This is a genomic window from Amycolatopsis sp. NPDC051373 (assembly GCF_040689465.1).
Lineage (GTDB): Bacteria > Actinomycetota > Actinomycetes > Mycobacteriales > Pseudonocardiaceae > Amycolatopsis.
On sequence record NZ_JBFBAE010000015.1, the window covers coordinates 1 to 55,179 of the forward strand.

A 55,179-nucleotide genomic window follows, 5' to 3' on the forward strand; every position below is an offset into this window, starting at 1 on the left:
ACCGGCCACAGACCAACGGCAAAGCCGAACGTTTCAACCGCACCCTCGCCGAGGAATGGGCCTACGCCCAGCCCTTCACCAACTCACAGCATCGAGCCCAAGCACTGCCCGAGTTCCTGCACCACTACAACCACCACCGAGCCCACACCGCCCTCAACGGCCACCCACCCATCACCAGAGTCAACAACCTCACAGGGCACTACAGCTAGTTTCCGGCGACTGGCGAGAATCCGGTGGAACACGGCGATCCAGCCGGTTCCGGGCGGTGAAACGCGAGGGCTAGCGTCAGGGCCGTGAGCAAAGTCTTCCTGTCTATCCACGTGCTGGCGGCGATCCTCGCCGTCGGGCCTGTGGCTGTGGCCGCCAGTATGTTCCCCGCCGCGCTGAAGCGGGGTGATCGCTCGACGTTGGCGTTGCTGCACCGCATCTGCCGTGTGTACGCGTGGGTGTCGATCGCCGTGCCGGTGTTCGGCTTCGCCGTCGCCGGGACGATGAAGGTGACGGGCCAGACGTGGGTCCTCGTCTCGATCGCGCTGACGGCGGTGGCCGCGGTCGTGCTGCTGGTGTTCGTGCTGCCGGGTCAGCGGGCCGCGTTGGCGGGGCCCTCGGGCGACGGTGCGGTGCCGGCCGAGTCTGCTGAGGCTTCGGTGGCGACCGCGCTGGACACCCGCGTCGCCGGGCGGCTGGCCATGACGACGGGGGTGTTCAACCTGCTGTGGGCCGTGGTCACGGTGCTGATGATCGTGCGGCCGGGTTCGTCTACCGGGGTGTGAGGCACCCCAGGACGTCGGCGAGGTCCGCGGCACGCACCAACGGGCCGACGTGACTGGCGTCCAGCGAGCGGACGTCGAACGGGTAGGCCGGCGTGAGCGCGTCGGCCTCCTCGATGAACCGGTCCTGCAACGCGAGCGGCATGCTTTCGTCGCGGGTGAGCCGCACGTAGGTGTGGGGCACCCGGCCCCACGTGGCGGCGTCGGCTCGGTCGTTGCCGGCGTCGAGGGACTCGTCCGGGTCCATGCCGGCGAGGAACGACAGCAGCTCGGCGTCGGTCCCGTCGGCGAGCATCGCCTGTTTCAGGGCGGCGAGGTGGGCGGGGTCGGCGGACCGCCAATTCATGCGGATCACGCCGAGCTGTGCGGGATCGCCGACCATGACCTTCGCCGCTTCGTCCAGCGCGGCCGACGAGTACGCCGGGTTCCGCAGGTAGCCGGCGGGGGTGTCGTCCACGCAGCACCAGGCCGACACATAGACGGTCCGGTCCAGCAGCTCCGGCACGGCGTTGGCGACGCTCGTGACGGTGAGCCCGCCGCGGCTGTGCCCGACGAGGATCACGGGACCGTGGTCGTGCGCCCGCCGCACGACGTCCGTCACCGCCGCCACCACGTCGGCGTGGGTGACCCCCGCGAGTGGTGACGGCTCGGTGGCGAACGTCGCCAGGTCCTGTGCCTGGTACGCCGCCGAGAACCCAGCCGTGCCGTGGCCGGGCAGGTCGACCGCGAGCGAGCGGTGGCCGCGTAGCGCGAGCTCGCGCTGCAGCGCGGAGAAGCAGCGGCTGGTGGCGTTGGAACCGTGGACGAGGACGAAGGTGGGCGCCATCTCGGCGATTCTGCCCGAATCGGTCAGGTCGCCGTAGCGGTTTTGCTCTGTCCGCGGAGGATTTCAGGCCGCGGCGATGCTCCCTCCGCCGTCGACGCGCAGGATCTGGCCGGTGATGAACCCCGCGTCCTCGGAGAGCAGGAAGCAGATTGCGTGGGCGATCTCCGCCGGACGCCCGAGCCGGCCGACCGGCAGCTTCTCCAGGAACCGGGCTTCGCCTTCGGACCCGGCGGGCGTGCCACGACGGAACAGTTCGGTCTCCGTCGGCCCGGGCGCGACGGCGTTCACAGTGACACCGCTCTGCCCGAGCTCCGCGGCCCAGATGGCGGTGGCGGTTTCGAGCGCCGCCTTCGAGCCCGCGTACGTGGTGCGAAGCGGGGTACCGAGCGTGACCATGCTGGTGACGTTGACGATCCGGCCCCGGCCGGCAGCGAGCATTCCGGGCAGCACGGCCTGGGTCACCTGCACCGCGGTGCGGAAGTTCAGGTCGTAGGCGTGGGCGACGTCGTCGAGGTCGATCGACCCGAGCGGCGCCAGCTTGGCGAAGCCGACGTTGTTCACCACCGCGTCGACGGGACCTTCCGCGAGGACCTTGTCGAGCGTCGCGGCGGTGGCGTCGCGGTCGCCGAGGTCGACGGCGTGGAAGCTGCCGGGGAACTCGGCCGGCGCGGTGCGCGCCAGGCCGATCGGGTGGTGGCCCGCGGCGGCCAGCCGGTCGACGACCGTCCGGCCGATGCCCTTGGACGCCCCGGTGATCAGCACTCGCATGACTGGTGACTCCTCTGTGTGTTACTCGGTTGCGCCATGACGGTAATGTTCTGGGTGAGCCGTGGGAAATGTCCTTCGCGTTATGGCGGCATGCCGCGGCGAACATGGCTGGAGGTCCTCGTGACGACGATGCAGCAGCTCAAGGTGCTCCTGGCGGTGGCCGACCACGGCGGCTTCACGGCCGCGGGCGAGCGGCTCGGCATGGCGCAGCCCGCGGTGAGCCGCTCGGTCGCCGCGCTGGAAGCCGAGCTCGGCGCACCGCTGCTCACCCGCCAGCGCACGGGCGTCACCCTCACCGAAGCCGGCGAACGCGCCGTCCGGCGAGCGCGCGAGGCCGTGCGGCAGGTCGATCTGCTGCGCGCGGAGGTCGCCGAGGTAGCCGGGCAGATCACCGGGACGCTGCGGATCGCCAGCCTGCCCACCGCCACGGGGACCCGGCTGCCGGCCGATCTGCGGGCGTTCACCGAACGCCACCCGCTCGTCGCGGTGCGGCTGATCGAGGGCAGCGACCAGGAGGTGCGGGACTGGCTCGACCTGGGTGTCGCCGACGCCGCCGTGGTCACGCTGCCCGCGCCCGGCCTGCGGACGGTGCTGCTCGACAGCCACGAGATGTGCGCCGTGCTGCCCGCCGGTCATCGGCTGGCGGGGCGCGAGGCCGTGTCCTACGCGGATCTCGCCGAGGAGCCGTTCGTCCGCCCGACCGGCGGCTGTGCGCAGGTGTTCGCGGCGGCCGCGGAGCAAGCCGGGGTTCACCTGGAGGCGACGTTCGAGGCCCGCGAGATGTCGGCCGTGCTGGAGATGGTGCGGGCGCGGCTGGGCGTGAGCATCCTGCCGTCGGTCGGCGTGCCGCGTCTTGACGGCACCGTGCTGCGGCCCTTGGTGCCGCGCACGCCGCGGACCGTCGCTGTCGCCGTGAGCGCGAGCGCGTCGCCGGCCGCGCGGGCGTTCCTGGAGCAGCTCCAATCCGGAGCCGATCAGGGTTGAGGTCCACTGTGGAGGGTCTCCGTTCAGGCCGCCTTTAGGGGCGCTTAGGGGTCGTTGGGCGGCTTCCGGGCGGGCTGGCTTGGTGCGTCGGGGACCCGGTCGGCGTGACCTCGTTCCGCTGTGACAGACGGAAAGGCGGGCCGCTCGCGCGGACCACGCCTCCTTTCGACGGTTCCACGCGGCGCCGAAGGCTCAGGCGCGGACGGGAAACTCGTCGTGTTGGCTGCGATACATGTGTCGGCCGAACCGGCGGCCGAGGTCCGGGTGCCGCGGCCACACCGGCCGGCGCGTGCCGGCGACGAGCTGGCAAGGGATGGGCTGAGAGCCGCATCTGTGCCACGAGTTCCTGACGCGGGTACGGCTCCTTGCGGTACGGCGGACGGGTATCTGCGCACCAGACCAGCAACCTGACGCGAACACACTGCGCGACGGTCGGGCGGTGGGGCTGTCTTCTGCGATCTGGACGGCTGAGCGTTCACGATGGTCCGCCCGAGGCGCACGGCATCGCGATCTTGCGAGGGTCCACCCCAACCGCCTCGCGGATCAGGAGAAGGTGGCAACGCAAGTTGCGGCTCAGCGCACGAAAAACAGCACCGAGCCGCACCTGTCTTCGCGCGCGTTTCGAAGCGAGGTGTGCTCTCCACAGGGTGGCGAGCACACCGTCCGCAATGGTCGATATCCGGACTGGGCCGGCAGGCGAAAGCTCCATATCTCCAGGCTACCGACCCCGCTCGAACATCCGCACGATATCGATAGAGTGAATCAAGAGCGCACGTCGGTACTGTCCAAATAGGTCAGCGCCGCGCGATCCGGCGGTTCTCGTCGCGGCCGGCTTCCAGGCCCGGCTTCGCGAACGATGTCGCTGAGGTGGTTCTCCACCGTGGGCTCGAGGCAAGTCGCGGTGAGGGAGAGAACGCGTGGCGAAGTACGTGATCGGGCCGGAGGTCGCGCTGCGGCTGGCCGTGGAGCAGGCCGTGGTGGGGCACCGGTTGCTGACGCCCACGCTGATCCGTTCGCCGCGTGGTCCGCGCTCTACGCGCAGGCGCGCCGGGGCGAGCTGACGAAGAAGGACGCGGCCGTGCGGCTCGATCGCGTGAGGGCGTTGAAGATCCGGCTGCTCGGTGACCGGGTGCTGCAGGCGATCGCGTGGCAGGTCGCCGAGGAGCTCGGCTGGGCGGACACGTACGTCGCCGCATACGTGGCGTTGACGCGGTTGCACGGCGACGCGTTCGTGACGCTCGACGAGCAGCTCGCGCGCGACCTCGACGGGGTCGTACCGGTAGCGGGGTTCGCAGCACTGAGCTGAAGCCCGTCTTGAATGGCCTGGTCGTGGCCGCGGGAAGCGGCGCCGTGGCCCGGAACACTCTTCGGCCGAGTGCGCGGACTATGACGCGAAGATCGAATAACGCGGAAAGTGCCCGCTTGAATTCGCACAGCAATTTCGATCAGGACGGCCACCCGGAATGGACCGGGTGGCCGTCCGCTTTTCCCGGCGGCCGGTGATCGTCGAAGATGGCGGCATGTCACGACGTGAGCTCGTGGTGCTCGGGTCGGCGAGCCAGACGCCGACCCGGCACCGCAACCACAACGGGTACCTCCTGCGGTTCGACACCGACGGCGTGCTGTTCGACCCGGGGGAGGGCACGCAGCGGCAGATGACCCACGCCGGCGTGGCCGCCGCGGAGCTCACGCGCATCTGCATCACCCACTTCCACGGCGACCACAGCCTCGGCCTCTCCGCCGTGCTGCAGCGGCTGTCGCTCGACGCCGTGCCGCGGCCCGTGCGCTGTCACTACCCGGCCTCCGGCCAGGCGTTTTTCGAGCGCCTGCGCTATTCCACCGTCTACCACGAGCGCGCCGAGGTCGTCCCGCGGCCGGTGCTCGCCGACGGCTGGACCGACGGCCCGATGTCCGCCCACGTCCTCGACCACCGCATCGACTGCTTCGGCTACCGCTACACCGAACCGGACGGCATCCGCATGCTCCCCGACCGCCTCGCCGCCGCCGGCGTCCGAGGTCCGGACATCAGCCGGCTGCAGCGAGATGGCTCGTTGGAGCTCGACGGCCGCACTGTTCACCTCGCCGACGTCAGCGAGCCGAAGCCAGGACAGGTTGTGGCGTTCGTCATGGACACGCGCCCGTGCGCGGGAGCCCTGGACTGCGCGCGCGACGCGGACCTGCTGGTCGCCGAGTCGACCTTCCGCGCCGCCGACGCCGACATCGCCACCCGCTACGGCCACCTCACCAGCACCGACGCCGGCCGGCTCGCCGCGGCCGCGGGCGTGCGAAAGCTCGTGCTGACCCACTTCTCGCAGCGCTACCCCTATGCGGAGGCCGACGCGTTCGGGGAGGAAGCGGCGGAGGTCTTCGACGGGGAGATCCACGTGGCGCGCGACTTCGACGTGATCCCGCTGCCTCGCCGGCGCTGACGGCTCGCCGGCCGTGACCTGGGCCGTCGGCGTGTCGGTGCCCGGGGTGGGCGGGGCGCGCCGGCGGTCGTGCCAGACTTCCGGGCGATGTACACGCCCTCCGATCTCGCCGATCTGCTCGAGTGCGCGCACCGGAGCGTCCTCACGCAGGCGCTGGCGGCGGGACTGCCCGGCGCGCCGAGGCCCGGCTCAGGACCTGACCAGCTGGCCGTGAAGCACGGGCGCGCGCACGAGGAGGCGACGCTCGGGCGGCTGCGAGCCGAACGCAAGGTCGTGGAGATCGAGGAGCGGGATCCGGTCGTCGCGGCGAAGGCGACGGAGGAGGCGCTGCGCGCGGGCGCGCCCGTGGTCTACCAGGCCGTGTTCCACGACGACGAGTTCACCGGCCGCGCCGATTTCCTGCTGCGCGACGACGAAGGCGGCTACGAGGTCTACGACACCAAGCTCGCCCGGCACGCCAAGCCGTCCGCGGTGGTCCAGCTGACCGCGTACGCCGATGCGCTGCGCCGAGCCGGGTGGCCGGCTGGTCCGGACATGCACCTGCTGCTGGGCGACGGCACGACGCGCACCCTGCGCGTCGACGACTTCCTCCCGCTGCTCGACCGCCTGCGCTCGCGGCTGCGCGACCGCCCGGCCCGGCTGCCGCTGCAGCTGTGGGCCGACGAACGGCCGGCGTGCGGCGCGTGCCGCTTCGCGCAGCACTGTTCGACGGCGCGGGAGGCGGACCGCGACCTGTCGCTCGTCGCAGGCATGCGCGGAGACCAGCGGCGCAAGCTCGTGACGGCCGGGCTCGCCACGATCGACAAGCTCGCCGCCGCCGGGCCGGACGACCGGCCGCGCGACATGTCCGAGACCACCTACACCACGCTGCGCGCGCAGGCCGCGATCCAGGTGCGCCAGGACGAGACGGGCGAGCTCGCCTACGAGGTGATCGACCCCGCCGCGCTCGCCCAGCTGCCGCCGCCGAGCCCGGGCGACGTCTTTTTCGACATGGAAGGCGACCCGTACGCGTTGGCGGGCACCGGGCTCGAGTACCTGTTCGGTGCGGTGACGGCCGACCCGGACACCCCCGACGGCACCGGCGGTCAGCGGTTCACCCCGTTCTGGGCCCACTCTCGGGCGCAGGAGAAGCGCGCGTTCGAGGAGTTGGTGGACTTCGCCACCGCGCGGCTGGCCGAACACCCTGGCGCGCACGTGTACCACTACGCGCCCTACGAGGTCACCGCCATCAAGCGTCTTGCCGCCGTGCACGGCACGCGCGAGGAAGCAGTGGACGAGCTGTTGCGCAACGGCGCGCTCGTGGACCTGTATGCGGTGGTGCGCAAGGCGTTGCGGGTCGGGCAGCGGTCGTACTCGATCAAGTACCTCGAGCCGCTCTACATGCCCTCCGCCCGCGACGGCGATGTGAAGACGGCCGCGTCCAGCATCGAGGCGTACGAGGACTACCTCACGCTCACGGCGGCCGGCGAGCCGGAGCGGGCCGACGAAGTGCTGCGCGGCATCGGTGAGTACAACGAGTACGACTGCGTGTCCACCCTGCGGCTGCTGGAGTTCCTGCACCGGGTGCGCGTGGACGAGGGCATCGAGCTCGTCGAGCCGGAGCCTGAGTCCGATGTGGACGCTCTGCTGCGGGAGACCGAGGAAGACGTCGCGGCGCAACGGCGGGCGGAGCGCGCGGCCGCGATGGCGGCGCTCGTCGACCCGTTGCTCGACGGCCTGCCCGACGACCCGGCGGAGTTCACCCCGGACGACCACGCCCGTGCGCTGCTCGCCGCCTCCGTGGGCTACCACCGGCGTGAGACGAACCCAGCGTGGTGGGAGTTCTTCCGCCAGCTGGCGGCGCCGCTCGGTGACCTGGAGATCGACACGACGTGCGCGGTGCCCGTTTCGGTGTCCGTCGGCGAGTGGGTGCCGCCGTCCGGCCGGCTGCGCACGGCGAAGCGGACGCTCGTCGTGGCGTGCGACCCGGACCGGCCGCACCCGTTCGCACCGGGCGACGACGTGCGCCTGCGCTACGGCGCCGAAGCGCGCGACGCGAAGGTGGTGGCTTCCTCGGCCGTCGAGCTGACGCTGGAGGAGAGCAGCGCGCCCGACGCGACGTCGAACGATCGCCCGGCCGCGGTGCTGCCCGGCAGCCCGGTGCGGCCGTCGCCGAAGGACGAGGCCGTGGCCGATCTCGCCCGGCTCGTCGGGGAAACCCTGCCGGTGCTGCCGAAGCACCCTGGTGTGGACCTCCTGCGCCGCACGGCGCCCCGGTTGCGGACCGGCGGCGCGTTGCCGGCCGCGGGTGAGGACCTGGTCGCGACGGTGATCGAGGCCGTCGACGCGCTCGACGGTTCCGTGCTCGCCGTGCAAGGCCCGCCGGGCGCCGGGAAGACGTACCTGGCGGGCAAGCTGATCGCGCACCTCGTGCGGTCGGGCCGGACGGTCGGGGTCACGTCCAACAGCCACAAGGCCGTGGAGAACGTGCTTTCCGCCGCGCTGGACAACGATCCTTCGCTGGCGTGCGCCAAACGCGCGAAGCGGACGCCGGACCCCTCGGTGCCGTGGGAACAGCCGAAGAACAACAACGCTCTGGTGCGCTGGCGCGAGGAACACGACACCGGGCACCTGGTGGGTGGCACAGCGTGGACGTTCGCCAACGCGGCTGTGCGCGCGGAGCCGTTCGACGTGCTCGTGATCGACGAGGCCGGCCAGTTCGCGCTGGCCGACGCACTGGCCGTGTCGACGTGCGCGAAGAACGTGGTGCTGCTGGGTGATCCGCAGCAGTTGCCGCAGGTGGTGCAGGGCACGCACCCGGCGGGCGCGGAGGCCTCGGCGCTGGGGCACCTGATCGGCGACGCCGACATCATGCCGGCGCACTTGGGCTACTTCCTCGACCAGACGCGCCGCATGCACCCGGCGGTGTGCGCGCCGGTGTCGCGGCTGTCGTACGCGGGGTTGCTGCACTCGCACCCGTCGGCGTCGCGCTCGGTCGACGGGTTCGCGTCGGGGCTGTACCTGGCGTCGGTGGAGCACCGGGGGAACACGACGCGTTCAGTCGAGGAGGCGGCCGAGGTCGTCTCGGTGATCTCGGCGCTGCACGGGCGCACGTGGGAGGGCCGTCCGCTGTCGGACGCCGACTTCCTCGTGGTGGCGCCTTACAACCTGCAGGCCCGCGTGGTCACGCGTGCGCTGGCCGACGCCGGCTTCGGCGACGTCCGCGTGGGCACGGTCGACCGGTTCCAGGGCCAGGAGGCGCCGGTGGTGGTGACGACGATGACGTCGTCCTCGGCCGTCGACCTCCCGCGCGGCCTCGACTTCCTGCTCTCGCGCAACCGGCTGAACGTCGCGCTGTCGCGGGCGCAGTCGGTGGCGGTGCTGGTGTGTTCGCCGCATCTGCTGGAGGCCGACATCCGCACGGTCGATCAGATGCGGCTGGTGTCGGGGATGCTCGGGCTGCTGCAGGACGCACTGCCCTGGCCCGGCTCCGGATAAGGGCGTGCCCCCGGTCCCGTCGCTGCGGAGGGGGAGTTCGCGCGGGCCGGGAGCGGGGGCACTGGTTCCCGCCTCGGGCGCCGCGCCGATGGGGGGATCGGCGGGTGCGGGCGGGAGCTTTCTCTTCGGGTGGCTTGCGTCGGCACGGGGGGTCGCCTCTCGGCGAGTGGCGCGACCCGGCGTCTTGCGACGGCCCGGGAAGGCAGTAGGTGAGGCCCGGGGACACCCGCCGTACCGACACTCTGTACAACGCCTGGGCGGGGCCGGTGTTCCGGATTTCCCTTGTGACGCAGGTCGCTCAGGTGATTTTCATGATCCTGATTTCATGATCCACTGTGGACGTTTGGATGCCCCCGCTCCCGCCGCGGCAGTGGGTCCGGCGACAGGAGCAGGAGCACATGAGCCCGCCCCGCGCTGCCTCGGGGCAACTGCGGCGCAGCGGGGTGGGGTGGTCTGAGGAGTTGGTCGAGGCCGGTGCGGGGGTCGCCTCTCGGCGGTTGGCGCGACCCGGCGTCTTGCGACGGTCCGGGAAGGCAGTGGGTGGAGCCCGGGGACACCACCGCACCGGCAAAGTTAGTAACTGCTGCCGACGTGAAGGTATTCCCGATGATCCACAATGGAGGGTGCTGAGGGTGCTCCCGCTCCCGGCTCCGCCGGCTGGGGGCCCGGCGAGCGAGAGCAGGAGCACTGGCGCCCGCCCCGCGCCGCGTTGGGGGAGCGCGAGGCAACGGGGCGGGTGGTCTTACGCCGGCACGGGGGTCGCCTCTCGGCGAGTGACGCCAACCCGGGGCCGGCGAACCGGCTGTCCGGGAAGGTGAGTTGTGGAGCCCGGGGACCCCTCCGTACCGACAGTCAGTACAACGCAGGTGACCACCGAATGTTCCAGGGCCCGCGAGTGACGTGGATCGCGACCGTTCGGGTGATCGCTCGGCCTCGTACCGAGCTACCGGCGTCGCCACGCGGGGCGGGAGCCGTCGGTCGGTCAGCTGCGCCTGCCGGCCGATGAGGGGTGGCCGAATGCGGAAGTCACGGCGGCAGAGGGGAAACGAGCGTCGGCGGACCTTCGCCAGGCGGTGCGCCAGGTGGTCCCCGTCGGCGAAGGGTGCTCAGGCGCCACGCGGCTCGGCACCATCGACGCACGGACGGCCCGCGTCGCAGTCGGCAGCGGGCGGGCGCACCGCGCGTGGTCCAGACCGCGGCCGGCAGGTGGCTCACCTTGCTGCCGAAGGCCGGCGACCGCGTGTCGCAAGAGCTCTCCTCCCGGGGCGAGTGAGGGTGGTTGTTTTTGTGGCCCCCTGGGCGCGGAAGGGGGACTACCAGGGGGCCTGGCCCGCCGCCCGGTCGGGGGAATGTCGAGGCTGAGCGGGTTGTCGGTGACACTAGCGGTAGAAGTCGATCTAGGATCAGTCCACGAAACGGTGAATCGATCATGGTGAACACTTACTCCTGGTGATCATGTGTGGTGAGGCGGTTTCGGGCCCCTTCGGGTGCGCCGAACCACGTCGTGAGAGCTTGGCGACGGGCGATCGAGTCAGCTGGTGGGCCGAGCGAGGCTTACGTCGGCATGGCGGTTGGGAGCGGGTCGGCGTCGAGTCCATCGGGCCAGTTCCGGCGAGGCGGATGGCGTGCGCGTCGGGCTGCCCGCCTCGGTTCTGGTGACGTGCGTCAGCTTGGCTCGGGTGCGCGAACCACGTCGTGAGGGCCTCGCGGAGGCCGGCCGGATCGGCGGCTGCGTCGAGAGGCGCGGCCCACGCGATGTGCGCGTCCGGGCGGAGGAGGAGGGCGTCGGCCGGGCGGAGGTGGGTCTTGGCGGTGTGGAGGGCAACGCGGGGAGCCCAGGGTTCGGCAACCGCGCGGAGTTCCGGGCGGTCGGCGAGGTCGACGAACACCGGCCGGCCCGGGCGCACCAGCGAGGCGCGAGACGACGGGCCGTGGTCGGTGGACAGGGGGAAGTCGCGGGCGAAGGTGCCGGCCAGGGGGTGGTCCGAACCGGGCGCCGGGTAGCGCAGGTCTGGGCCGCCGATGGTGGCGGCGAGGCGGCGCAACGGTTGTTCGTCAGTGAGGAGCTCCTGGAACAGCGTGCGAAGCGCGTCGGAGGCGGGGTCGTGGCCGCGGCGCAGGGCGGCCTGTGCGCTGGTCTGCAGGAGGGCGCGGGAGCCGGCGTAGTGGCGTTCGGCGTGGTAGCTGTCGAGCAGGCCGGGCGGCGCCCAACCTTGCACGGCCGCGGCGAGTTTCCACGCCAGGTTGACCGAGTCGAGCATGCCGAGGTTGAGCGACGCCCCCGAGGAAGCAAGCAGGTGCGCCGCGTCGCCGGCCACGAAGACGCGCCCAACCCGATACCGGGCGACCTGCCGGCCCTGCCACTGGTAGCGCGACAGGCGGCGCACCTCACCGAGGGGCAGCGAACCGCCGAGTACGCGACGGATGCTGGCTTGGAACTCGGCCTCGGTCATCGGGCTGAGGTCGTCGTACTCGGTCGCTTCCTCCTCGACGGTGTTGATCAGCAGAACCTCCGGCCCGATCGCGCCCAACGCGAAGACCCCGCCGTCGGTCCGCGTGAAACCCTGGCGCAGCAATCCCAGTCCGGGTACGTCCAGGTCACCGTTCTCCAGCCGGCTCACCGAATCCGGCACCGTCGCCTCGACGAGCCGGTTCACCTCCGGGTACGTCGTGCCCGGGAACGGCAGGCCCAGCAACTCGCGGACCCGGCTGCGGCCGCCGTCGCACCCCACGACGTAGCGAGCAGTGACCCGGTACGGCCCGTCGGGGCCACGCACGTCCACTGCCACCGCGGCGTCTTCGCGAAGGCCGACAACTTCGTGCCCCTCCCGCAGCTGCACCCCGAGCTCCGCCGCGTACTCGGCGAGCGTGCGTTCGAGCACCGGCTGCGGGATGCCCAGCGCGTGGTACGCCGGCTCGGCCAGGTGCGAGAGGCCCAGCTCCATCCCGCCGAACGGCAGCGACGGCGCCGCGTGCACCGGGGAAGCGGCAGCTTCGAGCCGCTCCAGCACCCCGCGGTAGCGCAGCAGCTCCACGATTCGGCCGCCGAGACCGTTGGCCCGCGGTACTTCCCGGCGTCGCGGCTGGCGCTCCAGCACCAGCGGCCGCACCCCGGCCAGGCGCAGCTCGGCGGCCAGGACCAGGCCGGCCGCACCGGCACCCACGATGATCACGTCGTGCACTTCGTACCCCTATTTCGCTGACAGCCGCCGATTCTGCGGCACGACGGGGGTCTTGCGGCAAGCCCTGGGGTGCGCTATAGCTTGAGAGTGGGAGACGTCCAGTGTGGACGGATCCCTCACGCCACCCGGACCTCGACGCCGGCTTGGCGAAACCGTTCCAGTGCCTCCGAAGGCGCCCCGGCGTCCGTGACCAGCACGTCCACGTCCTCCATACCGCACACGGTCGCCAACGCGGTGCGCGAGAACTTGGCACTCTCGGCAACCAGCACCGCGCGCCGCGAAGACCGCTTCGCGGCGCGCTTCACGGCGGCGTCCTGCAGGTCGTGGGCGGTCACGCCGTCGTCGGGTGACAGGCCGCAGCACGTGAGCACGAAGGTGTCGAACCGCAGCGCCGCGAGGGCGGCCTCGGTGATCGGCCCGACCATCGAGCCCTCACCGAAGCGCGTGGTCCCGCCGGGCAGCAGCAGGTTCACCGACGAGCTGGCGGCCAGCACCGTCGCGCTCGGCAGCGCGAGCGGCATCACCGTCAGACGCCGGCCGGTGAGGGCGCGGGCGACCGCGAGCCCGCTCGTGCCGCTGTCGACGACCACGGCCTCGCCGTCGCGCACCAGCCCGCTCACCACGGCCGCGATGCGGTCCTTCGCCGCCGCGGACTCCACCTCGCGCAGCGCGAACGGCAGCTCCTCACCGCGCATCAGCAGGCTCACCGCGCCACCCCGCACGCGGCGCAGCGTGCCCTGCTCGGCCAGTGAGTCGAGGTCGCGCCGGATGGTCACCTCCGACGTGTCCAGCTCGCCGGCCAGCTCACCGACGTCGACGCGGCCGTCGCGCCGGAGCCGTTCGAGGATGCGTTCGTACCGGGGGTTGCCTCGCATGACTGCCGAACTTACCTCTCTTTCGTTCGAAAGGCCGGGGCGTCTGTGACGACGAACATGTTCGTTACGATCTTGTTCGGAACGAACATGTTCGTTAACGTGAAGTCATGACCGCACCACGCAACCGCCGGGAACGTCCGGCCAAGCCGGCTCTCACCCGGGCCGGAATCATCACCGCCGCGCTCGCGATCCTGCGCGCCGAAGGCCTGTCCCGGCTGACGATGCGCCGGCTCGCGCAGGAGCTCGACACCGGTGCGGCGTCGCTGTACGTCTACGTCCGCAACACCGTGGAGCTCCACGCCGCGGTGCTCGACGAGCTGCTCGGCGAGGTCGAGCCTGCGCCGTCGGCCGGGACGTGGGCGGAGCGGCTCGAAGCCGTGCTCGGCTCGTACACGGCGGTGTTGTTCCGCTATCCCGGGCTGGCGCAATCGGCGCTCGTGGCCCGCCCGCGCGGGGACAACTACCTGCGGCTGGTGGACACGGTGCTCGCGTTGCTCGCCGAGGGCGAGGTGCCGAGCGCGCAGGCGGCATGGGGCGTCGACCTGCTGCTCCAGCTCGCCACGGCGACGGCGGCCGAACACGCCGACGAGCGCCCCGAAGACCGCGAGGAATGGCGGGCACTGGCGGCCGTCATCCACGACGCGTCACCCGAGAAGTACCCGCACCTGGCCGCCGCCGGATCCGACTTGCTGTCCGGCGAGCCCGGGCAGCGGCTGTCCTGGGCGTTTCGCGCGCTGATCGCCGGAATCGCAGCCATCCCACGAACCTGAGGGGAACGACCATGAAGATCACCATCATCGGGGCCGGCCTCGGCGGGCTGACGCTCGCGTCCGTGCTCCACCGCAACGGCATCGAGGCCACGGTGTTGGACCTCGACGCGTCGGCGTCGGCCCGCACGCAGGGCGGGATGCTCGACATCCACGAGGAAACGGGCCAGGCCGCGTTGCGCGCCGCCGGCCTGTACGAGGAGTTCTTGCCGCTGATCCACCGCGGCGGGGAGGCCATGCGCGTGCTGGACCGGCACGCGGTGGTGCGAATGTCCGAAGAGGACGATGGTCAGGGGGCCCGGCCGGAGGTCGAACGCGGTGCTTTGCGCGACCTGCTGCTCTCGTCGCTGCCGGAGGGCACCGTCCGCTGGGGCGCCAAGGTGGTTTCGGCCCGTCCGCTTGGTGATGGCCGGCACGAGGTCGCGCTGGCCGACGGTTCGACGCTGGAGACCGACGTGCTCGTCGGGGCCGACGGAGCGTGGTCGCGGATCCGGCCGCTCGTCTCGGCCGAGGTACCCGCGTACACCGGGATTTCCTTCGTGGAACTGGATCTGCTGGACGTCGCGGCGAAGCACCCGGAGAGCGCGGCGCTCGTCGGCGGGGGAATGTTCATGGCGCTCGGGCCGGGCAAGGGGATTCTGGCGCACCGCGAGCCGGACGGCAGCGTGCACGTCTACGTCGCTCTCCAGGTGCCCGAAGGCTGGGTTGCCTCGCTCCATCTGTCGGACGCGGCCGCGAAGCTGTCGCAAGAATTCGCCGGCTGGGCCCCGGAACTGAAGGCGTTGATCGAGTCGGCCGACGGTGATCTGGTGCCGCGGCCGATCCACGCGCTGCCGGTGGGCCACGAGTGGGCGCGCGTGCCCGGCGTGACGCTGGTGGGCGACGCGGCGCACGTGATGTCGCCGTTCGCCGGCGAGGGCGCGAACCTGGCGATGATCGACGGTGCGGAGCTGGCGTTGGCCCTGGTCGAGTCCGATGGCGATGTCGAGGCGGCCCTGGCGCAGTACGAGAAGGCCCTGTTCCCGCGCAGCGAGGAAGCCGCGCGGGGTTCGGCGGAGAACCTGGTGACGTCGTTCGCCGAGAACACGCCCGACGGTGTGCTTGCCGTTTTCGAAGGCCACTGACCGGGAATCCCGGCGACCGCGGCCAGGGTGATCGTTACGCTCGGGGGTTCGTCGAACGGGGGGATGACCTGGCGTGCGGAGCCGTGGTGGGGCGGTGCTGCTGGCGGCCCTGGTGGTCGACTCGGTGGGGAACGGGTTGTTCCAGCCGCTGTCGGTGTTGTTCTTCGCGAAGCTGACCACGGTGCCGTTGGCGCTGATCGGCGTGCTGCTCAGCGCGGCGAACGCGCTGACGCTGCCGGTGCCGCTGATCGCCGGGCGGCTGGCCGACCGGATGGGTCCGTGGGTGCTGGTGGTCGTCGCGCAGGGTGCGCAAGGCATCGGGTTTCTGCTGTTCACGCGCGTGACCGGGCCCGTCGGCATCTTCCTCAGCGCCGCGCTCGTGGCGATCGGGGTGCGGTTCTTCTGGTCGTCGGTGTTCACCGCGGTCGCGGATTTCGTGGACGGCAGCGAGAAACCGCGGAGCAAGGACTCCTGGTTCGCGTGGATGAACGTGACCCGCACGGCCGGACTGGCCATCGGCGGCCTGATCACCGGCGTCGTGGTCACGATCGGCACCCCGGAGGCGTATCGCGCGATCGCGTATGGCTCGGCGGCCTGCTTTCTCTGCGCGGGCGCGGCGATCGCGGTGCGCGTGCGGGCGCCGCGGCGCGCGGAAGGTGACGCCGGCGGGTACCGGAGGATGCTGCGGGCGCGGCCGTTCCTGGCGTTCACCGGGCTGAACGCGGTGTTCGCGTTGACCAGCATGATGCTGGCGCTGGGGTTGCCGGTGTTCGTGACCGTGGGGCTTCACGGTCCGCCGTGGCTCGCGCCCGCGATGCTGGTGGGGAACACCGTGCTGCTCACGATCCTCACCGCGCCGGCGGTGCGGCTGGTGTCGCCGCTGCGCAGGACGCGCGTGCTGATGGCCTCGGCGGTGCTGTGGGCGGCGTGGTGCCTGGCGTTCGCGCTGCTGGTGCCGGGGCAGCTCGGGTGGGTGGTGCCGGTGCTGCTGGGTGCGACGTTCCTGTTCACCGCGGCCGAGACCGTGCACGGTCCGGTGTCGCAGTCACTGGCCACGGAGCTGTCGCCGCCCGCCGCGCGAGGGCGTTACCTGGCGGTGTTCCAGTACTCGTTCACGGTCGCGAGCCTGGTGGCGCCGGCGTTTTTCACCACGTTGTTCGAGGTCGGGTACTGGCTGCCGTGGCTGGTCCTGGGCGTGGTGAACGTGTTCGCGGCGCTGGCCATGCGGTTGCTGGAGCGCGTGATCCCCGTTGCCGCTACTACTTAAGGATTACGTGGGACGAGCCGTCGAGCCGATTCGGGCCCGCGGCGCGCGCTCTCATACTGGACCCATCGCGTCCGATGTGGACCGACGAGAACCAGGGAGAGGACCGATGACCATCCCCACCGCGCTGGCCGCCGCAGCCCAGGACGGCCCCCACGCCGCGAACATCGCCGTTGCCGTCGGGATCATCGCGTTGATCCTGACCCCGGTGGTGTTCTTCCTCGCCGCGCTCGTCAGCGTGCTCGGGAGCCCGCTGGGCGGCGGGATGAAGCTGGTGTGGGTCGTGTTCGCGTTCTGCGCGCCGTTCCTCGGACCGCTGCTGTGGTTCCTGGTCGGGCGGCGCAGCGCCGAGGCCGGGGCGTATCGCCGAGTCTGATGTGGACGAAAGCGGCGGACGGGCTTCCGAGGCCCGTCCGCCGCTGTCGTCAGCTCACCTGCAGGTCGACGCAGGAGTAGAACGCGTTGACGGTGTCGGCGATGTTCCAGATCGCCAGCACGGTCTGGCGGCCTGTGCGGTTGCCCAGGTTGACCGAGTGCGACACAGTGGCCGGCGGCACCTGGTTGTTGCCGCTGAAGCTCGCGATGCGCGTGTTGCCGATGTAGTACTCGTAGGTGCTGGTCTTGTGCCGGGCGGTGAACGTCCAGTTGAACGTGACCGTGCGGCCGGTCGCGGTGGCGCGCCAGGACTTGCTGTTGTCGTTGAGTTCGGCGAAGCGCGCGACGCCGCCGTTGCAGGTGCGCTGGCCCTTCGGGCCTTCCACGCTCTGCGGTTCCCACTTGATGTCGCCGCAGGACACGATGTTCTGCGCGCATTGCGCCTGCCGGCTCGCGGGTGCGTTGACGTAGCCGTGGGCGCTGGCCGTGCCCACGGGGCCGACCAGCACGATCACGGGCGCGATCGCCGCACCGGCGAGGGCGGCCACGAGCTTGCGGTTCGTTTTCATACCGGGCTCCTTCGACAGCGGTGCCCGCTCCCACGGATGGCCTTGGACGGGCGCGATCGAGCCGCCGCGTGGGAGGTGCGCGGGCGGGGAAGGGGAGAATGTGGTCTAGACCATACTGGAAACCGGGCGCTTCGGTCAAGAGGTCGCAAACCTCTGGAGTAGTCGGACGACCTTCGCCGGGCTAGTGCATACTGTATGCAGTTTGGTAGCCTGAGCACGTCCGACCGCTTCGTTCCGTCGAACACGGAGGCTCTCGCCGCGATGTACACCGTCACCGACCCGGCCACGGGTGAACTGATCGAGCAGATCGAGAACTCCACCGACCAGGAGGTGCGCGACGCGATCGCCCGAGTCCACCGCGGCTACCTGTCCTGGCGGGAACGCCCGGTCGCCGAACGCGCCGAGATCGTCGCGCGCGCGGGCGAGCTGTTCGCCGAACGGTCCGACGAGCTCGCCGCCATCATGACCCTCGAGATGGGCAAGCGCGTCAACGAGGGCCGCGGCGAGGTCGGCATCGTCGTGGACATCTTCTCCTACTACGCCGAACACGGCCCCTCTCTCATTGCCGACGAGCCGTTGAAAATTCGAGACGGCGACGCCGTGATCCGGAAAGAGCCGATCGGCGCACTGCTCGGCGTGATGCCGTGGAACTTCCCGATGTACCAGGTCGCGCGCTTCGTCGCGCCGAACCTGGTGCTGGGCAACACCATCCTGCTCAAGCACGCGTCCATCTGCCCGCGCTCGGCCGTCGCGATCGAGCAGGTCCTGCGCGACGCCGGTGTGCCGGAAGACGCGTACGTCAACGTTTTCGCCTCGTCGCGCCAGGTCCCGTCGATCCTCGCGGACCCGCGCATCGTCGGGGTTTCACTGACGGGCAGCGAACAGGCCGGCATCTCGGTGGCCGCCGAGGCGGGGCGGAACCTCAAGCGCTGCGTCCTCGAACTGGGCGGCTCGGACCCGCTGATCGTCCTCGACACGGACGACCTGGACGAGACGGTGAACGCCGTGGCCACGGCCCGCATGCGCAACTGCGGCCAGTCTTGCAACGCGCCCAAGCGGATCATTGTCGTGGGGGAGCTGTACGACTCGTTCGTGGAGAAGCTGACCGCGCGGGTGGCTGCTTTCTACCTGCCTGGCGACCCTTCCGACCCTTCGACGAAGCTGCCGCCCCTGGCCTCGGTCTCCGCCGCCGACGAGGTTTTCGAACAGGTGGAGACGGCCGTGCGCCAGGGCGCGGTTCTGCGCACGGGCGGCCACCGCGTCGACGGCCCGGGCGCCTACCTGGAGGCCACCGTCCTCACCGACGTGACCCCCGACATGGACGCCTACCGCGACGAAATCTTCGGCCCCGTATTCCTGCTGTTCCCGGCCGCTTCCGACGAGGAAGCCATCTCCATCGCCAACGACTCCCCCTTCGGCCTGGGCGCCAGCGTCTTCGGCACCGACCCGGCCCGCATGCGCACCGTGGCGAATCGGATCGAGTCGGGGATGGTGTATTTCAACAAGTCGGGTGGGTCGCAGGCGGATCTGCCCTTCGGCGGGATCAAGCGGTCCGGGATGGGCCGGGAGCTGGGTCCGTTGGGGATCGAGGAATTCATGAACAAGAAATCTATACGCCTCTGACCTGCGGTTTTACTGCTTTTGGGGCTCTCAGGCCGTCGTCAGGCCGTCGCGGATTCGTCCGTGGCGGCCTGGCCGGCCTTGCGGGGCCTGAACACCTTGTTGGCCGCAGCCCGCGCCCGCTTGTGGCTCGACGGCACGAGGTGGGTGTAGATGCGGAGGGTGTAGCCGGGGTCGTGGTGTCCGAGGTACTCCGCTACTTCCTTGATCGACACGCCTTGCGCGAGCAGCGTCGAGGCGTAGAAGTGGCGCATGGCGTGCATCCCGTCGCGCCGGTCCACGTAGTCCAGCCCCGCTGTCCCGAACGCCGACTTCCACTCGTTCTTGGTGAAGTTGGCTCCCTGGGTCACGTGCCAGACCGGCTTGTCGCGGTACTTGCGGGTCCGTCGAAGCGCCCGGCTGATCAGCACCCGGACAGTCTCAGGACGGCCGCCAGGTTCGAGCCAGGGGAGCGTGAGCGTCATGGGCTCGCGCAATGACATGTGGTCGTCGACGGCGTCGAGTACGCCCGCGCCGAGCGGGACCACTCGCGTCTTGCCTCCCTTGGGCGGCGAGAAGACCGGTTGCCCGCCGATCCATCGAATTTGCCGTTGAACGTTGACTATCATCTCGTCGCGGTCGATGTCGTCCGGGCTGAAGCCGAAGATCTCCATTTGCCTCAGCCCGAGGCCGGCACCCAACGGCACGATGACGGTGTACTCCGGCGGCAGCGCGAGCTGGACCGAATGCACCCGTGATTCCGGCCACGGGATCACCTTGCGCTGCACCGGCTTCGGCCGCTTGATGCTCTTGGCACGGCAGGGGTTCGACCGGATCTTCTTGTCGTCGGCTGCGGCTTGGAGGATCGCCGAGACCGTGTCGAAGAGGACTGCTCGATACGAGGCCATGAGCCCGCGTCCGCCCTCGACCTTCGGCCGCTCCAGCCAGTCGAGCCAATCCCGGATGGTGTCGGTCTTCTCGACGACTTTGAGCGGCTTGTCGCCGAGGAACGGGAAGATTCCGGTCTTGAGGTGGCTGTTCACCGTCTGCCGGGTACCGGCGTCGGCTGACTGTCCTTTCTGCCACTGCATGGTGTAGTCCCGGAACTTCTCGGCACCAGACTCGGGCGCGATGTACTCGCCGGTCAGCACATCGTGTTGCATCGAGGTCAGAAAGGCGCGTGCTTTGCTCAGCTGCTTGTCGGCGAAAGCCTTCGAGCGCTCGTTGCCTTCCGGGTCGTAGTACCGGACCTTGTAACGCTCGCCTTTGCCGAAGAGTTCGGTCTTCTCCCTGACGGGATGACCTTTGGCGTTGAAGACAAACTTGCCGTTCTCATCCTTCTTCTGACGCCACCAGCGGTCCTGTACGTGTCCCTTCATGTCACCTCCTGGTTATCGGGGCAACGACCGATCCCCGTGCCTCTTGTCCGAGACACGGGGAAGGCCGTCGCCGGGGTGTGCGGCTATGCCGCTTCTGCTGATTCGTCGAGCGTCTTGAGCCATCGACGCACCGCGTCAGGGTCGTACCTGACGTGCTTTCCGATCTTCATCCACGACGGGCCGTAGCCCTTGAAACGCCAGTCACGCAAGGTCTTCGCCGGGATGCCGAGGAACGTCGCGAGGACGTCGGGCGACCACAGGCCCTCGACACTCACCACCTTGACTTGTGCTTCCATCGAGCCCCCTTCCGTCATGCGGCCTCCCGAGTTGCCGAAGTCTCTGGCGGTCCGGCGGCGAGTAGTGCCCGGTCGTATTCGGCCTTCCAAGTGATGCGTTCGGCGATGGCGTGCATGACCAGGTGCGGCCGGGGTGGCACGTGCGGGTCACCAGAGTCGACCTTGCGCCAGACGAGCCGGGCCGGGTCCGGTTGTGGTTTCTCGATCCCGACGGCGGCGAGCGCCTGAATGACGAACGCCTTGCGGTCGGCCTTGTGGTCCACGAGCGTCTTGCCCGACCACTTGCGCGACACCAGCACTCGCCGACCGGGCAGGCCGAGGGTGGTCCGCCGGTGCGCGCGTCCCTTGCAATGGCCCGGGGCGGTCTTGCCGGTGGCGCCCTTGGGCTGGATCCCGTAGAGCAGCCAGACCGCGCACCGGGGCGAGCACGGGGTGATGGCCAGCTCTGCGTGCAGCCGGTCGTGGTGCTCGGCCAGCGCCGCCGTGTCGGCCTCGACCACTTCGCCGGTGGACTTGGTCAGGTACTTCGTCAGGTAGCCGATGTGGCGGCCGGCCTCTTCAGTCCCGCCCAAGATCCCCTTGGAATGCACCTGCCGACCGAAGGTCACCACGTGCGCCGGGTCCTCGACCTGGTCGACTGCGTCATCCCAGGACACGAGCGGTTGCCGGGTCACGGGGTCGACAAATCCACGTTCCGGCCCATCCCAGGCCGGGAGCCGGTCGGTGTAGACGATCTCGTTGTGACTCGGCCACCAGACCTGGTGATAGGTGGCCTCGGTGACCTGCCGGATCACGTCGTGCGGCACCGATCCCCGGATGGCCGCGTGCAGGTGCGGCGCCGTCCGCTTCTGCGGCTCGACCGTGGCGAAGTACTGCACATCCCATCCGACGACGCGGCGCAGGTTCTGCCACCACCGATCCACCAACGCCGAGAAGTGCACCGCATCCCGAGCCGCCCGCCGGTAGTCATAGGCGGCGGGGTTGACCGGGGCGCCATCACCGCGGACCGCCCCGTAGGTGTCGCAGGTCAGAGTCACGAACATCGACGGCCGGAACCGGCCCGCGTACTCCCGCCCCACCGTGGCCTTGGAGACCTTGCGCCGAGGCAGGTTCGGCGTGTCCTGCCGCCGCTTCGTCGAACGCTTCACCACCTTCCGGGTCGGCAGCTCGACCCCTGGCAGCCGGCCCCGGACGCCGAGTTGCCGAAGTTCCTCATCCACTCCCCGGATTTCCTCGCGCAGCTCTTCGGCTTCGGCCGGGTCCTGGTCGACGACGTCTCGGTACGCTGCGACCAGGTCCGCGCGGAACGTCAACAGCTCCGTCTGGTCCTCGGTGGGTTCCGCCGGGGTGAGGTCGGGTTCTGCGGCCATATGCCAGCCCTCGCGGCACTGGACTTGCCGCAGCGCCTTCGCCTTGCGGGCACAGGGCAGGCACACCGATTCCACGGTGGACCCACACGGCACGGGGACGTAGCGGATTTCTCCGGTGTCCTGGTCGCCGACTTCCATCGTGAACGGCCGCACGCACACCCCGTACTTCTCCGCCGTCGCCCGGATCACGTCATCGGCCAGCGGTGCCCGCATCCGCTCCGCTCGTGTCTCGGTCATCAGGCCGCCACCTCCCCGGGCGCTGTCCAACCCCGCAGCAGGTAGACCGGCATCGATTGCTTGGCCCCGGCCGGGAGGTCGGGGAACGTGCTGGGGTCGAACGGGACCGCCCCGTAGACCCGCATCGGGATCCCGCACGGGGTCCGGCCGGTGATCGACAGGTGCACCGACACGCCGTCGCTCACGCGCCATACCGTCGCGGTGACGTCGTCGAGGGTGTTCGCCCAGACCAGCAGGGCACGGGCGACCTCGGGCAGCCCGTCCACGTCCAGTTGAACCGTGATCGGCCGGGACCATGCGGTGACGTCCAGCGACGCGACCGGCGGCAGCTCGTGCAGGTCAAGGTGGTCACGGATGGCGTCGAGGAAGATCATCAGCGAATTCACGCCGCCACCCCCTCGCCGCCGGAAGGACGACGCCGGTCGGCGAGGTTCACCACGCCGCCGTTCGTGACGTAGTGCTCCAGTGCCTTGACCGTCTCGTCCGGCACCCAGCCCGCGCGCACTCGCAGCGGCTCACGGATGCCCTCGCCCCACACGTAGCCCACGCCGGCTTCGGAGTCACCGATGCGATTCGCCCACGCGCCCCGCTCGTAAGCTCCGTCGCCGAGGACCATGCCGACGTGGGTTTTGGAGGTGACCCGCAGGCACACGCGCCGGGTGAACAGTTCACGCACCGGGACGGTGTCCTTTGTTGGTTCCTGCACATAGCCCCGAACCGAGAGGCCTAACGCCCGCCCTTGCGTGTTGAGGACCGCGACGTGTTCCACAATGGACTCGCGGGTCTTGCGGTCGGTGTACCGCGTGAGTGCTCCGATCTCGTCGAACTCCAGGAGCTCCAGCGGGTACGCCGTCGAAATCGGGACGTCGCGGGTCACCCCGGCGAACTCGCGTTTGCGCTTCTCCAGTTCGTCCCGCAGACCCTCCAGCAGCTCCAGGGTTTCCTTACCCGTCACGGCGTAGCGCGCGAAGATTCGGCGTCCGTACGCGAGTTCCATGCCCTTCGGGTCGACACCGGACACCCGCACCACGCCGGAACGGATGGCCGAAGCCGCGGAGACCAGCGGGCACCACATGACCGAGTTCTTGCCCGCGCCGCTCGCCCCGGCGACCAATGTGTGGGAGCCAGGACCGGCCAGCGGCAACAGCCACGGCTTGCCGTACTCCGTGGTCCCCGCGAACACCTTGCGCAGGTCAACCCCGGTGCCGTTTGCGGCAACCAGGTCAGGCAGCGGCAGACACCGCACCGGCGACGCGAGCAGATCCCGGCGCATGAAGTCCAGCGACACGACGTCAGGCGCGATCTCCCGCACCTGGACTCGCGTGACCTTGCGCGCGGTGGCCAACGCGCGGGCGGCGTCGTCGAAGTCCTCGGGCTTCTGGCCCGCGACGAGCTGAATGCGAACCTCGTCCCAGGACGGCCCTGAACGGACCCGCAGGACCTTGGGCACTGCCACGCCGGCCTGATGACGGGCCTTGGCCACGGCGTCCCGCTTACGCCGCCGCGACACCAGGTTCACGGTCACGTCCACGGGGATGGCCTCGTCGCGGATCGACAGGCCACAGGCGTGAAGCCAGTCCGGAAGCTTCCGGCCGTAGACGGCCCAACGCAGCCACCAGGAGCGCATCCAGCGGCCGCACCAGCGATCGAAACCCTCGACGTTCAGGTATCGCCACACCAGAGCCGTCAGCCCGAGCGTGCCGCCGACGACAACGAGCGAGAGCCAGCCCCACCAGAGCCACCACGCCGTCAGAGCGAGCACCGCGAGGCAGGAGCGCCAGCGGGTCACCAGTTGCCTAACAATCCAGCCAGCTGCACGGACCAACGCAAAAACGGCGATGCCGATGACCGCAAGCGCCGCCAGAGTCTCCGCGATGGCCGCGAACGCCCGACCAAGCTTCGCCAGCAGCCACAGCGCCACGGCGAGACCTCCGGTGATGAAGACGAGTGTCACCGCGTTCATCGGCGCTCACCGCCTTCGTGGCGCGAGCCGAGGTCTCCCGGCAGCGTCAGGGAGAGGGGGAGCATCCCCAGGCACGAGGAACATTCCGTTTCGCCGGGCAGCAGCCGAGCGAATCGCTTACAAGTCGCGCAACGCATCCGGGTGACCCCCGTTGACGACGACTGCGCCTTGACCGTTATGGTTTCCATTGTTCACTTCTCCAGTGGACAGACGCAGAACCGGGTGAAGGTTGGTAGCCAGAAGGCCGGTTCTGCGTTCTAACGGGACATTTTTGGACACGTGGGGACGCGTTTAACACAACACGCGTCCCCACGTGTTTTCGATTTTCTTTTGTTCGTGATCGGCGTCAGGAAGTCATCGAGCCGACGGCGGAACCTCCTGTCCCGCAGGAGACTTGTCGAGGCGGAGCGCCTCTTCCCGTGCCGCGTCGGCCATCCGCTGTTCGTAGCCGACGAAGTACAGCGCCTCGTGGTGGTGCCCGCGATCGATGTCCGCGATCCGCTCGTACATCCGCTTGTTCTCCAGGTGGAACGCGATCACCGTGGACGGCGGCGCGTCCGTTGGCGGATACCGGGACTGAACCCACTGGTGGGCGCCGTACAGTGTCGTCGGCGCGTCCGAGCCGGTCCCAGGCTTCGCCTTCCGTTCCGAGGTCATCACCGCTGCGCCCTCCAGATTCGGCCGGCATCGGCGGACCCTCCGTACGGGTTCGGAACCTCGCCGACACCTAGCGCGATCGCCTGCGCCTCGAACTCCGCCGCAGCAAGCTCGACGGCAGCCAGGCACCACCACGGAAAGCCCCGTGCTGCCAACAGACCCCGGTACGCGGCGGCTACTCTCTTCGCGGCGTAGCCGAGCTGCTCCCGCATGGCAGGGCTGCTCTCGCGGTGCTCCAGCGTGTAGAGACGCGAGTAGTCCTGATACGCGTTCGTCCAGGAGTCGACCAGGTCATCAGGCGCGCTCTTCACACTCTGGGTCAGCTGCACGGTCATGCGGCCTTGCTCGTGTCATCCGAGGCCGCCGAGGAGCGCGCCGACTTGCCAGCGGACGCCGCCACCGCCTTGAAGCCTGTCGCACGGAACACGTACGTCTGGTACTTGAACTCCCCTTGCCCGCCGACGCGAGGCTCTGCCGTCAGCCCCTCCAGCTCGATCGGCCGCATGCCCGGTAGCACCTCCGACGTCGTCGGCACCGGCTGCACTTCGGCGAGGAACGTGATCTCGAACGAAGCGCGCTTCGCCTTCTCCTCGCCGAGATCGGTGACCGTCGCCTTCCACTGCCGCTTGCCCGTCACCTCGTCGACGCGCTGCCTCACTGGCCGATTGGCCGCCCGATCCTCACGCGACTGGAATTCGTTGTCCGGAGCTACGTCGCCAACCATCACAAGTCCACGCGGAAACGCGTCGTCGAAGTTGATGCCGAACCTGAAACCACGCTCAATAGCCATGAGATGAATCCTTCGGTCGATGTTTAGCTCGCTTGTATGGCGTCTCGCGCCTTTTCCAACTCGGGTAACAGAACCGTCAGCGCGTCGAGATCGATCAGCACCACAACCGGGAACGCCTTGCCGAACCGCACCTCGACGCGGTTCGCGTATGCCAGCGGCTTCACGCGAATCGGCAAGTCCGCTCCGACGTGGAGCTGCACCGTGTCACGCATGACGGACCCATCCGCGCGCCGACGGCCCTTCCGTCAAGCTGTCCCAGTCCGGTGTCACCAGCAGTCCCCTTCCTTTCGCTCCGCCGGACCGACTCCGGCACGCTAGGGACCACTCTCCGCAGATCAGAGGGACATGATCACTGCACAGCAGGACTTCTAGGGACGTCCCTGGTACGGTTGAAGTCGTCCCTAGAAGTCCCGAGGAGAGCCGATGCCGAACGAACGCCTGCGTGACGCGCTCCTGCGCAACGGGTTCGACCCGGAGCAGGTGGCTAAGGCGCTCGACGTCGATCAGAAGACCGTGGAGCGCTGGATCAGCAAGGGGCGCACACCGTACCCGAAGTACCGGCACAAGCTCGCGGCGCTCACCAAGGAGTCAGAGACCTACCTCTGGCCAGACTCAATCGCGCCGGAACGCAAGGTGGAGACGGCCACTGCCGAACTGGTGCAGGTCTTCCCACACCGCAACGCCGTCCCCGTCGAACTCTGGGACCGCATCATCCGCGACGCGACCAGCGACATTGAGATCCTCGTGCACGCGGGCCTGTTCCTTGTCGAGCGCCCACGCTTCGTCAAGGACCTGGCGGCGAAGGCCAAGGCCGGCACATCCATCAGGCTCATCTTCGGCGACCCCGAGGGCGATTCGGTCGCCCTGCGCGGAGAGGAGGAGCAGCTAGGTGACGGGACCCTGCCGGCCCGGATCCGCAACGCCCTCGCGTACTACAAGCCGCTGATCAGCGTGCCGGGCGTGCAGATCCGCTTCCACAACACGACGCTGTACAACTCGATCTTCCGCTTCGACGACGAGATGGTGGTCAACACCCACATCTTCGGCTCCCAAGGCGCGCACGCCCCAGCCCTCCACCTCCGCCGCCTCTCGGCCGGCGACCTCTTCGAGAGCTACTCCGAGAGCTTCGAATCCGTCTGGAATCTCGCCCACGAAGCACAGTTCTAGGAGCGCAGCATGTCCCGCACGGACTACTTCGACGACCCGCACGCGCCCGCAGCGAACAGCATCGCTATCGCCGTCTCCGCATTCATTCAGGACGAGCGCGGCTACATCCTCATGATCCGCCGCACGGACAACGACCTGTACTCCATCCCCGGCGGACAGTTGGAGCTCGGGGAGACGCTGTCACAGACGGCTGTGCGCGAGGTCCGCGAAGAGACGGGCATTGAATGCGAGGTGGTCTCCCTCGTCGGCCTGTACTCGAACCCCAAACACGTGGTGGCCTACGACGACGGTGAGGTTCGACAAGAGTTCTCGATCTGCTTCCGCGCCCGGTCTCTTGGTGGGACGCCGAGGACGAGCGATGAGAGCAAGGAAGTCTTGTGGGTTGCGCCCGATCGCCTGGACCGGCTCAATATTCATCGGTCGATCCGGCTCCGTATCGATCATGGCTTGCACGACCGAAGTGAGCCCTACTTCACGTAGGGTCCTTGCCGATTGGTTGTATTGCGGTTCGGTTGCAGGTGTAGCGCTTTGCTCGTGTGGCGCGATTTACGTACCAGGGCAACCCTAACCGTCGAGCCGGGAGGCAGCGTTGAGAGCGATATGGAACTGGGTACGAAATCTCAACAAAGCTGTTGAAAGTCGATCAGTTTCGACGTCCTCCGCTCGAATGGTTATCCCTGGCCATCAAGAGTTCAATTTTACCGACTATACGTCGATGAGGTCCCTGGAAACCATTCATCGCGTGGGGCAACCACCCGAGACGCTAGTCTCTTTCGAATGGCCATCAGATCCGCAGTTCAAGAAGGACTTGAATATCGTAAGCGGTGAGCCTCAGGAGTGGGCAGGGCTCTTGAGCTATACCTTCAATAGGAGGATTGAAGCTTTGGAAGAGATGACGATTGGCGTGGAAGGTCAACTGGCCAGTCTCGCGTTGCCTCTAAGTGACAAGGTTGACTCCAGTCTTATGGCGCCCCCGGACCCCTCGTCAAACCCCGGGGCGGAATTGACGAGGACTCTTAAGCACTTGGTATCTCTTTCAGATAGTGATTACGACACAATCTCCTCGGCGATTCAAATGCACTACAGCGCCATACTTCTTTCGGTGCGAGAAACTAATGCGGCGTATTCATTACTGGTGGGCGCAATCGAACTTCTATCACGTCGCTACGGCGAGGTGGATAGCTCATGGGAAGGCTGGTCCGAATCTGACAGATGGGAAAATCGATTCCGTAAGATGGGGCTCGACCAGGCCCAAAAAGCTCGTATGAGGAAGTCTCTGCTCGCCGACAATAAACACCGAAACCTTAAGCGTTCATTTGTGTCATACGTGCAGGACCGACTGCCGATCAGCTTTTGGAAAGAGCCTGTGCAGGATTGGTTTTCAACTTTTGACAGTGCTCGCGGAACTTATTTGGGTGGGGAGTGGACGACTCCGCATCCTCGATTCATCGATTCGCCCACACAAGATCTGGTTCGAAGGGTACTGAGTGGGGCGTATGATACTAGAAGCGAGTTCGTCCACGCGGGCAAACGTGCCGTGAATCTAGGCGAGGAGGCAATGATTCAGATAAAACCGCAGCTAGCAAAACGTCTTCCGATCCGCGCTCTCAGGGACGCCCTCCGAGCGCTAATTGAGATCGAGCTAAGTCGTCGGGCAAAAGATTTTGTGCTACCCGAAGTGCGCATTAGTCCGCTATGGCTGCCTGTCAAGGGCTCCTTTATGTAGAAGCAACCTTTAGCGCCTCAAGTAAAAGGGTTGGGACCACGTCGATTGCCTGGTCAAGAAGGTGCTCAATCGCATTTGCGTCGGGAGATTGATCAATGGTGATCATCCTCGACCAATGATCAGGTTCGTATCTGGTCATTATCGACAACGCAAACAAGATCACCCACCAAGTAAGAAGCGGGTGAATCGGACCCGTCATCGCTCCTAATTTTGGGAACACCCAGAGATCACTTGGTCCCCGATACTTGGTTGCGAGAAGACGTGACGCTGCCTCTCGCAGATCTCCTGGAAGATCACCTTTCGTCCACCGTAGTTCGGTTCGAAGGCCAGGCCTGCCGTTATCTGTCCATCGTGACGAGTTGGCGACTTGGTCAGGCACTTCCACGGTGGATAGAGTGGGATAGTGTTGGAGGAACTTTCTGAGAATGGTGTCGTCTTCGCCGCATTCGCGCGCTGCGTCGCGGTCGAAGTTCGCGATCATGATACGACAAGTTCCTTCCTTGTCGGTTGGGAAAATGCGCGCATCCTCATATGCTAGTGTCCGAATTTTTCCTTGCTTCGAAATTGGAACCGACACTAATTCGGGAACTAGCGACCAGGCGTCGCCTATTCTAATATCGTCACGTGGTGGCAACGGATCGACTCCGAGTGCCATTGCAACTCCGGGCATTAGTCCGTTGAGGTCAGCTTGAACGGTAATGTCTGCGACGTTCTGTACGGAAGTCCTGACGGCCCTAATTCCATGACCCTTAAGTCGCCATGGAATAGTTCGTGAGTGGATTTTAGAAGAATTTTTCGGATCGGGTATTGAAGTCGTCTGCGGTAGCCTATTTGATACCGCGGCTATCGCGCGACCGCCCTGAGAAATTGCATAGAAAAGTTGTAATGCTCGCGTTGCATAGCCGGCGCCTTCGGCGGCTAGCATGAATTGCTGGGACTGCTCAAGCGAAGATTGAAAAATGGCAGTCCGTTCCGTGTCCTTTCCCGCCTCGCCTGGCGGTGTCGCCCGCAATCCGCGCAGCTGTCGCCAAACTTCCGATCGTCCGGGCAAGCTGATATCACGCCACGTCGTCATTCGGTCCTCGTCTTGTACACGTTGATCTGATCCAACGCTCGCCAGGTATGTGCGGCGAGTTGAAGTTGAATGGCTGCCGAACTTGGCTCTATGGGATCAAGGCGCCGCCGACGGCGGCGCGGGGTTGCGCGGCGTTCGGCGGGTCCGCCCGGTGCGACACGGACGGCCTGCCGCTCCGCTCCGGCCGCCGGTCGCGGGCGGCCCGCCGGAGGTGCCGGCAGGCACAGCGCCGCCGTCGACGGCGAGTGATCCAAAGACGCGCATGCGGGCAAAGTCGCCCAGGCGGTCCAGACCGTTACAGCCCGCTCGTCACCCGTGGCGGCCCGCTTCCTCGTCGGCGATCGTTTAGCACCGCCTCGACGCCATCAAGGGCGCCTGACGGCGTCGCTGCGCGATGGTCGCAAGCGCCCACCCTTGACGGCGCCGAGGCGGTGCTAAAGGCGGCGTGGACGAGGATGACGGGTTGGCCTGGCCGCCACTCAGAGGGCGGGCCGGACGCAGAGGGCCAGGCCGTCACCAGGCCGTCAGACGTCAAGATCGGTCCGGACGCGACCGGACCCAACCGACGCAAACGAGCAGGTCAGAGGCGGTCTGCTCAGGAACGGCCCCAGGCCCAGTGACCGCCTGGATAGTTCATGAACAAGAAATCTATACGCCTCTGATGTCGGAGGATTGTCAGTGCTGGCGCCGTCGGGCTGTCTTGGATCTCGGACAGGCCGACAGCGCTCGAAACTCGGCAAGCGCCGTGGGCGCCGCTGAGTTTCAGGACCGTTCACCGATGGTCGGACTTTGAACTCGATTGGCCTCTTGATCATCCGTTCGATATCTTGTTGCCAGATCCTCCTGATCATACTGTTGAATGTGTTCGCGGGGAGTCAGTGTCGTAGCGTGAATGGCGTGGGGCGGACCTGAGCGCTGCCGATTCTGATTTCGCATGTCTGACGTTCGTGCGGGGGAATCGTGAATAGACGTGTTATTTTCCTGGCGGTCGTGTCGACCTGTGTCACGTTGGTCGCGTCGCCGATTGACATCGCGTACGCAGCTGCTGGCAGGCTATCCACTCATGAGGCCGCTGTGCCCGGTCTTGAGCCCCCAGGTGCCGCGGCCAACCTCGTCTACCTGGACGGCAACGGCCGGAAGATTTCGGAGCCTGGCCAGCTTCCGACGGCCAGCGATTCGGACTCGAGCCCCGGTTTTTACTCTGCTGCCATCGGATGCACACCGGAGAGTGGCCGGGACAACCCGCATTACTCGTCAGGTGACGTGTCGGGACACGGGTGGTGGAAAAAGGGAAGCTGCACAGCGGACACCGCTACGGTGTACAACTGCCTGTACGAGTTCTACACCGACGATACCTACCGACAGAAGGCTTGTGCACCGTCAAGGGTCTTGAGGCCTTACACCGGAAGTGGGGATCGCACCGTGGCGCGCGCGACGTGCAACCGACTGCGGGGCTCATTTCGTGGCGGAATCACGTCGACGTTGACGTCGACGGGCAGATCGACACCGCCGAGCAGCCTTACAACCAAGCGAACGTGAACTGCTTCGTGTCTTGAGGCACCGCGCCTCTTGCTTCCGCCAGCGTATGATCTTATTTCGGTAATGTGTGCAGGGCGAGTCCGGCACACGAACGGGTGGACAAGGAGTACTGTGACCCTGGAGTACGAAGCGGATACCAGCGTCGCGCACTGGCTCCTAGAGTCAGGAACCCCCGATGGCCAGCTGATGCTCTTCGGCCCAACGGGTTACGAAGCCTACGCCCGCATCCGCTTTATCCCCGACCCCACGGAGCCGAGGCAGCAAGAGGCCGACGTGCGGCTCCCGCTCGACCACAAGCCCGACCTGTGGCAGACCCAGCGGGTGATCCACCGGCTCGCCGGGTTCACCACCGCCAAAGATGGCTACTTCTGCGTCTGGGAGGGCTACTCCGACCTGCCGCTGCCCACCTACCACGACCTCTTCGAGCTGCCCCACCGGCGATACGCGATCTTCAAGGGACCTTTGACCGCCATCGACGACTGGGCCGACGAACTCGGCTCCGGGCAGCCGATCGCGCCGCCCGCGTTCGTGTGGCCGGGGGATCGGGCGTGGTGCGTAGCGGTGGACGTGGATCCGCACTGGGCCGGGGTGGGAGCCGCGAGCGAAGCGATCCAAGCACTGACAAATGACTCAGACCTCGACGCAGTCGAAGCAAACCCGGAGCAACGCCAGCCGCAGTACGGGTAACAACGTCACTTCCTGCGGATCAGCCCGCCGAGCCAGCCCGCGAGCACCGTTTGCGTTTCCGCGCGCACAGCGGTCGGGTCGTCGGCTGCGGCGATCATGCGCGCGGCTTCCATCACGGTGCTGAGGATGAGCTGGGCCAGGGTCCGGATGGGCACGTCGACGATCAGCTCCTCCGCGTGGGCGCGTGACAGTGAAGTCACCAGCAAGCCCAGCCCGTGTTCGCCCTCGATTTCGCGCCAGACGTCCCAGCCGAGGACGGCAGGGGCGTCGGTGAGGGAGATGCGCTGGACCTCTTCGCGCAGACAGGCGTCCAGGAACACGCCGAGGGCGGTAGTCATGCCGGTCAGGGGATCGACGCCCGAGGTCATCACCGCGGCGACCTCGGCGGTGAGCTCGATCTCGACCTCCTCCACGACCGCGCGGAACAACCCGACTTTGTCGCCGAAGTGGTGGTAGAGCGCGCCGCGGGTGACGCCGGCCGTGCGGGTGATCTCTTCGGCCGGCACGTCGTGGTAGCCGCGCGTGCCGAAGAGCTCGCGGGCGGCGCCGACGAGGGCCGCGCGCGTGCTGTCGGAACGTTCCTGCTGAGTGCGTCTCACCCGGCCTAATCTGCCATGACGCTCGCGAACTCGACGATGTGCCCGGCGAGCACGTCGGGCTGGTCCTCCGGGACGAAGGTGTACGAGTCGGCGATCTCCACAACGCGAGCGTTCGGCAGCAGTTCGGCCAGCCGGTAGGCGAAGCGCACCGGAAACAGCTTGTCCTCCGAAGCCCAGGCCAACAAAACCGGCCGCGAGAAGGACCGCAGCTTTTCCGCGGCCGCCAAGGTGTGCCGGGGGTTCACCGAGCGCAGCAGCTTGCGCAGGTCACGCCGCACGCCCGAAGACGCCCGCAGGTGAAGCAGATAAGACTCCGCCACCGAAGGGGCAAGCGGCTTCTTCGCCACCCACCCGAACAACAGCGGCAACGGCCACAACGCCCGAACCCGCAACAGCTGCCCCAGCACCGCCATCGAACCCGGCACCTTCGCCACCACCGGCAGCGGTTTGAAGATCGGCGGGAAGAAGTACTCGAAGCTGTCCGACGGCGTCAGCACCACTCGCGCGACACGCGACGGGTAGCGGGAAAGCAGGATCTGCGTCACCGCGCCGCCGGTGTCGTTGGCGACGAGCGTGACGTCGTGCAGGTCGAGGGTCTCGAGGAAGTCGCCCAGCAGGGTAGCCATGCCCGGGGCGCTCAGGTCGGCGTCGGCGCGCATCGGGATCTCGTGGGCGCCCATCGGCAGATCCGGGGTCAGGCAACGGAATCCGGCGTCGGCGACGGCGGGCACGACCTTGCGCCACAGCAGCGCGTTGGTGAGCACCCCGTGCACGAAGACGACCGGTTGCCCGGCACCGCGTTCGTAGTAGCGCACCTCGCCCTGCGGCAGGCGGATGCGATGGTCCTGTCCGAGTGAGGAAGTCATGCGACCAAGATACATACATGCAGTCTGTATGTAAATGCGGCGGGAACATGACTGTGCCCGCCGCACCCGGAAGAGGGTGCGACGGGCACAGGGGGATGGGTCAGGAAAGTTCGGCAGCCAGCTGGGAAACGCCCCAGCGCAGGTCCTCTTCGGACACCACGAGCGGCGGCGCCAGCCGGATCGTGCTGCCGTGCGCGTCCTTCGCCAGCACGCCACGGCGAAGCAGGCCTTCGCAGACGTCGCGGCCCGTGCGGTCGCGCACGTCGATGCCGGCCCACAGGCCGCGCACCCGCACCGCGTCGACCGCCGACGAAGGCAACTCGGCCAAGGCAGCAGCAAAGATCCGGCCCAGCTCCTCCGCCCGGCGCTGCGGCTCACCGGTCTTCAGCTTCCGCACCACCGCCGTCCCGACAGCGCACGCGAGCGGGTTGCCGCCGAACGTGCTGCCGTGCTCGCCCGGCCGGAACACGCCCAGCACGTCACGGCTGGACACCACGGCCGACACCGGCAAGATGCCGCCGCCCAGCGCCTTGCCCAGCACGTACATGTCGGGCACGACGTCCTCGTGGTCGCACGCGAACGTCCGCCCGGTCCGCCCCAGGCCCGACTGGATCTCGTCGGCGACGAACAGCACCTGAGCGGCAGAGCAAATGGCGCGAACCTCACGCAGATACCCCGAAGGCGGCAGCACCACACCGCCCTCGCCCTGGATCGGCTCGATCAGCACCGCCACCGTGTCCTCGTCCACCGCCGCACGCAGCGCCTCAGCGTCGCCGAACGGCACGGTCACGAACCCCGGCGTGAACGGTCCGTGGTCGGCGGTGGCCTCGGGGTCGTCCGAGAACCCGACGATGGTCACAGTGCGGCCGTGGAAGTTGCCGCCCGCCACCACGATCTTCGCGCGCCCGGCCGGCACGCCCTTCACGCGGTAGCCCCACTTGCGCGCCGTCTTGATGGCCGTCTCCACGGCCTCGGCGCCGGTGTTCATCGGCAGCACCATCTCCATGCCGCACAGCTCGGCGAGCTCGGAGGCGAAGGTGCCCAGCTGGTTGTGGTGGAAGGCGCGGCTGGTCAGGGTCAGCCGGTTGAGCTGAGCGTGGGCGACGGCCAGCAGCTCGTCGTCACCGTGGCCGAAGTTGAGGGCGCTGTAGCCCGCGAGCAGGTCGAGGTAGCGCCGGCCTTCGACGTCGGTCACCCACGCGCCCTTGCCTTCCGTGAGCACCACGGGCAGCGGGTGGTAGTTGTGGGCCAGTGCGGCTTCGGCGCGTTCGATCTCTTCGCCGGTGATGGACATTTCTCTCCGCTTCGAAAAAAAATCAGACGAGGGTTCCGGCCGGCTGCGAGGCCGCCGGCTCGGGTTCGGGCTCCGGCGCCGGCCGGTCCGGGCGGCGCCGGACCTTCTTCGGCCGGTCGAGCAGCTCGGCGACGCGGGAGAGCCCGAAGTTGATGACGATGTAGATGACCGCGGTGAACGCGTAGGTCTGCACGAAGTTGGCGTTGTACTCGCCGATCACCTGCCCGTCGCGCAGCAGCTCCGGGTAGCCGACGACGTAGCCGAGACTCGATTCCTTCAGCGTGCGGATCACCTGCGTGACCAGCGCCGGCCGCAGCGACCGGAACACCTGGGGCAGCACGACCAGCACCATCGTCTGCCCGCGGCGCAGCCCGATCGCCGCGGCGGCGTCGAACTGACCGCGGTCGAGCGAGTTGACGCCGGCGCGGACGATCTCGGCGAAAACCGCCCCGGCGTGCAGCACGATCGGGATGGTCAGCACCCAGAACGGCGGGAGGTTCCAGCCGAACATGGGCAGGCCGATGAGGAAGAAGTACACGAGCAGGATCAGCGGGATCGCGCGGAAGAGCTCGATCAGCCCGGCGCACGGGATCGAGACCCACTTGTGCGTGGACAGCCGGCCGAGGCCCATCAGCGTGCCGAACACCAGGGAGATCGCGGCGCCGGTGAGGCCGACCTCCAACGTGGTCAGCAGGCCCTGCAGCAGGTAGCGGATGTTCGACCACTCGATGAGCGGCGCCCACAGGCGCGCGGTGAGCTGCTGCACGTGAGCGAGCTGGGCGATGGCGCCGCCGACGACACCGATCAGCGCGATGACGGCCACGACGGTGGCGATCTTCAGCCGCTTCTGGCCTCGGGGCCCGAGTTCGTCGAAAAGGGCGGGGGAGCGCGACTTCATCGTCGGATGCGAACCTTCCGTTCGACGACGCCGGTCAGCTGGCCGATCGTCAGGGTGATCAGGAGGTAGCCGATGACCGCGGCGATGAAGGTCGGGATCGGCTGGGCGAAGTCGAGGTTGAACTGACGCGCCGAACCGGTGAGCTCCTGCACGCCGACCGCCGCGCCGAGTGCCGAACCGAGGCACACGTTGATCAGGATGTTGCCCAGTGGCTGCACCATCGACCGGAACGCCTGCGGCAGCACGACCTGCCGCAGGACGCCGGAGAACGTGAGGCCGATGGCGCGCGCCGCCTCGATCTGGCCGAGCGGCACGCCGGCGATGCCGGAGCGCACCGTTTCGCAGATGTAGGCGCCGAAGTACAACCCCAGCCCCAGCACGACCGACCCGAACAGCGGGACGGTCGCGCCGAGGTAGGGCAGGCCGAAGACCACCATGACCATCACGAGCAGCATCGGCGAGTTGCGCAGGCAGTGCACGTAGAACCCGGCGGCCGCCCGCAGCGGCCCGATCGGGCTGACGCGGCAGACACCCAGCAGGGTGCCGATCACCAGCGCCAGCGGAAACGCGATCGCGGCCAGCTCGAGGGTCGTCAGCAGACCGGTCAGCAGCTCACCGAGGTGCGCGAAGAGCACGGACATGGGGTCTCCGATTTCGGGGTTCGGGTCAGACGCCGGGGACGGAGCCGAGCTTCGGCGGCGCGGGCGGCGGGGTCTTCAGCAGCTTGCCGACGGTGCCCTGCCAGAGCTTGGTCCAGGTGCCGTCGGCCTCGATCTTCTGCAGGAACTCGTCGACGACCTGCTTGAACACCGGGTCGTCCTTGGGCTCGCCGATGCCGAACGGGTTGGAGCCGAACGTCGCGTCGAGCAGCTTCACGTCCGAGCGCGTCTGGATCGCGCCGAGCAGCGAAGCGTTGTTCAGCGTCACGGCGTCGGCGCGGCCCTGCTCCACCGCGGCGATGCACTGCGCGGTGGTGTCGAACAGCACCGGCTGCGCGGTCGGCACCTCGGTGACCAGAGCGGTCTTCGCCGCGCCGGACTCGGTGGCCACCTTCTTGCCGGCGAGGTCCTTGGCGGTCTTGATCGTGGTGTCCGTGGACTTCACGATGATGCCGCTGGCGGCCATGTAGTACGGGCCGGAGAAGTTCACCAGCTTGGCGCGCTCGGGCGTCATCGTGTACGTCTGGATCGCGACGTCGATGGTGTGGTTGCCGAGCAGGCCCTCACGGGTGTCGGAGCCACCGCTCTGCATCTTCGCCGAAGGCTTGCCCAGCAGGTACTTCGCGAGCAGGTCGGCGATCCCGGCGTCGAAGCCGGAGATCTTGCCGGTGGCCGGGTCGAGCTGTGAGAAGCCCAGCGTGTTGCGGCTGCCGGCCCAGACCAGCTCGCCGCGCTGGCGGATCTTGTCCAGGATCGGCGAGTGCGGCAGGTTCTGGCCCACCGGCGCGCCCGCGACGGCGTCGTCCTGGCTGATCATCTTGGCGACGTCGGCGGCGGCCGGCTTCGCGGCGGCGCCACCGGGGGCCGTGGCCGGGGCGCTGCCGCACGCGGCGAGCAGCGCGCCCGCGACGACCACCGCGCCCACGGCGGCGGTGATTCTGGTCAGCTTCATTGCTTTCTCCTTGTCACGGTGGGGAAATTCAGTGCTGGAGGGATTAGTGCTGGAGGACTTTGGACAGGAAGTCCCGCGCCCGGGCGGTGCCGGTGCGGTCGAAGAACTCTTCGGGGGTGCCTTGTTCGGCGATGCGGCCTTCGCTCATGAAGACCACGCGGTGGGCGGCGCGGCGGGCGAAGCCCATCTCGTGCGTGACCACGACCATCGTGGTTCCCTCCGCGGCCAGCGAGGTCATCACGTCGAGGACCTCGCTCACCATCTCCGGGTCGAGCGCGCTGGTCGGTTCGTCGAACAGCACGATCTTGGGGTTCATCGCGAGCGCCCTGGCGATGGCCACGCGCTGCTGCTGCCCGCCGGAGAGCTCGGCGGGCAGTTTGTCGGCCTGGTCGGCCACCCCGACTCGGTCGAGCAGCCGTCGTGCGGTCGCTTCGGCCTCACGCTTGGGAATCCCGCGGACGCGGATCGGCCCGAGCGTCACGTTCTCGAGCACGCTGCGGTGCGCGAAGAGGTTGAACGACTGGAAGACCATGCCGACGTCGGCTCGCAGACGCGCCAGGTCGCGGCCCTCGGCGGGCAGCGGCTTGCCGTCGAGCGTGATGGTGCCGGAGTTGATCTTTTCCAGGCGGTTGATGCAGCGGCACAACGTCGACTTGCCCGACCCGGACGGGCCGAGGATCACCACGACCTCGCCCTGGTGGATGTCGAGGTCGACGTCGTGCAGCACCTGCACCTCGCCGTAGCTCTTGTTCACACCGCGCAGACTGGCGAGCACGGGTCCGGTCATCAGTGACCTCCGGGGCCGTCGTAGAGCTGCCAGGGCAGCAGTTCGTAGTCGTTCTCACAGGGGTTGCCGACCGCCACGCGGTACTCGCCGCTGGTCAGGTCGACCAGGCTCGAGGCGATCGTCTTGTAGCGCTGCAGCGGGGTGGCGCGCGGATCCACGTGGGCGCACACGCCGTCGGGGTGGCCGACGTGGTCGCTCATCGTCGCGGAGACGACCTTGCGCACCTCGGCCGAGCTGGTGGCGTTGCGCGCGGCCGCGAGCCCGCGTTCGATCACCTGCACGCGGTAGAGCGAGTCCACCGGGCGGACTTTGTGCGTGTCGGCGATCTGCGGGGGTACGCCGTACTGGTAGTGGTTGCCGTGCACGAGGATCCCGTTGTGCGGCAGTCCCCAGCGGTGCACCACCGGCGTGGTCTCGTAGTCCACGGCGACCCCGCCGCGGTGGGTCACCAGCAGGTTGGTGGCGATGTGCTGGTGCACGTCGAAGGGCACTTGCAGGGCGCTCTTCAGGTAGTCGTGGTCGAGGATGAGGCGGCGCAGTACCGGCTGCGGGATGCCGATCGGAGTGCCGAAGCGGCCGTTGAGCCCGTTGGCGTTGAGCGCGATGCCCGCGGAATTGGCGCCGTGGCGGCCGATCTGGCCGGCCTCGACCTGCATGATGATCGTGGGCTTGGGTGGTTGGACCACGCGCACGAGCACCACGGAGTCCTGCGTGCCCTCACGCCAGTCCCAGTTCTGTCCACAGTAGACGTGACCGTCGCCGGTCGCCTCGGGCAGCAGCGCGAAGGAGGAGCAGCCGTCGGCGGGCTCCTCGTCTTCGGCGACGCCCGGGTTGAAGCCGCTGTCGCTGTTGCGGACGATCTCACCGCGCGCATTGAGTGCGAGGATCTCGTCCTGGTGAACGCCGGCGCCGTCGGCGATCGCGTCCATCTCTTCGAGCAGGTGCGGTGCGACGGCGGCGACGGGTGCGCGCCAGCGCCGGGCCGAGGCCTGCACGTCCGTCCACTCCAGACCCGACGAGAGCCGGAAGGCCTCGCGGTAATAGGCGATCGACGTGCGGATCTCCGCCCTGGCGGCCTCTCCGTAGGCGAGTCCCCGCTCACGGGGGCCACCTTCGATCTGGACCAACCGGACTGCCATGAATACCTCTTTCCCGGTGCTGGCGATTCGTTGAAGGTTTGCGCTACATTCATCAGGAACTTGTAGTGGCAGCTACGGATAAGATAGACCGTGCTACGAAGTTGTCAACACCTGTCGTCGTTACTACATGGTTACGACGGTGCAGGACGGTCCCACGCCATGCCAAGGAGAACCGCTCCATGACGAGCCCCCAAGCGACGCCCGACTCCGCCCGAGTCCTCGACCCGACGGAGTTCTACTACGGCGGGCCGACGCCGTTTTTCGCGCTGCAGAGCGACCAGCGCTTTTCCTACTGCCTCTACGTGCCCAGCGCCCACCGCACCTCCGAGACGCCGCTGCCGCTGCTCGTCCTGATGCACGGCACCCAGCGCACCGCGGAGCGTTACCGCAACGACTACCGCGAGTTCGCGGAGGAGAACGACACCATCGTGCTCGCGCCGCTGTTCCCGGCGGGCATCGCGCAGCCCGGTGACCTGCACGGCTTCAAGCGCCTGAGCTTCGAAGGCATCCGCTACGACCTGATCCTGCTCGACATCATCGCCGAGGTCGCCGCCCGCTTCCGCGTGGACGCCGAGCGCTTCTACCTGCACGGCTTCTCCGGCGGCGGGCAGTTCGCGCACCGCTTCGCCTACCTGCACGCCGACCGGCTGGCCGCGTTGTCCATCGGCGCTCCGGGCCGCGTCACGCGGATCGACCCGGACGTCCCGTGGTGGCTGGGCACCGCCGACGTGCGCGAGCTGTTCGGCACCGACGTGCAGGTGGAGACCCTGCGCAAACTGCCGGTGCAGATGATCGTGGGCGGCGAGGACAAGGACACCTGGGAGATCGCGGAGCCGGGGATCGATGCCGGCGGTGACACGCGCATCGAGCGGCTGACCACCTTGCGCAAGAATTTCGAGAGCAACGGGATCGACGTGCAGTTCGACGTGGTGCCCGGGGTCGCGCACCGCGGGCTGATGATCCAGCCGGTGGTGAAGGCCTTCATCGCCGGGGAGCTGGCGCGCCGGCCGTAGCGCGCGACGGGTTCACGGGGCACGGTCGCACCGTGGCGGCCTTCCCGTGGGCACGTGGATCGGGAAACGAGGGTGGGATGGGGAACGAGGAAGAGTCGCTGCGTGCACGGATCGCGCGATGCCTGCCGAAGATGTCGCGGGCCGAGCGGACCGTCGCGGAGTACCTGCGCGACCACGGCCGCTACGCCATTTTCGCGACGGCCGAGCAGATCGGCGGCGCGACGGCGACCAGCGACGCGACCGTGGTGCGCACCGCGAAGTCCCTGGGGTTCGCGGGGCTGATGGACCTGCGGCGCAGCTTGGCGCGTGAGGTCGCGCTGGAGACCAGCCCTTCGCACCGGCTGCTGACCGAGCTGCCCGACGGCGCCACCGCGGGCGATGCCGTGGTGGACAAGGTCTTCACCGACGCGACCGAGCGGCTGGCCGCCACCTGGCGGCTCGTGCAGTCCGACGAGTTCCTGCACGCGGTCGACCTGCTGGACGACGCGCGCGAGGTCCTCAGCTTCGGCCTGGGGGCCTCGAGCCTGGTCGCGCGGTACCTGACCATGCGCCTGGTCCGGATGGGCCGGCGTGCGCGTTCCACGGGCGCCACGGGGTTCCAGCTGGCCGACGACCTGCTCGGCCTCGGCCCGGAAGACGTCGTCGTGCTCTACATCCCCGGCCGGATCCTCGGCGAGATCGAGGTGCTGCTCGCTCACGCCGAGGAGGTCGGTGCGAGCGTGGTGCTCGTGTCCAGCTCGCTGGGGCCGTTGTTCGGCGCCCGGGTCGACGTCTCGCTCACGGCCCCGCAGAGCGCCAGCAACTTCACCGGCGAGATGCTGAGCGCGGAGGTGCTCACCGACGCGTTGGTGCTGCGCCTGGCCTCCCGCGACGAAAACCGCGCGACGAAGACGTCGGAACTGCTGACTTCGCTGCGTTCCGACCTCATCAACGGTGACCTGCGCGCAACGCGTTTGCCGCGGGGCGACGGGGTCACTGACAGTGCCGATCGTTACTAATCCGGCCACAGTCACGGCCGAATGGCTTTCGCGGCATCGGTTGCGTGCCGCGCGGGGGTCGGCCTACTTTTGGCCGGATTAGTAACCGGGGCCGGTCGTTTTCTCCACGCTGACGGTGCTCAGGTGCCTGCGCAGGTACTCCGCGGCGTCGGCGGTCCGGCCGGTCAGCAGCAGGTCCGCGATGTCGACGTGCTCACGGCAGCGCACCGCGGCCCGGTCGCGCGGGAGCGTGCGCCGGTACTCGATCAGGCGGCGCAGGTTGTCCACGCGGCGCAGCGAGTCGATGAAGAACGTGTTGTGGCTGCACGCCACCACGGCCTCGTGGAAGGCGCGGTTGCGGGCGAACAGCTCGGTGTTGGTCACGGTGTGCGCGGCGCCGTCGGCGAGCTCGAGTTGTTGCGCGCGAACGATTTCGATGGCCGCCTGGTCGACGACGAAGCCAGGTTCCAGCAGCGCCGCCGGCTCGAGCGCGAGACGGAAGCGGTAGCTGTCCTCATAGGACTCCTGCGACGTCAGCATCGGCTGGAACTCCCAGCCGTAGCCGGGCAGCCGCTCGATCCAGCCCTCGCCGGAGATGCGGCGCAGCACGGCCGTCACCTGGGCCGGCGTGAGGGCGTAGCGGCGCGCCAGCTCGCTCTCGCTCACGCGGTCGGGCAGGTCACCGTCGAGCCGGTCCGACGCGATGCGCAGGTACTGCTCCTCGTCCTCGTCACCGGTCTCGACGGTGAGCTCGGTGACCGGGCGGGCCACGGTGTGGCCGCCGCCGGGCTCGGCGACGGCCACCACCCCTTCGTCCGCCAGCAGGCGCAGCGCCGCGCGCACGGGTGAACGCGAAACACGCAGGTGCGCGGCCAGGGTGCGCTCCACCAGCCGCGTGCCCGGCTCGGCCGCGGTCTCGCGGATGTAGCCCACGATGCGCGCCGCGACCTGCCGGGTGAGCGGGGTCGGGGTCTGTTCCACTTACCCAGGCTAGCGCCGGTGCTCGGCATCCACCCGGGTGGTGGTGCCGGTCGCGACGATCGTGCGGGTGGCCTCCACCGAGGCGTAGGTCCAGAGGATCCGCATCGGCGCCGTCGCCGAGGCGTTGCGGAACCGGTGCGGCACCCCCGCGTCCACGTAGGTGGTGTCCCAAGTGGACAGGTGGTGCTCGGCGCCGTCGATCTCCACGATCGCCTCGCCCTCCAGGATCACCACGCTCTCGGGGCAGTTGTGCGTGTGCAGCGGGATTCCCGCACCACCGTCGAAGAGCGTCTGGCCGTTGAGGAACACCTGGGCACCCAGGGCCTTGCTCACCAGCGGGATCGTGCGCGCGCCGCCGCCGCGGTCGGCCGCGGACAGCTCGGCCGGCCGCAGCACCACGGACGGGAACGGCTTCTGCTCGCTCATCGGGTTCCTCCGAACCACACGGTCTTCACGTTCACGAACTCGCGGATCCCGTCCGCGCCCAACTCCCGACCGTAGCCGGACTTCTTGATCCCGCCGAACGGCAAGCGTGGGTCGGAGGCGACCATGCTGTTCACGAACACCGCGCCGGCCTGCAGGCCCTTGGCGAAGCGCTGGGCGCGTTCCGAAGACCGCGTCCACACGGCCGCGCCCAGGCCGAACTCGGTGTCGTTGGCCAGTGCCAGGGCCTCGTCGTCGCCCGAGACGCGCACGATGGCCGCGACCGGCCCGAACGTCTCCTCGTCGAAGGCCGCCATGCCCGGCTTCACGCGGTCGAGCACCGTCGGTGCGTAGAAGTACCCCGGCCCGGCCACCGGCTCACCGCCGGTCCGCAGCACACCACCGGCGGCGACGGTCCGGCGCACCTGGTCGTCGAGCCCGTCGCGCAGGTCCTCGCGCGCGAGCGGTCCCACGGTGGTGCCCGCCTCGGCCGGATCGCCCACCCGCAGCCGTTCGACCGCCGCGGTGAAGGCTTCGGCGAACTCGTCGGCCACGGCTTCGTCCACGATGAACCGCTTGGCGTTGACGCAGCTTTGGCCGTTGTTCAGGAACCGCGCACGCACGGCCGTCTCGGCGGCGGCCGGCACGTCGGCGTCGGCGAGGACCACGAACGGGTCCGAGCCGCCGAGTTCCAGCACCTGCTTCTTGAGCGCGGCGCCGGCCTGGCTGGCCACGAGCGCGCCGACGCGCGTCGAGCCCGTCAGCGTCACGGCGGCGATGCGGTCGTCGGCGATGAGCTTCGCGACCTCGCCGACGTCGACGAGCAGCGCCCGCACCAGCCCGGCGGGCGCCGAGGCCTTGCGGAACACGTCCTCGATCGCGAGCGCGCAACCCGGCACGTTGGTGGCGTGCTTGAGGATCGCGCCGTTGCCCGCGGCCAGCGCCGGGGCGGCGAACCGGAAGAACTGCCAGAACGGGTAGTTCCACGGCATCACGGCGAGCACCACGCCGAGGGGCTCGGCCACCACGGAAGCCTCGGCCAGCACCGGGCGCTCGGCCAGGTACTCCGCCGCGTGCTCGGCGTAGTGCACGCAGTTGAGCGCGCACTTCTCGATCTCGGCCTCGGCTTCGGCGAGCGGCTTGCCCATCTCTTCGGTGATCAGCCGCGCGTACTCGGCGCTCCCGGCGCGCAGCACGGCCGCCAGCTCGCGAAGCAGCTCCACGCGTTCGGCAAGCGGTTTCTCGCGCCACTCGGCTTGCGCGGTCACGGCCGCATCCAGTGCGGCGTCGACCTCTTCGGCCGTGTGCAAGTCGTAAGTGGACAGTGACTTGCCCGTCGCCGGGTTCACGGACCGGATCATCGAGCACCCACCGGAAGGCCGGTGACGGACTCGGAAACCGCGCCGGCGAACGCTTCGGTGCCGAGTGTTCCGCCGACGTCCGCGGTGCGCGTCGCCGGGTTGTCGAGCACGGTGTCCACCGCGCGGGTCACGAGCTCCGCACCCGCCAGGAGTGCGTCGTTGCCGTCGCGGCGGCCGCGCCAGTCGAGCAGCATCGCCGCGGACAGGATGAGCGACGCCGGGTTGGCCACGCCCCGGCCCGCGATGTCGGGGGCCGAACCGTGCTGCGCCTGGCCGACGCACACGTCGTGCCCGGCGTTGATCGAGCCGCCGAGGCCGAGGCTGCCGGACAGCTCGGAGGCCTCGTCGGACAGGATGTCGCCGAACATGTTGGTGGTCACCAGCACGTCGAACCGCTGCGGGTCGCGGATCAGCAGCGCCGAGGCGGCGTCCACGATCAGCTCTTCCAGCTCCACGTCGGGGAACTCCTGGGCGACCGCGCGGACCTCGCGCAGGAACAGGCCGTCGGACAGCTTGAGCACGTTGGCCTTGTGCACCGCCGTCACCTTGCCGCGGCGGCCGCGCGCGAGCTCGAACGCCGCCCGCGCGACACGGGCGGAACCACGTGCGCTCACCTTGCGCACGGACAGCGCGAGGTCGGGGTCGGGCATGAACTCGCCGGTGCCGGCGAACATGTTGCGGTCGGAGTAGAAGCCCTCGGTGTTCTCGCGCACGATCACGAGGTCCATGGGCTTGCGCAGGATGCTCAGGTCCTCGCGCGAACGGCACGGTCGCACGTTGGCGAACAGCTCGAAAGTGGTCCGCAGCGCGGCGGACGGGTTGATCCCGCCCTGTTCGCGCGGCGGGTACTCGTAGTGTGACACCGGGCCGAGCAGCGTGCCGTCGACCTCGGGCACGCGCTCGAGGACCGAGGACGGCAGGGTCGTGCCTTCGGTCGCGAGCGAGGCCAGGCCGATGTCGCGCGTCTCGAAGCTCAGGCCGAGCCCGAGCCGCCGATCGGCGGCGCCGAGCACGTCCAGGGTCGCCGCGGTGATCTCCGGGCCGATGCCGTCGCCGGGCAGGACGAGGACTTTCACGGACACTCCTTCCGACTGCGGATCTTCCGACTCTGGTTTTTCACTCTAGCAATATACCATCAATGTAGTGGATGCTTCAGTCTTCACATCCGTTGTAGGATCAGCTACCTTTCACCGCCAAGAGCCTCCCCGCCCGTCCGGCTCAGGTCCCCCGCTCGAGGAGATGGCTGACAATGTCGTTGCTGCTCGCCCAGGCCGTGTCCGCGGCCGAAGCAAACCCGACCCCCGAGGTGTGGCGGGTCATCACGAAAATGGCGTACTTCGCCGGCCTGATCGGGTCGGTCGGCGGCTGCATGCTGTACCTGATCGTCCTGCGGCCGGTGCTTCGCCGGCCGTCGGTCGACCCGGCCGACCGCGCGGTGCTGCAACGCCGCGCCGGCATCTACTACGCGCTCGTCGGCACGTGGTTCCTGGTGGCGCTGTACTTCCAGATCGCCGGCAAGGGCGCCCGCGTGAAGGGCAAGGAAATCCCGTTCGGCGACGCGCTGTCGCCGGCGGCGATCTGGCGCTTCATCTCGGTGCCGGGCAAGAAGGGCGACTGGATCTCCAGTGGTGCCGAAGCGCTCATCCAGTACTCGCTGTGGGGTCTCGCGGCGATCGTGCTGATGCTGGCGTTCTCGCCGCGGCTGCGGGAAAAGCTCGGCGTGCTCACGCTGACGTCACTGATCGTCAACTTCCTGGCGTACCAGGTCACGTTGCTGCCGACGAACTTCTCGAAGGCCACCTTCGACACCATCGCCAACTCGCTGCTCGACCACCTGCACGTCTTCTCCATCTCGACGTGGGTCGGCGGTATCGCGGGCCTGGTGATCCTGGCGTTCTCGCGGCGCAGGCTCTCCCTCGGTGCCGGCGACGTGTTCGCGCAGATCTGGACGCGGTTCTCGACGGTGGCGATGGTCGCGGTGGGCTGCATCCTGATCACCGGTCTGTGGCTGGCCTACTCGCTCATCGGCAGCCCGTCGGAGCTGTTCACCACGAGCTTCGGGCGCTTTCTCGTCATCAAGGTGTCGCTGGTGTTCACGATGATCTGCATCGGCGCGGCTAACGAGTTCGTGATGATGCCGCGCATCGCCCGCGCCCGTGCGGCCGGCGCCGAGGGTTCCGTCTTCCGCCTGGCGCTGCGCACGTTCCCCGTGCTGGTGACAATCGAGGTGCTGCTCGCCGTCGGCGTGCTGTTCGTGCTCTCGTTTCTCACCGGTTCGGCCCGCGTCGAGGCCGGCGACCCCGAAGACCCGACGCTGAGCGGCACCGTGATCGGCATCGGCGTGGTGCTGGCGATCCTGATCGCGGTCTCCTTCGTGACCACCGCGAAGGTGTCCGACCGCCTCGCCCGCTCGGCGGTCCGCGCCGACGCGGTCGAGCAGCGTGAGGCCGTCGCCGCGGAGAGCTGAGCGTCAAGGGCTCATCAGGGATTTGTCTTGGTGTGTCAAGTCTCCGTCGGGCCCATGCCCGCCCCGCCGTCGTTCGGGAGACCTTGAGGGTCCTGAACGAGAAGGTGGTGGCGGGCATGGGCACGGTGGTTTCCGCGGTGGTGCTGATCGGTCTTTCGGCGGTGCTGGCGTTGGCGTTGCGCGTGTCTTCGCGGAGGTGAGCGGTTCTTGCCGTGACAGCGCGGTCTAGTTCTGCGTGTCCTCGGTGAGCTCCGTGGTGCAGGAGACGTCTTTCCCGGTGCGCTGATCGACCTGCTTCTGCTCCACGGTGATCCGGCAGGTCGCCGGGCCGTTCTCGGCTTCGACGTGCAGGGTCACCTTCCCGAGCCCCTCGGGGATGCGCGCGATCTCGGTCGGAAGCGTCGCGGTGGTGACGTCAGGCTGCTTCGAGCCCGGGTAGGTGAGCGTGATCTTCGCGGGGCCTTTGCCGTCCACGGCGAACCTCGTGTCGTAGGTGTAGCTCTTGGCGCCACACGCCGCGAGCGGCAGCACCAGGGCGGGAAGCAACAGAGCGACGACGGCTTTCTTCATGCCGCTCAGCTTGGTGCGCACCTGGCGCGATCACTTCGGCCGAACGGCCGGAGCGCCTCCTCCTTTCGGCCGGATCGTGCGGCGGATGAAGTCGCGGATGGCCGGAAACGCGGGCTTGGGCGAGTAGTCGTCCCGGAGCAGCCCGAAGCCGCTGGTCCAGCCGGCGTCGGAGCGGGTGTCGCGAAGGCCGAAGAGTTCGTACGCCGCAACGCCGACGTCCGAGTCCACAATGGTCTGGGCGACGGTTTCCAAGACCACGCGCTGAGTGGCTTCGTCGCGGTCGTCGCCGGTGGGCCAGCCCGTTTCCGTGATGTGGAGGGGTGTGGTCGCGGGGACGCCGATCTCTGTGGTGACCGAGCGGAATCCCGTGAGCAGAAACGTCACGGCGCCGGCGAGCTGCTCGTGGGGGATGCGGCGGAAGACGTCGGGGAAGACGTCCAAGCCGAGGAAATCCAGGCGCGCCAGGTGGTCCGGGCCGATCGCCGCGGCCAGTCGTCCCCAGAACGCGGGATCGGCGGGACCCGCGGAGTTGACCCCGATCCCGACGTCGACGCCGAGACGCTCGCGTTCGTCGAAGGCCGCGGCGACGCCGGCGCCGACGGCCTCGAAGCAACCCGGGCTGCCGCCGTCGAGTGGGGCCGGCACGTTGAGCTCTTCGCCGACCTGCACCTTGCCGCCGCCCCACGCGGCGACGTCGCGGACGGCCTGGCGCACGAAGTCGGCGAAGCCCTCCGGATCGGGTTCGCGGCTCTGGTAGCACGCGACCAGGTCGATCAGCCGGCCCTCGCCCGCGTAGAGCTCGGGCCGCTCGGGCGTTCGGGACCACTCGTTCCCGAAGTGCCGGTAGCAGCGGACGTAGAACTCCGGCGCTTCCCCTTGGAGTTCCTTCAAGGCCGCCAAGGTCGCGCCGGGGTCTTCCGGCGGGCAGGGCAGCGGCTTCAACTCGACCAGGTCGGCGTCGACGACACCGGGCCAGATCCCGAAGATCACAGGTACCTCCTCATAGCCGTATACGGCTAACCGTATACGGGCAATGAGGTACTGTTCAAGCGTGCCCAAGAACGCGCTCGACAACCCGCTGGTGCTGCCGATCCTCGGCTTGCTCGTGGAGCAGCCGCGCCACGCGTACGCGGTGTTCAGCGAGGTCCGCAGCCGTTACGGCTACCTCGAAGTGCGCAACGCGACCGTTTACACGCTGCTGGACCGGCTCACGGCCGAGGGGTGGGTCGCAGCCACGGGCGGGACCGAGCGCGACGTGCTGGCGGTGACCGACGACGGCGTGGCCGCGCTGGCCGAGCGCGTGCGCAAGCAGCTCGGCGCGGATCTGACCGGTGGGCCGCCGTTCGTGACGGCGTTGGCGTACCTCGGGATTCTGCCGCCGCCAGAAGCACAAGCCGTGCTGCGCGAGCGGATCGAGCTCGTGCGGGAGGAGATCGCAGGACTCGAAACCGCCACGCGCGAAGCGGCCACGCTCGAGGTCCACATGATCGAGGCGCACTACCTGCTCTCGCGGCTGCACCACGACGTCGAGTGGCTCGAACGCACGGCGGACCGCATCGGTAAGGGCGAGCTCGCTTGGCCTCAGTGACCGCCGCCCGTCAACGCGATCGTGCGGTCGGTGTGCGCGGCCAGCAGTGGATCGTGGCTGGCGACGAGGACGGCGGCGCCCGCGTCGGCGGCGGTGCGCAGGCGGGCGAGGACGACCTCGGCGTGGGTGCGGTCCTGGTGTGACGTCGGTTCGTCGGCCAGGACGAGCGTGGGTGCGGTGGCCAGGGCGCGGCCGACGGCGGCGCGTTGTTGTTCCCCACGGCTGATTTCGGTGGGGAGGCGGTCGGCGAACTTGGCGAGGTCGAGGGTTTCCAGCAGCTTGGCGAGGTCGGCGTTGCCGCCGGTTCGGGCGGCGAAGGCGAGGTTGTCGGCGACGGTGAGTTCGTCGAACAAGCCGATGGACTGCGGCACGAAACCCAGGTGCTGCCACGGCGTTCGCGCCATGGGGACATCCGGCAACGACGACCCCGGCGTGACGCTGCCGGTGTCCGGGGTCTCCCAGCCGCCGGCGATCATCAGCAGCGTGCTTTTGCCGGAACCCGAAGGGCCGGTCAACGCGACGAGCTCGCCGGGGTGCAGCTCGAAGCTGATCGGGCGCAGCACTTGGGTGCGGCGGTAGCTTTTCGAGACGTCGGTGAGGATGAGCACGGTCATCGGATACGTCCGTCCACGAGTTCGATCACGTCGTCGGCCACGGTGACCAGTTCGGGGTCGTGGGTGGCGACCACCACGGCGTGCCCGAGGGTCGCCAGCCGGCGAACGGCGTCGCCGACCAGGTGGGCCGAAGCGCGGTCGAGCTGGGCCGTCGGCTCGTCGGCGAGCAGCGCGGCGGGATCGCCGGCAGCGGCGAGGGCGAGGGCGACGCGTTGCTGTTCGCCGCCGGAGAGGCCGCTGGGTTTGCTCTCGCCGCGGTGCCCGAGGCCGAGGGTGGTGAGCAGTTCGCTCGACGGGGTGCCGGCGCTGCGCAGGCGGGTGGCGAGTTCGAGGTGTTCGTCGACGGTGAGGTAACCGAGCAGGTTGTCGACGGGGTTCTGGAAAACGTAGCCGAGGCGCCGGCGCCGGAGTCCGCGCCGGCCCCGGGCGGACAGGGCGGTGGCGTCGATGCCATCGATCTCGACGCGGCCGCGCACGGGACGTTCGAGACAGGCGAGGATCCGCAGCAACGTGGACTTGCCGGAGCCGGACGGTCCGACGAGCGCGGTGACCCGGCCGCGGGCGGCGGACACGGAAACCTCCTGCAGGGCAACGACGTCGTGGGTCGCGGTCCGGTAGGTCTGGTGCACGTCTTCGCACCAGAGGGCGTCAGTTCGTGTCACGTAGCACCTCCGACGGGCGGGCACGCGAGACGGCGCGCTGGGCGGCGAGGGTGGCGAACACGGCGGCCAGCAGGGTCGCCGCGGCGAGGCGGGCGGTGAGCGACCACGGAGTGGCGATCAGGGTGCCGGGTGCGGCAGCGGGGTCGAGATCGTAACCGGCGCTGGTGATGACGACGGCGATCGCGGCGAAGCCGAGGCCGGCGACGAAGCCGGTGGCGAGCAGGCCGCCGACCTCGTAGAGCAGGGCGCGCCAGTGTGCGCGGGGTCCGATGTCCATGCGCCGCAACAACAAGTACGCGCTGCGCCGCGCTCGTGCCCGCGAATTCAAGTACAGTAACAGCCCCACGAGCACGATCGCGCCGGCCAGCACGGACACCGCGGTGAGGAACAGGAACGTGTAGGTGATGGCCGCGTAGACGCCGTTCGCGGTCACGTCCTGGGCCTGGCTCAGCGTGCCGACGGGGACGTGGCCGGCCGACAGCGCGGGGACGATCCGCGCCGGGTCGCCGCGCAGCCACAGCTCGGGGTGCAGGTTCTCGCCGGCCAGCCGGGTGAGCACGTCGCGGCGGACGAACATCAACGGGAACCCGGCGCTCTTCCCGGGCAGCTGCGTGACGCTGGTGACGGAGAACTCGACGGTGTGGCCGTTGATCTCCACCTGCGTCCGCCCGGACGTGCCGGGGATCCCGGCCAGCACGCCGGCGGGTGCGCCGGGTGCGCTCAGCCCGGCGATCAGGTCCTCGAGGGTCGGGCCGGGCAGGAGGTTGTCCCAGAAGGCGGTGCTGGTGAACGTCGCCGGGTCGACGCCGAGGACGTTGACAGTGGTGTGCCCGACCGTGCCGGAGTCGTAGCGCTCGACGAAACTCGACGCGAACCCGGGTGGCGCCTGCGCGGGCCCGGTCAGGTCGACGACCACGTCGGTGCCGACCACGAGCTGGCCCTCGGCGTGCAGCGTGCGCTCGACCGAGCCGGTGACCGTGGTCGCGTACACCGACAGCGCGATCGGGATCGCCGTCGCGCCGACCAGCACGGCCGCGGCAGCCGGCGCGGACGCGAGCCGCCGCCAGGACAAGAAGGCGACCGCGCGCGACGGTGACACCGGGCGCAGGCGTACCACGGAGAACCGCACGATGCGCGCGGCCAGCAGCGCCAAGCCGATCACCAGCAGCAGCGGCACCACGATCAGCCGTGGCGGGATCCGCGCGACGGTCCCCGCCGCACCCACACCCGCTTCCGGATCGCCACCGAGCACGAAATAACAGACAACCGCGGCGCCGAGCGGCAGCAGTTCCCACGGCCAGCTGCGGCGGCTCGTGGTGCGCGCGTCGAACAACGCGGTGATCCGGCGTCGGCTGGAAACGGCGATCGCCCCCAGCGTCACCAGCAGGGCGGCGGCGGCGCCGAGCACGGACCCGACCAGTGCGCCGGGCGTGACGAGCGGGCTCGGCCCCAGCGCCGCCACCAGGTAGCGCGCGAGCAACCAGCCCGCGGCGCTGCCGAACACCACAATCGTGCCGACCTCCAGCACCGCTTTGCCCACCAACGCGAGCGGTCCTACCCCACGCGACGACAACACCGCAAGCTCGGCGCGGCGCCGGTCCGCCCAGAACGAGCCCGCCGCCGCGGCGATCACCAGCCCGGCCAGCGCGCCCACCGCGCCCATCGGCACGACGGTGGTGGCCAGCTGAGTGGTGACCTGGTCGGCGCGGACCACCATGCCGCCCAGTGAAGACGTGTACTCCGTGCTGCCGAAACGGTGGAACGCCTGCCCGAGCGGGTCGCCGGGGTTCTCGGTGCGGGCCCGGACGTGCTCCAGCGCGGCCACCACGGGCGGCGCGCTCGCCGTGGTCGTCCCCGTGGTGTCGACGGAGCTCTCCACCAGGTTCTGCACGCCGGAGTTCTGGGTGGCGATGTGGAAGAAATCGTCCGGCGACACGAGCGCCACCGGGTAGGTGCCGGCGTTGGAGAGCGGGCTCCCGCGGTAGAGGCCGACGAGGCTGCACCAGTACTGCTGGTCCGGCAGCGAACGCAGGTCGCGGTAGATCCCGGCGACGCGCATCGTCGACGTACTGCCGCCTTCCGGCGCGGTGGCTTTGCCGGCGGGCTTGAGATCGTTGCGGGACCCGCCGCGGACGGTCACGAGGTCGCCGGCGTGGAGGTTCTTGAGCGCCGCGAACTGGTCCGGCAGCCAGATGCCCGGCCCGGTCCCGCGCTGGACGACCTGGATGTGGCTCTGGAAGCCGGTACGCGAGATGAGGTTGACGACCGTCTGCTCCGGGTGCGCGGGCGGGCCCGTCGCCGTTTCCACCGACGCGCCGGAGACCACGGTCGACACCGGCGCCGAAGCCCGCGGCACCTCGGCGGTGGCCTGACCGGCCAGCTTCGCGCGCGTGTCGTAGAGGGTCTTCCCGACCTGCTCGGCCACGGCGGGGTCGCGCTGCTGCATCGGCAGGCCGCCCTGCCACTGCGCGCCGACCGCCCACTCACACGCCAGCGACGTCTGCTGCTGAAGCGTTGCGTTGCCCGCCGCCGAAAGGAACAACGCGACCGCGGTGGCCGGCAGCGCCACCAGAATCGCGGCCGCCGCGACGGCGATCACCACCGCCGGATTGCGCCACCCCGTCCGCACGGCCCGCGACCACGGCGTGGGCAACCCCCTCCTCGGCATGCCGAGGAGTTTCACACAAGCGTTTGCCCGTCAGGGCGCGCTGAGATCGTTTCGAAACGGCACGCTGGCCAACTGCACCCGCGCGACGACGGGCTGTGGCGGAATCCCGCTCAGCGGGGCGGTTCGGGGTGCGCGTGCCCGTCCGGCGCGCAGTGCGAGCACACGCCGGTGAGGATCGGCGCACTCGTGCTTTCGGCCGTGCCGACGGAGTCGAGGCGGCCGCAGTTCGTGCACAGCAGGTGGCCGTGTTCGGGCCCGGTCAGCTCGTAGCGCTGAGCGACACCGACGGTGTCGAAGCGGCGGACGAGCCCGGCGGACACACCCGTGGCGAGGACGTCGTGGATCACCCGGGTGGAGGCGAAGCGGAGGCGGTCTCGGACGTGGGGGAGCAGCTCGGCGACGGTGGTGTGCGGCTGCTCGGCGAGGGTTTCGAGCACGACCTGGCGGGCGGTGGTCACGCGCAGGCCGGCGCGGCGCAGGCGGGCGCCGGCGTCGATCTGGCCGGGCGACGGCTGGGGGAGCGTGGGAGTCGTGGGCACAAGACCTTTCTAGTGCCTAGAGTTGATGGAGTCAATTGTCAGATGGAGTCAAGTGTGGGTTACGCAGGGGCGTAAGCGCAGGTGGGCAGGGGTTCGGCGGGTCACCTGTGAGCTTCTCCACGCCAGAGTTGATGCAGTCCATTCTGGGGTACGCTGCCCGCATGGATGCGTTCGGGGTGCGGTTGCGCCGGGTAGGGCTGCGCAACACGCCGCAGCGGCGGGCGGTGCTGGCCGCGGTCGAGCGCCACCCGCACTCGACGGCGGCCGAACTCGCCGTGGACCTCGAGGCCGACGGCGGGCTCTCCCGGCAGGGTTTGTACAACGTGCTCGAAGACCTGGTCTCGGCCGATCTGCTGCGTTCGCTGGAACCCGCGGGCTCGCCCGCGCGCTTCGAGCCGCAGCGGCACGACAACCACCACCACCTCGTGTGCCGCGGCTGCGGCGCGATCCAGGACGTACCGTGCGCCGTCGGCGCCCCGCCGTGCCTCGACCCGGTCTCCGCGCCCGGCTTCCGCGTCGAATCGGCCGAAGTGACGTGGTGGGGCGTATGCGACGCGTGCGCTTCCGCTGCTGAGTGACTCCCGTCCACAATGGACTGACGGCCGCCGGGCCTTCGGTGGTGTCACGTTACGTGCGGTCAGTTTCTCGCCACTCCGTGCGGCATCACGTTTTCCGGGTTTCCATCCGCGGGAAGCTCAACTTCTGCCGGGAGCAAGCTGAATGCTGCGCGGAGGCCACGAAGTTCAACAGTCGGCGCCGGCTCTAGTCGTCCGGCTGCGCCCGCAGGTGGCGGCGCAGCGTCTCGTCACTGCCCAGGCCACTGCGCCGCGCCGCCGCGGCCACGGTCTCGCCGCTCATCACCAGCGCGATCGCCGCTTCCCGGCGCACCGCGGCGACGTAGGTGGCAGGCGTCTGGCCCGTGCCTGCCTTGAACAGCCGTGAGAGGTGGCGGGTGCTGAGGCCGGCGCGCTGCGCCATGCTCGTGAGGCAGTGGTCGCCGGCCGGGTCGGCGGCGACCTCGTCGCAGAGCGCGCGGACGATGTCGCGGCGCGGGCGCGGGGTGCGGGCGGGCACGGACAGCTGCGGCTGCGCCCCGCGGCGGCGCATGAAGACCACCAGCTCGCGCGCGATCTCGTGGGCCAGGATGTCGCCGGCGTCCTCCTCGACCAGTGCGAGCGCGAGGTCGATGCCGGAGCTGACGCCGGCGGAGGTGAGCACGTGGCCGTCCCGGACGTAGATCGCCTCGGGGTCGACCTCGACGGCGGGGTAGCGCTCCTGCAGCGTGTCGGCGTGGCGCCAGTGCGTGGTGGCGCGGCGGCCGTCGAGCATGCCCGCGGCACCGAGCGCGAAGGCGCCCGCGCACACCGACGTCACGCGCCGGGCTCCGCGCGCGAGGTGCCGGATCGAGGTGAGCAGCTCGGCGTTCGCCCCCGGTTTCACGAGGCACTCGCCGCCGGGCACGACCAGCGTGTCGACGCCGGTCAGGTCGGCCGCGGCCTGGTCGACGCCCAGGCGCAAGCCGCTCGACGTGGTGATGTCGCGCCCGTCCGGGGAGCACATCGTGACGACGTAGCCGGTGCCGAGCTCGGCGGCGACGTCGAACACCTCGAGCGGCCCGGTCACGTCGAGCAGCCGGACGCCGTCGAAAACCAGGACGGCGATCGGGACATCCGGTCTCGACAGGCCCACCCGGGGAATCTACGACGGCCCCCGGCCACGGGAAAGGGCCGGATGTGTGGGCTGCGTGTCCGCACCCGGTCGGTTACCCGGTGTTAGCTTTTCCTCGGTCGACGCGAAGGCGGTGCCCAGGATGAAGCTGCAACACGGTCTCGGCGGTCTCGAAGGGCTCGAGGGTTACCCGTTGGACTACGAGAAGCGCGTGTTCGTCGAAGACTGGGAGAAGCGCATCTTCGGCATCCACGCGGCGATGATGGGCCTGAGCGCCTCCTTGCGCGGCTCCGTCGCCGGCTACGACCTCGACGCGGTGCCCACCACGTTCCGCACCACGTGGACGTGGGCCCACCTGCGCTCGGGCGCGGAGGCGATGCACCCGTTCGAGTACTTCAAGTTCCGCTACTACGAGAAGTGGCTGGGCGGCATCAGCGCGTACCTCGTCGAGCAGGGTTACCTGACACAGGAGGAGCTGGACGCCGCCACGGAGCGCTTCCGCGAGCAGCCGCAGTCGCAGCTGCCCGAACGCGACGCCGAAGCCGTCGACGAGCAGGTG

56 protein-coding genes (1 of these 56 only partly in view) are annotated in these 55,179 nt (G+C 69.0%); 22 read left to right on the plus strand and 34 right to left on the minus strand.

The genetic code is table 11. The annotated features are described in order from the left end of the window. Both AB0383_RS27055 and AB0383_RS27060 read left to right on the plus strand, forming a co-directional pair. The coding region (locus AB0383_RS27055; RefSeq protein ID WP_366188858.1) for an integrase core domain-containing protein at positions 1-209 on the plus strand (209 nt) is incomplete at its 5' end. An 84-nt stretch (positions 210-293) separates the two neighbouring features. After that, a complete protein-coding gene (locus tag AB0383_RS27060) occupies positions 294-773 on the plus strand; it encodes a hypothetical protein (RefSeq protein WP_366188859.1) in 480 nt (159 codons plus the stop codon). Here the strand turns inward: AB0383_RS27060 and AB0383_RS27065 are convergent. Together AB0383_RS27065 and AB0383_RS27070 are read right to left on the minus strand one after the other, a co-directional pair. Then, a complete protein-coding gene (locus AB0383_RS27065; RefSeq protein ID WP_364181221.1) occupies positions 760-1,596 on the minus strand; it encodes an alpha/beta hydrolase in 837 nt (278 codons plus the stop codon). The genes AB0383_RS27060 and AB0383_RS27065 overlap by 14 nt on opposite strands. Positions 1,597-1,659: 63 nt before the next feature. Next, a complete protein-coding gene (locus tag AB0383_RS27070) occupies positions 1,660-2,364 on the minus strand; it encodes an SDR family oxidoreductase (protein WP_366188860.1) in 705 nt (234 codons plus the stop codon). Between the two features lie 129 nt (positions 2,365-2,493). On the opposite strand from AB0383_RS27070, the gene AB0383_RS27075 reads away from it, so the two are divergent. The 5 genes from AB0383_RS27075 (at position 2,494) to AB0383_RS27095 (ending at position 9,254) form a co-directional block, all read left to right on the plus strand. After that, complete coding sequence (locus AB0383_RS27075) at positions 2,494-3,348, plus strand: LysR family transcriptional regulator (RefSeq protein WP_366188964.1); 855 nt, start codon at positions 2,494-2,496, stop codon at positions 3,346-3,348. A gap of 917 nt (positions 3,349-4,265) precedes the next feature. Continuing rightward, a complete protein-coding gene (locus tag AB0383_RS27080) occupies positions 4,266-4,409 on the plus strand; it encodes a hypothetical protein (protein WP_366188861.1) in 144 nt (47 codons plus the stop codon). Between the two features lie 17 nt (positions 4,410-4,426). Then, positions 4,427-4,654 carry a hypothetical protein gene (locus tag AB0383_RS27085; RefSeq protein WP_366188862.1) on the plus strand — a complete coding sequence of 76 codons (228 nt, stop codon included), beginning with the start codon at positions 4,427-4,429 and terminating at the stop codon, positions 4,652-4,654. A 214-nt stretch (positions 4,655-4,868) separates the two neighbouring features. After that, complete coding sequence (locus AB0383_RS27090) at positions 4,869-5,777, plus strand: ribonuclease Z (RefSeq protein ID WP_366188863.1); 909 nt, start codon at positions 4,869-4,871, stop codon at positions 5,775-5,777. Between the two features lie 87 nt (positions 5,778-5,864). Next, entirely contained in the window at positions 5,865-9,254 is a 3,390-nt protein-coding gene (locus tag AB0383_RS27095; RefSeq protein WP_366188864.1) for a TM0106 family RecB-like putative nuclease, read from the plus strand. A gap of 1,427 nt (positions 9,255-10,681) precedes the next feature. Here AB0383_RS27095 and AB0383_RS27100 read toward each other — a convergent pair. Together AB0383_RS27100 and AB0383_RS27105 are read right to left on the minus strand one after the other, a co-directional pair. After that, complete coding sequence (locus AB0383_RS27100) at positions 10,682-12,436, minus strand: FAD-dependent monooxygenase (protein WP_366188865.1); 1,755 nt, start codon at positions 12,434-12,436, stop codon at positions 10,682-10,684. Between the two features lie 116 nt (positions 12,437-12,552). Then, positions 12,553-13,311 carry a DeoR/GlpR family DNA-binding transcription regulator gene (locus AB0383_RS27105; protein WP_366188866.1) on the minus strand — a complete coding sequence of 253 codons (759 nt, stop codon included), beginning with the start codon at positions 13,309-13,311 and terminating at the stop codon, positions 12,553-12,555. A gap of 107 nt (positions 13,312-13,418) precedes the next feature. Here AB0383_RS27105 and AB0383_RS27110 point away from each other — a divergent pair, with 107 nt between their 5' ends. The 4 genes from AB0383_RS27110 to AB0383_RS27125 all read left to right on the plus strand — a co-directional run bounded on the left by AB0383_RS27110 (position 13,419) and on the right by AB0383_RS27125 (position 16,842). Then, on the plus strand, positions 13,419-14,081 hold the full coding sequence (locus AB0383_RS27110) for a TetR/AcrR family transcriptional regulator C-terminal domain-containing protein (protein ID WP_366188867.1): 663 nt from the start codon (positions 13,419-13,421) through the stop codon (positions 14,079-14,081). A gap of 11 nt (positions 14,082-14,092) precedes the next feature. Beyond that, positions 14,093-15,202 (plus strand): NAD(P)/FAD-dependent oxidoreductase, encoded by a 1,110-nt coding sequence (locus AB0383_RS27115; RefSeq protein ID WP_364181199.1) that lies wholly within the window; start codon positions 14,093-14,095, stop codon positions 15,200-15,202. Positions 15,203-15,275: 73 nt separating this feature from the next. Beyond that, complete coding sequence (locus AB0383_RS27120) at positions 15,276-16,469, plus strand: MFS transporter (protein ID WP_364181196.1); 1,194 nt, start codon at positions 15,276-15,278, stop codon at positions 16,467-16,469. A gap of 106 nt (positions 16,470-16,575) precedes the next feature. Next, a complete protein-coding gene (locus tag AB0383_RS27125) occupies positions 16,576-16,842 on the plus strand; it encodes a PLD nuclease N-terminal domain-containing protein (RefSeq protein WP_364181193.1) in 267 nt (88 codons plus the stop codon). A 49-nt stretch (positions 16,843-16,891) separates the two neighbouring features. Here the strand turns inward: AB0383_RS27125 and AB0383_RS27130 are convergent, their stop codons facing one another. Next, a complete protein-coding gene (locus AB0383_RS27130) occupies positions 16,892-17,410 on the minus strand; it encodes a lytic polysaccharide monooxygenase auxiliary activity family 9 protein (protein WP_364181190.1) in 519 nt (172 codons plus the stop codon). A 261-nt stretch (positions 17,411-17,671) separates the two neighbouring features. Between AB0383_RS27130 and AB0383_RS27135 the strand changes: the two genes are divergently transcribed. Beyond that, on the plus strand, positions 17,672-19,033 hold the full coding sequence (locus AB0383_RS27135; RefSeq protein WP_364181420.1) for an NAD-dependent succinate-semialdehyde dehydrogenase: 1,362 nt from the start codon (positions 17,672-17,674) through the stop codon (positions 19,031-19,033). 38 nt (positions 19,034-19,071) lie between these two features. Here AB0383_RS27135 and AB0383_RS27140 read toward each other — a convergent pair whose 3' ends face one another. The 9 genes from AB0383_RS27140 to AB0383_RS27180 form a co-directional block, all read right to left on the minus strand. Continuing rightward, complete coding sequence (locus AB0383_RS27140) at positions 19,072-20,388, minus strand: tyrosine-type recombinase/integrase (RefSeq protein ID WP_366188868.1); 1,317 nt, start codon at positions 20,386-20,388, stop codon at positions 19,072-19,074. An 83-nt stretch (positions 20,389-20,471) separates the two neighbouring features. Then, on the minus strand, positions 20,472-20,702 hold the full coding sequence (locus AB0383_RS27145; protein WP_366188869.1) for a helix-turn-helix domain-containing protein: 231 nt from the start codon (positions 20,700-20,702) through the stop codon (positions 20,472-20,474). After that, the gene (locus tag AB0383_RS27150) at positions 20,699-22,291 is read right to left on the minus strand and encodes a replication initiator (protein WP_366188870.1); all 1,593 of its coding nucleotides are present in this window, start codon (positions 22,289-22,291) and stop codon (positions 20,699-20,701) included. Before AB0383_RS27150 ends, AB0383_RS27145 begins: the two co-directional genes overlap by 4 nt. After that, entirely contained in the window at positions 22,291-22,677 is a 387-nt protein-coding gene (locus AB0383_RS27155) for a hypothetical protein (protein WP_366188871.1), read from the minus strand. The genes AB0383_RS27150 and AB0383_RS27155 overlap by 1 nt, the downstream gene beginning before the upstream one ends. Continuing rightward, positions 22,674-24,254, minus strand: coding sequence for an FtsK/SpoIIIE domain-containing protein (locus AB0383_RS27160; RefSeq protein WP_366188872.1), 1,581 nt, complete (start codon positions 24,252-24,254; stop codon positions 22,674-22,676). Before AB0383_RS27160 ends, AB0383_RS27155 begins: the two co-directional genes overlap by 4 nt. Before the next feature lie 354 nt (positions 24,255-24,608). Next, positions 24,609-24,911, minus strand: a complete 303-nt coding sequence (locus AB0383_RS27165) for an AMED_5909 family protein (RefSeq protein WP_366188873.1) — start codon at positions 24,909-24,911, stop codon at positions 24,609-24,611. Beyond that, positions 24,911-25,246, minus strand: a complete 336-nt coding sequence (locus AB0383_RS27170; protein ID WP_366188874.1) for a hypothetical protein — start codon at positions 25,244-25,246, stop codon at positions 24,911-24,913. The genes AB0383_RS27165 and AB0383_RS27170 overlap by 1 nt, the downstream gene beginning before the upstream one ends. Beyond that, on the minus strand, positions 25,243-25,701 hold the full coding sequence (locus AB0383_RS27175) for a hypothetical protein (protein WP_366188875.1): 459 nt from the start codon (positions 25,699-25,701) through the stop codon (positions 25,243-25,245). Before AB0383_RS27175 ends, AB0383_RS27170 begins: the two co-directional genes overlap by 4 nt. A 23-nt stretch (positions 25,702-25,724) precedes the next feature. Next, the gene (locus AB0383_RS27180; protein ID WP_360604568.1) at positions 25,725-25,913 is read right to left on the minus strand and encodes a hypothetical protein; all 189 of its coding nucleotides are present in this window, start codon (positions 25,911-25,913) and stop codon (positions 25,725-25,727) included. A 211-nt stretch (positions 25,914-26,124) separates the two neighbouring features. On the opposite strand from AB0383_RS27180, the gene AB0383_RS27185 reads away from it, so the two are divergent. The 3 genes from AB0383_RS27185 to AB0383_RS27195 all read left to right on the plus strand — a co-directional run bounded on the left by AB0383_RS27185 (position 26,125) and on the right by AB0383_RS27195 (position 28,594). Beyond that, on the plus strand, positions 26,125-26,868 hold the full coding sequence (locus AB0383_RS27185; protein ID WP_366188876.1) for an XRE family transcriptional regulator: 744 nt from the start codon (positions 26,125-26,127) through the stop codon (positions 26,866-26,868). 9 nt (positions 26,869-26,877) lie between these two features. Next, positions 26,878-27,348, plus strand: a complete 471-nt coding sequence (locus tag AB0383_RS27190) for an NUDIX domain-containing protein (RefSeq protein WP_366188877.1) — start codon at positions 26,878-26,880, stop codon at positions 27,346-27,348. Between the two features lie 235 nt (positions 27,349-27,583). Further along, on the plus strand, positions 27,584-28,594 hold the full coding sequence (locus AB0383_RS27195) for a hypothetical protein (protein WP_366188878.1): 1,011 nt from the start codon (positions 27,584-27,586) through the stop codon (positions 28,592-28,594). Here the strand turns inward: AB0383_RS27195 and AB0383_RS27200 are convergent. Then, complete coding sequence (locus AB0383_RS27200) at positions 28,587-29,249, minus strand: hypothetical protein (protein WP_366188879.1); 663 nt, start codon at positions 29,247-29,249, stop codon at positions 28,587-28,589. The genes AB0383_RS27195 and AB0383_RS27200 overlap by 8 nt on opposite strands. 2,070 nt (positions 29,250-31,319) lie before the next feature. On the opposite strand from AB0383_RS27200, the gene AB0383_RS27205 reads away from it, so the two are divergent. Next, positions 31,320-31,895 carry a hypothetical protein gene (locus AB0383_RS27205; protein WP_364181187.1) on the plus strand — a complete coding sequence of 192 codons (576 nt, stop codon included), beginning with the start codon at positions 31,320-31,322 and terminating at the stop codon, positions 31,893-31,895. A 5-nt stretch (positions 31,896-31,900) separates the two neighbouring features. Here AB0383_RS27205 and AB0383_RS27210 read toward each other — a convergent pair whose 3' ends face one another. The 8 genes from AB0383_RS27210 to AB0383_RS27245 all read right to left on the minus strand — a co-directional run bounded on the left by AB0383_RS27210 (position 31,901) and on the right by AB0383_RS27245 (position 39,089). Further along, positions 31,901-32,494: a TetR/AcrR family transcriptional regulator gene (locus tag AB0383_RS27210; RefSeq protein WP_364181184.1), complete on the minus strand. Its 594-nt coding sequence runs from the start codon at positions 32,492-32,494 to the stop codon at positions 31,901-31,903. A gap of 5 nt (positions 32,495-32,499) precedes the next feature. After that, on the minus strand, positions 32,500-33,360 hold the full coding sequence (locus tag AB0383_RS27215) for an alpha/beta hydrolase (protein ID WP_364181181.1): 861 nt from the start codon (positions 33,358-33,360) through the stop codon (positions 32,500-32,502). Between the two features lie 100 nt (positions 33,361-33,460). After that, on the minus strand, positions 33,461-34,654 hold the full coding sequence (gene rocD / locus AB0383_RS27220; RefSeq protein ID WP_366188880.1) for an ornithine--oxo-acid transaminase: 1,194 nt from the start codon (positions 34,652-34,654) through the stop codon (positions 33,461-33,463). 22 nt (positions 34,655-34,676) lie between these two features. Further along, positions 34,677-35,552, minus strand: coding sequence for an amino acid ABC transporter permease (locus AB0383_RS27225; protein WP_364181178.1), 876 nt, complete (start codon positions 35,550-35,552; stop codon positions 34,677-34,679). Further along, on the minus strand, positions 35,549-36,193 hold the full coding sequence (locus tag AB0383_RS27230; RefSeq protein ID WP_220243445.1) for an amino acid ABC transporter permease: 645 nt from the start codon (positions 36,191-36,193) through the stop codon (positions 35,549-35,551). The genes AB0383_RS27225 and AB0383_RS27230 overlap by 4 nt, the downstream gene beginning before the upstream one ends. A gap of 25 nt (positions 36,194-36,218) precedes the next feature. Continuing rightward, positions 36,219-37,163 carry a transporter substrate-binding domain-containing protein gene (locus tag AB0383_RS27235; RefSeq protein ID WP_364181176.1) on the minus strand — a complete coding sequence of 315 codons (945 nt, stop codon included), beginning with the start codon at positions 37,161-37,163 and terminating at the stop codon, positions 36,219-36,221. Between the two features lie 43 nt (positions 37,164-37,206). Then, the gene (locus tag AB0383_RS27240) at positions 37,207-37,950 is read right to left on the minus strand and encodes an amino acid ABC transporter ATP-binding protein (protein WP_364181174.1); all 744 of its coding nucleotides are present in this window, start codon (positions 37,948-37,950) and stop codon (positions 37,207-37,209) included. After that, positions 37,950-39,089 carry a C45 family peptidase gene (locus tag AB0383_RS27245; protein WP_364181172.1) on the minus strand — a complete coding sequence of 380 codons (1,140 nt, stop codon included), beginning with the start codon at positions 39,087-39,089 and terminating at the stop codon, positions 37,950-37,952. Before AB0383_RS27245 ends, AB0383_RS27240 begins: the two co-directional genes overlap by 1 nt. A 179-nt stretch (positions 39,090-39,268) precedes the next feature. On the opposite strand from AB0383_RS27245, the gene AB0383_RS27250 reads away from it, so the two are divergent. Further along, entirely contained in the window at positions 39,269-40,102 is an 834-nt protein-coding gene (locus AB0383_RS27250; protein WP_364181170.1) for a PHB depolymerase family esterase, read from the plus strand. 77 nt (positions 40,103-40,179) lie between these two features. Beyond that, positions 40,180-41,100 (plus strand): MurR/RpiR family transcriptional regulator, encoded by a 921-nt coding sequence (locus tag AB0383_RS27255; RefSeq protein ID WP_364181168.1) that lies wholly within the window; start codon positions 40,180-40,182, stop codon positions 41,098-41,100. Between the two features lie 78 nt (positions 41,101-41,178). Here the strand turns inward: AB0383_RS27255 and AB0383_RS27260 are convergent, their stop codons facing one another. The 4 genes from AB0383_RS27260 to AB0383_RS27275 are packed head-to-tail and all read right to left on the minus strand — an operon-like array spanning position 41,179 to position 44,920. Then, positions 41,179-42,060 carry a GntR family transcriptional regulator gene (locus AB0383_RS27260; protein WP_364181165.1) on the minus strand — a complete coding sequence of 294 codons (882 nt, stop codon included), beginning with the start codon at positions 42,058-42,060 and terminating at the stop codon, positions 41,179-41,181. A 9-nt stretch (positions 42,061-42,069) separates the two neighbouring features. Next, positions 42,070-42,486 carry a cupin domain-containing protein gene (locus tag AB0383_RS27265; RefSeq protein WP_364181162.1) on the minus strand — a complete coding sequence of 139 codons (417 nt, stop codon included), beginning with the start codon at positions 42,484-42,486 and terminating at the stop codon, positions 42,070-42,072. Then, positions 42,483-43,844, minus strand: coding sequence for an NAD-dependent succinate-semialdehyde dehydrogenase (locus AB0383_RS27270; RefSeq protein WP_364181159.1), 1,362 nt, complete (start codon positions 43,842-43,844; stop codon positions 42,483-42,485). The genes AB0383_RS27265 and AB0383_RS27270 overlap by 4 nt, the downstream gene beginning before the upstream one ends. Further along, positions 43,841-44,920, minus strand: a complete 1,080-nt coding sequence (locus tag AB0383_RS27275) for an isocitrate/isopropylmalate family dehydrogenase (RefSeq protein ID WP_364181156.1) — start codon at positions 44,918-44,920, stop codon at positions 43,841-43,843. The genes AB0383_RS27270 and AB0383_RS27275 overlap by 4 nt, the downstream gene beginning before the upstream one ends. A 173-nt stretch (positions 44,921-45,093) precedes the next feature. On the opposite strand from AB0383_RS27275, the gene AB0383_RS27280 reads away from it, so the two are divergent. Then, positions 45,094-46,311, plus strand: a complete 1,218-nt coding sequence (locus AB0383_RS27280) for a CopD family protein (RefSeq protein WP_364181153.1) — start codon at positions 45,094-45,096, stop codon at positions 46,309-46,311. 225 nt (positions 46,312-46,536) lie between these two features. Here AB0383_RS27280 and AB0383_RS27285 read toward each other — a convergent pair whose 3' ends face one another. Beyond that, positions 46,537-46,881, minus strand: coding sequence for a hypothetical protein (locus tag AB0383_RS27285; protein WP_364181151.1), 345 nt, complete (start codon positions 46,879-46,881; stop codon positions 46,537-46,539). A 30-nt stretch (positions 46,882-46,911) separates the two neighbouring features. Further along, complete coding sequence (locus AB0383_RS27290; RefSeq protein ID WP_364181148.1) at positions 46,912-47,871, minus strand: hypothetical protein; 960 nt, start codon at positions 47,869-47,871, stop codon at positions 46,912-46,914. A gap of 61 nt (positions 47,872-47,932) precedes the next feature. Between AB0383_RS27290 and AB0383_RS27295 the strand changes: the two genes are divergently transcribed. Further along, positions 47,933-48,469: a helix-turn-helix transcriptional regulator gene (locus AB0383_RS27295; protein ID WP_364181145.1), complete on the plus strand. Its 537-nt coding sequence runs from the start codon at positions 47,933-47,935 to the stop codon at positions 48,467-48,469. Here AB0383_RS27295 and AB0383_RS27300 read toward each other — a convergent pair. From AB0383_RS27300 to AB0383_RS27315, 4 genes are all read right to left on the minus strand, one after another. After that, positions 48,463-49,083 carry an ABC transporter ATP-binding protein gene (locus tag AB0383_RS27300; protein ID WP_366188881.1) on the minus strand — a complete coding sequence of 207 codons (621 nt, stop codon included), beginning with the start codon at positions 49,081-49,083 and terminating at the stop codon, positions 48,463-48,465. The two genes, AB0383_RS27295 and AB0383_RS27300, sit on opposite strands and share 7 nt — an antisense overlap. Further along, entirely contained in the window at positions 49,080-49,745 is a 666-nt protein-coding gene (locus tag AB0383_RS27305; RefSeq protein ID WP_364181139.1) for an ATP-binding cassette domain-containing protein, read from the minus strand. Before AB0383_RS27305 ends, AB0383_RS27300 begins: the two co-directional genes overlap by 4 nt. Beyond that, positions 49,732-52,413 (minus strand): ABC transporter permease, encoded by a 2,682-nt coding sequence (locus AB0383_RS27310; RefSeq protein WP_364181136.1) that lies wholly within the window; start codon positions 52,411-52,413, stop codon positions 49,732-49,734. The genes AB0383_RS27305 and AB0383_RS27310 overlap by 14 nt, the downstream gene beginning before the upstream one ends. Before the next feature lie 110 nt (positions 52,414-52,523). Further along, complete coding sequence (locus AB0383_RS27315) at positions 52,524-52,952, minus strand: transcriptional repressor (RefSeq protein ID WP_364181133.1); 429 nt, start codon at positions 52,950-52,952, stop codon at positions 52,524-52,526. Between the two features lie 161 nt (positions 52,953-53,113). Here AB0383_RS27315 and AB0383_RS27320 point away from each other — a divergent pair, with 161 nt between their 5' ends. Further along, positions 53,114-53,530, plus strand: a complete 417-nt coding sequence (locus AB0383_RS27320; RefSeq protein ID WP_366188882.1) for a transcriptional repressor — start codon at positions 53,114-53,116, stop codon at positions 53,528-53,530. A 184-nt stretch (positions 53,531-53,714) separates the two neighbouring features. Here AB0383_RS27320 and AB0383_RS27325 read toward each other — a convergent pair whose 3' ends face one another. Beyond that, positions 53,715-54,641: a DJ-1/PfpI family protein gene (locus AB0383_RS27325; RefSeq protein ID WP_364181127.1), complete on the minus strand. Its 927-nt coding sequence runs from the start codon at positions 54,639-54,641 to the stop codon at positions 53,715-53,717. Between the two features lie 121 nt (positions 54,642-54,762). Between AB0383_RS27325 and nthB the strand changes: the two genes are divergently transcribed. Beyond that, positions 54,763-55,179: the 5' portion of a nitrile hydratase subunit beta gene (gene nthB, locus AB0383_RS27330; RefSeq protein WP_364181124.1), read on the plus strand. 348 nt of this gene lie beyond the right edge of the window; the window shows 417 of its 765 coding nt (coding positions 1-417); its start codon is at positions 54,763-54,765; its stop codon lies beyond the right edge, outside the window.

Excerpts from the sequence above, each read along its gene's own strand:
- AB0383_RS27065 (WP_364181221.1), bottom strand. The coding sequence starts at position 1,596 with ATGGCGCCCACCTTCGTCCTCGTCCACGGTTCCAACGCCACCAGCCGC.
- AB0383_RS27070 (WP_366188860.1), bottom strand. The coding sequence starts at position 2,364 with ATGCGAGTGCTGATCACCGGGGCGTCCAAGGGCATCGGCCGGACGGTC.
- AB0383_RS27075 (WP_366188964.1), top strand. The coding sequence starts at position 2,494 with ATGCAGCAGCTCAAGGTGCTCCTGGCGGTGGCCGACCACGGCGGCTTC.
- AB0383_RS27090 (WP_366188863.1), top strand. The coding sequence starts at position 4,869 with ATGTCACGACGTGAGCTCGTGGTGCTCGGGTCGGCGAGCCAGACGCCG.
- AB0383_RS27095 (WP_366188864.1), top strand. The coding sequence starts at position 5,865 with ATGTACACGCCCTCCGATCTCGCCGATCTGCTCGAGTGCGCGCACCGG.
- AB0383_RS27105 (WP_366188866.1), bottom strand. The coding sequence starts at position 13,311 with ATGCGAGGCAACCCCCGGTACGAACGCATCCTCGAACGGCTCCGGCGC.
- AB0383_RS27110 (WP_366188867.1), top strand. The coding sequence starts at position 13,419 with ATGACCGCACCACGCAACCGCCGGGAACGTCCGGCCAAGCCGGCTCTC.
- AB0383_RS27115 (WP_364181199.1), top strand. The coding sequence starts at position 14,093 with ATGAAGATCACCATCATCGGGGCCGGCCTCGGCGGGCTGACGCTCGCG.
- AB0383_RS27125 (WP_364181193.1), top strand. The coding sequence starts at position 16,576 with ATGACCATCCCCACCGCGCTGGCCGCCGCAGCCCAGGACGGCCCCCAC.
- AB0383_RS27130 (WP_364181190.1), bottom strand. The coding sequence starts at position 17,410 with ATGAAAACGAACCGCAAGCTCGTGGCCGCCCTCGCCGGTGCGGCGATC.
- AB0383_RS27135 (WP_364181420.1), top strand. The coding sequence starts at position 17,672 with ATGTACACCGTCACCGACCCGGCCACGGGTGAACTGATCGAGCAGATC.
- AB0383_RS27140 (WP_366188868.1), bottom strand. The coding sequence starts at position 20,388 with ATGAAGGGACACGTACAGGACCGCTGGTGGCGTCAGAAGAAGGATGAG.
- AB0383_RS27145 (WP_366188869.1), bottom strand. The coding sequence starts at position 20,702 with ATGACGGAAGGGGGCTCGATGGAAGCACAAGTCAAGGTGGTGAGTGTC.
- AB0383_RS27150 (WP_366188870.1), bottom strand. The coding sequence starts at position 22,291 with ATGACCGAGACACGAGCGGAGCGGATGCGGGCACCGCTGGCCGATGAC.
- AB0383_RS27160 (WP_366188872.1), bottom strand. The coding sequence starts at position 24,254 with ATGAACGCGGTGACACTCGTCTTCATCACCGGAGGTCTCGCCGTGGCG.
- AB0383_RS27165 (WP_366188873.1), bottom strand. The coding sequence starts at position 24,911 with ATGACCTCGGAACGGAAGGCGAAGCCTGGGACCGGCTCGGACGCGCCG.
- AB0383_RS27170 (WP_366188874.1), bottom strand. The coding sequence starts at position 25,246 with ATGACCGTGCAGCTGACCCAGAGTGTGAAGAGCGCGCCTGATGACCTG.
- AB0383_RS27175 (WP_366188875.1), bottom strand. The coding sequence starts at position 25,701 with ATGGCTATTGAGCGTGGTTTCAGGTTCGGCATCAACTTCGACGACGCG.
- AB0383_RS27180 (WP_360604568.1), bottom strand. The coding sequence starts at position 25,913 with ATGCGTGACACGGTGCAGCTCCACGTCGGAGCGGACTTGCCGATTCGC.
- AB0383_RS27185 (WP_366188876.1), top strand. The coding sequence starts at position 26,125 with ATGCCGAACGAACGCCTGCGTGACGCGCTCCTGCGCAACGGGTTCGAC.
- AB0383_RS27190 (WP_366188877.1), top strand. The coding sequence starts at position 26,878 with ATGTCCCGCACGGACTACTTCGACGACCCGCACGCGCCCGCAGCGAAC.
- AB0383_RS27195 (WP_366188878.1), top strand. The coding sequence starts at position 27,584 with ATGAGGTCCCTGGAAACCATTCATCGCGTGGGGCAACCACCCGAGACG.
- AB0383_RS27200 (WP_366188879.1), bottom strand. The coding sequence starts at position 29,249 with ATGGCACTCGGAGTCGATCCGTTGCCACCACGTGACGATATTAGAATA.
- AB0383_RS27215 (WP_364181181.1), bottom strand. The coding sequence starts at position 33,360 with ATGACTTCCTCACTCGGACAGGACCATCGCATCCGCCTGCCGCAGGGC.
- rocD (WP_366188880.1), bottom strand. The coding sequence starts at position 34,654 with ATGTCCATCACCGGCGAAGAGATCGAACGCGCCGAAGCCGCACTGGCC.
- AB0383_RS27225 (WP_364181178.1), bottom strand. The coding sequence starts at position 35,552 with ATGAAGTCGCGCTCCCCCGCCCTTTTCGACGAACTCGGGCCCCGAGGC.
- AB0383_RS27230 (WP_220243445.1), bottom strand. The coding sequence starts at position 36,193 with ATGTCCGTGCTCTTCGCGCACCTCGGTGAGCTGCTGACCGGTCTGCTG.
- AB0383_RS27235 (WP_364181176.1), bottom strand. The coding sequence starts at position 37,163 with ATGAAGCTGACCAGAATCACCGCCGCCGTGGGCGCGGTGGTCGTCGCG.
- AB0383_RS27240 (WP_364181174.1), bottom strand. The coding sequence starts at position 37,950 with ATGACCGGACCCGTGCTCGCCAGTCTGCGCGGTGTGAACAAGAGCTAC.
- AB0383_RS27245 (WP_364181172.1), bottom strand. The coding sequence starts at position 39,089 with ATGGCAGTCCGGTTGGTCCAGATCGAAGGTGGCCCCCGTGAGCGGGGA.
- AB0383_RS27250 (WP_364181170.1), top strand. The coding sequence starts at position 39,269 with ATGACGAGCCCCCAAGCGACGCCCGACTCCGCCCGAGTCCTCGACCCG.
- AB0383_RS27255 (WP_364181168.1), top strand. The coding sequence starts at position 40,180 with ATGGGGAACGAGGAAGAGTCGCTGCGTGCACGGATCGCGCGATGCCTG.
- AB0383_RS27265 (WP_364181162.1), bottom strand. The coding sequence starts at position 42,486 with ATGAGCGAGCAGAAGCCGTTCCCGTCCGTGGTGCTGCGGCCGGCCGAG.
- AB0383_RS27270 (WP_364181159.1), bottom strand. The coding sequence starts at position 43,844 with ATGATCCGGTCCGTGAACCCGGCGACGGGCAAGTCACTGTCCACTTAC.
- AB0383_RS27280 (WP_364181153.1), top strand. The coding sequence starts at position 45,094 with ATGTCGTTGCTGCTCGCCCAGGCCGTGTCCGCGGCCGAAGCAAACCCG.
- AB0383_RS27285 (WP_364181151.1), bottom strand. The coding sequence starts at position 46,881 with ATGAAGAAAGCCGTCGTCGCTCTGTTGCTTCCCGCCCTGGTGCTGCCG.
- AB0383_RS27300 (WP_366188881.1), bottom strand. The coding sequence starts at position 49,083 with ATGACCGTGCTCATCCTCACCGACGTCTCGAAAAGCTACCGCCGCACC.
- AB0383_RS27310 (WP_364181136.1), bottom strand. The coding sequence starts at position 52,413 with ATGCCGAGGAGGGGGTTGCCCACGCCGTGGTCGCGGGCCGTGCGGACG.
- AB0383_RS27320 (WP_366188882.1), top strand. The coding sequence starts at position 53,114 with ATGGATGCGTTCGGGGTGCGGTTGCGCCGGGTAGGGCTGCGCAACACG.